This window comes from Mycobacterium sp. GA-1841, assembly GCF_001954135.1.
In the GTDB taxonomy this organism is placed as follows: domain Bacteria; phylum Actinomycetota; class Actinomycetes; order Mycobacteriales; family Mycobacteriaceae; genus Mycobacterium.
Map to the genome: position 1 here is coordinate 1 of NZ_MBEQ01000101.1, position 50,976 is coordinate 50,976.

A 50,976-nucleotide genomic window follows, 5' to 3' on the forward strand; every position below is an offset into this window, starting at 1 on the left:
GGTGTGCTGCTGCGCCCGTTCGCCCGGTTGATCGCCTCGACCGGTGACAGTGTCACCACCTACGGCGAGCCCTGGAATATGAACTGAGCACATGAACTGAGCACCTGGCTCACGCACGGAACATCAATCGGCGCGTCCGGCTTCTGGAGAAGCAGGACGCGCCGATTGCCATCTGGCGGTTATGGTGACCCCATGACGCCGCAGGGCCCGGTTTCCGTGCTCGGGGAAGACGAGTGCTGGCAGCTGTTGTCGAGCGTGACGTTGGGGCGTCTGGTCTCGACGATCGGCACCCGGCTCGAAATCTTCCCGGTCAACTTCGTCGTCCAGCGCCGAACGGTGTTGTTCCGGACCGCTGAGGGCACCAAGCTGATCAGCACCCTGTTCAGCGACCGGGTGCTGTTCGAGGCCGACGATCACAATGTGGTCGGCGGGTGGAGCGTCATCGTGCGGGGTGTGCCGCGCCTGCTTGAGACGCCGGCCGAGATCGCCGAAGCCGAGCAGGCGCAGCTGCTGTCGTGGCTGACCACCACCAAGCGTCGTTACGTGCGTATCGAGCCGAAAGAGATCTCCGGACGCCGATTCGTGTTCGGTCCCCGGCCGGACGACGTGTAGCGGCTCAGACCCAGTACGGCACGCGGGCGCGGTACTGGCGCATGGCGATCGCCGCGAAGCCCCAACCGATCACCGTGAGCACCAACACCACCAGCCAGTGCCGCACCTCCTGATCGGCCCCCAGCAGCGGGGCCCGCACGATGTCGAGGTAATGCAGCAGTGGATTGATCTCGACGATCTTGGCCCAGGAGCCGGCACCCTGCTGCTGCAGCGTCGACTCGTTCCAGATGATCGGGGTCATGAAGAACAGCAACTGCACCACCGAGGCCAACAGCGGGCCGATGTCGCGGTAGCGCGTGGCCAGGATGCCGAAACAGATCGACACCCACACGCAGTTCAGCACGATCAATCCGAGCGCCGGGATGACGGCCAGATCGGTCCACTTCCACGGTTTGGGAAAGATGATCGCGATCACCACGAAGATGACGATGTTGTGGCCGAACAGGATCATCTGCCGCCACACCAAGCGGTAGACGTGCACCGACAGCGGCGTCGGAAGTTGTTTGATCAGGCCCTCATTGGCGATGAACACCTCGGAGCCTTCGAGGATGGAGGCGTTGATCAGGTTCCAGATGATCAGCCCGAGGGTGACGTAGGGCAGGTGCTCCTCGAGCGGCAGCTTGAACAGCTTGGAGTACAGCAGGCCCATCGCCACCGCGGTGGTGCCGGTGGCGATGGTGATCCAGAACGGTCCCAGCACGCTGCGCCGGTAGCGCTGCTTGATGTCCTGCCACCCCAGGTGCAGCCACAGCTCGCGTTTGCCGAAGCCCTCGGAGAGGTCGCGAACCGCGCGCGCCATGGTCTTGGAGTCGGACGCCGCGTCGGTGAACGTCATCTCTTACTGCTCCCGTCGCTTTTCTCGGCCCCGGTCTTTCCCCCGTCGCTTCGCTCGCCCGGATGGAACCTTTCGCTCCTACCCAACCGCCGCAGACGAATCCATTCGCGCAGGCCTGCGGGGTCGCGGCGGGACACCAGAAAGTACCACCCGAAGCGCACCCATTCCTGCGGGACCAGCTTGCGTAACCCGGGCTGAGACAGGAGGTAGCCACGGTTGCGGTAGGTGAAGAATCGCTTGGTCTCGTCGTCGGGGTACTGGGTGTGCATCCGGCCGCCGAGGATCGGCTTGAACTCGTCTGTTCCGCACGGATGCAGATAGCTTGCGGTCAAACAGGTTCCGAACGGCAACCCGGAGCGGACGAGCCGCCGGTGCAACTCGACCTCGTCGCCGCGGACGAACAGGCGCAGATCCGGAACCCCGACGGCCTCCACCGTGGCGGCCCGGAACAGGGCCCCGTTGAACAGCGAGGCGATGCCGGGCAGCAGGTCGCCCTCACTCTCGGTGCGCAGTTCACTGACCAGCCGTCGCCACACCAGCCCGCGGCGCAGCGGGAAGGCCAGCCGCGCCGGATCGTCGAGGTTGCACACCATCGGCGAGACCTCGGCGAGCGTGTGCTGCTCGGCGCAGGCCAGCAGCGTGGACAGCACGGTGTTGTCGGCGGGCCGGCCGTCGTCGTCGGCCAGCCAGATCCAGTCGGCGCCCAAGGCCAGGGCATGCAACATGCCCAACGCGAAACCGCCTGCCCCGCCTAGGTTTCGGCGCGAGCCGAGGTAGGTCGACGGCACCGGCTGTCCGGTGACCAGCTCGCGCACCGCGTCGTCATTGTCGTTGTCGACGACGATCAGGTGGTCGGGTCGGCGGTCCTGCTGAACCACTGCGGCAAGGGATTTGGCCAGCAGCTCACGGCGTCGGTGCGTGACGATCACCGCGATGATGGTCTGCTCTTCGCGCAAGCGCTCGTCGCCGACGTTCTCAGGTCCCACGGGCCGTTTCCTCCAGCACCTCACGCACATGCCGCGCTGCGTCCGGACCCTCGTAGGCACCGACGACTTCCTCGATGCCACCGGCCATCCGGATCGTGCCGTGGTCGATCCACATCGCGGTCTGGCACAACCGGGCCAGGAATTCGTTGGAATGGCTTGCGAATACCAGGATTCCGGAGCGCTCCACCAAACTCTGCAGCCGCGACTGTGCCTTCTTGAGGAATTCCGCGTCGACCGCGCCGATGCCCTCGTCGAGCAGCAGGATCTCGGGGTCGATGCTGGTGACCACGCCCATCGCCAGGCGCACGCGCATACCGGTCGAGTAGGTGCGCAGTGGCATCGACAGGTACTCGCCGAGCTCGGTGAACTCGGCGATCTCGTCGACCTTGGCCAGCATCTGTTTACGGGTCTGCCCGAGGAACAGCCCTCGGATGATGATGTTCTCGAAACCCGAGATCTCCGGGTCCATCCCGACACCGAGATCGAACACCGGGGCCACCCGGCCGCTCACCGTGGCCGAGCCCCGGGTCGGTTCGTAGATACCCGAAAGTAGCCGCAGCAGGGTGGATTTGCCCGCACCGTTGTGTCCGACGAGCCCGACTCGGTCGCCCATCTTCAGGGACATCGTGATGTCGCGGAGCGCTTCGATGACGACGACGTTGGACTCGTTTCGTCCGATGGCGCCGCCGGCCTTGCCCAGGAACGCCTTCTTCAGCGAGCGCGTCTTGGCGTCGAAGATCGGGAACTCCACCCACGCTTGCTGCGTCGAGATGTACGGATCAGACAACGTCGGCGGCCTACAGGTACTGGCCGGTGCCGGGGTGCGACGGGCCGCCGCGCGGCCCACCCGGACCCTGCAACCCTGGCGGGAGGGCGCCCTGGCGCATCTGTTCGAGCTGGGCGCGGGCGGCCATCTGCTGAGCGAACAGCGCGGTCTGGATCCCGTGGAACAGACCTTCGAGCCAACCGACCAGCTGTGCCTGGGCGATCCGCAGTTCGGCATCGGACGGCACGCTGTCGTCGGTGAACGGCAGGGTCAGCCGCTCGAGTTCTTCGCGCAGCTCGGGTGCCAGACCGTCTTCGAGTTCGCTGATGCTGGTGCGGTGGATGTCGCGCAGCCGCTCCCGGCTGGCCTGGTCCAGCGGCGCCGCCCGCACCTCCTCCAGCAATTGTTTGATCATGGTGCCGATGCGCATCACCTTCGCCGGTTGTTCGACGAGGTCGGTCAGCGACTTGCCGTCAGCGTCGGCATCGGCTTCACCGGCCGTGCTGGCCAGGATCTCGATGTTGTCGTCGTCGGGGTTGATGGTCATGGCCTTCCCTTGGATCAGTTGTGTCTCGTCAGTTCTTCTTGGCGGCCGCATTCTCGCCGTGCCAGCGGTAGATGCGGTCCTCACCGTTGTCGAAGATCTTCTCCCACGACCGTGAGCGTTCTAGCGACACTAGTCCGTCCGGCATGACGAAACCTCGGACCACCGGGGTACTGGTGATCACGTAGCGGATGTTGAGCGCCTCGACCGCCTCGGCAACGCGCGGATCGGTGTCGGCGTCGTCGGCGTAGGCCCAGAAGATGAAGCGGTGGTAGCCGGGTCCCTGCTGTACCGGGTAGTCGTAGTGGGTCCACAGCGGGTGTAGCCCGGTGACGGCGTACATCCAGGCGGTGCCGTCGGTGTTGGCGTCGCCGATCAGGGTGGTGTGCGCATCGGGCAGCTGGGCCAGATAGGAGAACGCCTCCAGGTCTTTGGCGCCGATCATCACCGAGTCGTACTTCTGGCCGAACAGGTACTGGTGGCGGGGAAGATAGTGCCACGCCAGACCGACCGGCGTCGCCGTGAGCGCCACCGCGGCCGTCGCCGTGATCCACCTCGGGCTGGCCCCGATCCTTCGCGCCGGCATCGCGGCGAGCAGCACCACGGTGCACAGGCCGATCGCGGCCATCGGGGCGTAGAGCATGGCGACCACCGCCGACAGCCGGCGCGGGTCGCTGTAGAACAGATCGCTGAACGTGCCGGTGAGCACCCCGAGCGGCCCGCCGAACGGCGCACCGGAATGCACGATCGAGGCGATCAGGATCAGCCAGACCACCACCGGCCACCAGATCCGTTTGATGAGCAGGACCAGTCCGCCGATGGCGGCCAACCCGAGGATCGCGTTCTGGATCGGGAAGTCGTTGAGGTGACGGGTGTGCTGGAAGACCGCTGCGAACAGCGAGAACTTCTTACCCAGGTGGTTGACGAAGGCGTGCCCGACGATGATGTCGGTCTGGCCGACCACGCTGAGGAACTGCGGCAGCATGATCACCAGAGCGGGTATCGCGACGGCGGACAAGGCCAGGAAGTCGGGCAGCCGACCGCGCACCGGGCGCCACAGGGCCTCGGCCAGCCACCAGATGCCGACCAGCAGCACCGTCACCACACCGCCGGTCAGATGCACGGAGAAGACGCCGACGGTGCCCAGCACCGCCAAGCCGATGCGGTCGCGGTGCGCGGGGGTCGACACGATCAGCGCGAACACCGGCACCGCGAGCCCGTAGGCGACGAGGTTGGGCATCGCCGCCACATCGAATTCGACATACGGCAGTGCGGTGAACGAGGCGGCCAGCGCGCCGGCGGTGGCCGCCGCGACGGCGCTGCGTACCTCGCTGGTGCGCGGACGGACGATCTTCCACGTCAGCACCGCGGCGCTGACCGGGAACAGCCAGACCGCCGCGGCGACCGAACTCACGGTGTAGGCCGTGGTCGCGGCGGCGCCGGTGAGCTGGCAGTAGACCGCAGCCAACGCGTGGAACGCCGACGGGTAGTAGAGCGGGTCGTGGGTTTCGACGTTGCGCAGCTCACCCATGTGGGTGGGTGAGGCCTGACCGGTGTCGAGGATCCACCGGATGGTGTTGGCGTGCCATACCGAATCCCAGGTGCTGGGGACCGATTGCCAGTGCACGAGCCCGGTGAGTGCCGCCGCACCGATCAGCGCGGCGCCCAGCAGCACGCCGGCCGCCACCAGCAAGGCCGGCCGGGTGGCCACACCCGACGCTTCGGCGTCGGAGTCGCGATAGCGGGCCAGCAGCCTGCGCAACCCGGCCGCAGCGGCGCACACGAGGGCCACAGCAAACAAAGACGTCCACGCGTTCCACGGCACACCGACCGCTCCGAGCGGGACGATCATCAACGCGACAGTGCCGTAGGTCAAGGCTGGACCCACCGTGACCGCGATCGGCAGGGTCAGTCCGCCCACCCTGGCTATCAGTGCCCCGGGGATCACCAGCAACAACAGTGCGATTAGCACTCCGAACCCGAAGCCCACTGGACTAGTATGGCTGCCCAGGGTGACCCGGTCCGCGCATGGTCTGGCCAAGTGCAAACGTGCCGTCGGGCGCTCCCCAAATCGTGTCGGTTTGTGATATCCGCGGACGCTCTAAGGTGGCTGGCATGGCATACGACGTCGCCCGGGTGCGGGGCCTGCACCCGTCTTTGGGCGATGGGTGGGTTCACTTCGATGCCCAGAACGGCATGTTGGTGCCCGATTCGGTCGCGACGACGGTCTCTACCGCCTTTCGTGGCTCGATGCCCACCGCTGTCGGACCGCACCCGTCGGCCCGCCGCAGCGCTGCGGTCCTCGCTGCGGCCCGCCAGGCTGTCGCGGATCTGGTCAATGCCGATCCCCGGGGTGTGGTGCTGGGCGCGGATCGGGCCCAACTACTGACCTCCTTGGCCGAGGCGTCCTCGAGTCGTGTCGGGCTCGGCTACGAGGTGGTGGTCACCCGCCTGGACGACGAGGCAAACATCGCGCCGTGGCTGCGGGCGGCGAATCGCTATGGGGCCAAGGTGAAGTGGGCCGAGGTCGACATCGAGACCGGCGAACTGCCGTCGTGGCAGTGGGAAGGGCTGATCGACAAGCCGACCCGGCTGGTGGCGATCGCCTCGGCGTCGTCGACCCTGGGAACCGTCACCGATCTGAGTGAGGTGACCAAGCTCACCCACGAGGTCGGCGGAATGGTGGTCGTCGACCACTCGGCGGCGGCGCCGTACCGGCTCATCGACATCAACGAGATCGATGCCGATGTCGTCGCGCTCAACGCGGTGCCCTGGGGTGGCCCGCCGGTGGGGGCGCTGGTGTTCCGCGACCCCGCCACGATCGATTCGTTGGGTTCGGTGTCGCTGAACCCGCAGGCCACCGGCCCGGCCCGGCTTGAGGTGGGCATGCATCAGTACGGCCTGCTGGGCGGGGTGGTGGCCAGCATCGAGTACCTGTCCAACCTCGACGACACGGCCAGTGGCACGCGACGTGAACGGCTCGCGGTGTCGATGCAGTCGGCGGGTGCGTACCTGGACCGGCTGTTCGAGTACCTGGTGGCCTCGCTGCGCTCGCTGCCGCTGGTGATGGTGATCGGCAGGCCCGAGTCGCAGATTCCGGTGCTCAGCTTCGTGGTGCGCGACATCCCGGCCGAGCGGGTGGTGCAGCGGTTGGCCGACAACGGCATCCTGGCCATTTCGAACGCCAGCTCGCGGGTGCTCGACGTGATCGGCGTGAACGACATCGGCGGCGCGGTGACGGTCGGGCTGTCGCACTACTCGACGGGGGCCGAGGTCGATCAGCTGGTGCGGGCCCTGGCCTCGTTGGGCTGAGCCCGCCCCGGCGTCCCAGGGTCAACCCACGGTCAGCACGATCTTTCCCGCCACCTCACCGGAGGCCAGCAGTTCGTGGGCCCGCTGCGCCTGGTCGATGGGCAGTTCTGCGCCGATGATCGGGCGCACCCGGCCGTCGGCGAGCATCGGCCAGACGTTCTCCGCCACCGCGGCGACGATCCCGGCCTTACCGCCGGGGCCGTCGACCGGGCGGGACCGTAGAGCCGTCCCGATCACCCCGGCGCGCTTGCCGATCAGCTTGGCGATGTTGAGTTCTCCCTTGATGCCGCCCTGCATGCCGATGATCACCAGCCGTCCACCGTCGGCGAGCGCGTCGACATTGCGGTCCAGGTAGGCCGCCCCCATGATGTCCAGGATCACGTTGGCGCCCGCACCGCTGCTCTCGGTGCGGATCCGCTCGACGAAGTCCTCGTCGCGGTAGTTGATCGCGATGTCGGCGCCCAGCTCGCGGCACAGCGCGAGTTTCTCGGCCGAGCCGGCCGTCACGGCGACTCGGACACCCAGCGCGTGGGCCACCTGCGTGGCGTGGGTACCGATGCCACTGGCGCCGCCGTGCAGCAGGAGAAGATGGCCGGCCGACATCCCTGCGGTGCCCACCAGGTTCGACCACACCGTGCACGCCACCTCGGGAAGACCGGCAGCGGCGGTCAGGGCAACGCCATCGGGCACTGGTAGCAGCTGCGCTGACGGCACCGAGACGTACTCGGCATAGCCACCACCGGCGAGCAATGCACATACCGGTTGCCCGATTGACCAGCCGTCAACGCCGGCGCCGAGAGCGGCCACGGTGCCCGAGACTTCCAGGCCGATGGTCTCGCTGGCGCCTGGCGGGGGTGGATACTTGCCGACCGCCTGCAGCAAGTCCGCCCGGTTCACGCCCGCTGCGTGGACCCTGACCAAAACCTCATTGTTTGCTGGTTTTATGTCAGCGACGTTTTCCCAGGTCAGATGCCCCTCAGGGGAGGCGACGATTGCATGCATTTATTCAACGCTACAAGCATCGGGTTTCGGCCGCGCAGCAATACTGACGTCCCTTACGATTGCGGCCATGGTGGGGATGATTGCGGGGCGCACGGCTGGTGACATGCCGGGCCTGGACATCGCCGAGCAGAGGTCGTGGCAAAACTACCTCGACTCGGCCTTACGTATGTACGCGACCTTGAATCGGTCGCTGGTGGACGCGCACCATCTGACGCTCAACGATGTGCGCCTGCTCGACATCTTGGACAAGTCGTCGACCGGTTCCGCGCGCATGGGCGATCTGGCTGAACGCCTGATGTCGCTCCCCAGCCGGGTGACCCGCCAGATCCGCAGGTTGGAAGTGCAGAACCTGGTGACCAGGTGTGCCAGCCCGGACGACGGACGCGGGGTAGTCGCCTCGATCACCGAAGAGGGCCGGGCTGCCGTGCGCGAGGCGATGGTGACCTACGGCCAGGGTGTCCGTGCGCACTTTCTGGGCCGGCTCTCACGCCCACAGATCGCCGCGATGGGCGAGAACTGCCGTCGCATCAGCGTCGCGTTGAAGAATGGATCGCCGCCCGCTCACATCGGTCGGGTCTGAGACCCCGTACTCTTGTCGGCGGTGGCGTGGCAGAGCGGCCTAATGCACTCGCCTTGAAAGCGAGAGACGGCTAACACCGTCCGGGGGTTCAAATCCCTCCGCCACCGCCATCAGTTTGGCCTCGGTTGCGATTCAGGCCGAATTCTCGCGTCATCAATGCCGCTTTGTAGTGCGACTCGGCGGTGTCAAAGCGTCAACCCCCGCGCCGTTTTCTTCACCTGGGCCGTGTTCGTCGAGGGCAGGCGACCCACAGGTAGAAATCCGCGCAGAATTCAACCTACGGTTCCGTAACCTACGGTAGCGTAGGTTACGAACGGACGCGTTGAACGAATTGGGAGGACAGGAATGGACGCCCAGAGCGGAGTGCTCCACGAGCTGGAACCGGTGGTCGCGAGCAATCTCGACCGGCATCTGTCGATGGCGCGGGAATGGTTTCCGCATGACTATGTGCCGTGGAGTCGTGGACGTGACTTCGGCTTCCTCGGCGGTGAGGATTGGCGGCCCGAGGATTCACCGTTGGACCCGGTCGCCAAGGTGGCCATGACGGTCAACCTGCTGACCGAGGACAATCTGCCGTCGTATCACCGGGAGATCGCCACCCGATTCTCTCGTGACGGGGCGTGGGGCAGCTGGGTCGGGCAGTGGACGGCTGAGGAGGGTCGCCACAGTATCGCGTTGCGCGACTACCTCGTCGTCACGCGCGGAGTGGATCCCGTTGCCCTGGAACGACTTCGGATGGAGCACACGGTCGCCGGTTACGACTCCGGGGACAAGACGCCGTTGGCGGCGATGGCCTATGTGTCGTTCCAGGAGCTGGCCACCCGGGTCTCGCACCGCAACACCGGACGAGCCTCGGGCTGCCCGATCGCCGATCAGCTGCTCGCGCGGATCGCGACCGACGAGAACCTGCACATGGTGTTCTACCGCAACCTGATGGCGGCAGCGCTGGACATCGCCCCCGATGCCGCGATGACGGCCATCCGTGACGAGGTGCTCAACTTCGCCATGCCGGGCATCGGAATGTCCGACTTCGCCTCGAACGCGATCACCATCGCCAAAGCCGGGATCTACGACTTGCGCGTCCACCACGACGATGTGCTGCAGCCGGTCCTGCGCTTCTGGCGCGTCTTCGACAGAACCGATTTCGGGCCCGAGGGTGAGAAGGCCCGGCAGGAGCTCGCCCAGTTCCTCGACGCACTCGACGAGCGGGCGCGGTTCTACGAGGAGAAGCGCCAGCGCCAGGAGGTCGGTGCGGCCTCGTAACCACGCAGGTCGTCTCGCTCCGCCTGGCGCCGTGGTGGAGATCACACACTCGCCTGGATTCCTTCCAGATTGATCTTGGGTATCGAGGACATGTAGCGCGAAAAGTTTGTCGCGGGTCGGAACGAGTGTGGGGTCGAGGATGAACCGAATTGGTCGTTGGTTGGGCGCAGTGGCATCGGCAGTGTTCGTGGTGGGCGGCTCGATAGCCGCCGCCGGTCAGGCATCAGCCGAACCGTGTGCGGACGTGGAGGTGGTGTTTGCGCGCGGCACGTTCGAACCGCCGGGTGTGGGCGGCACCGGTCAAGCGTTCGTGGACGCACTGCGGGCGAGGACCGACAAGTCCGTCGACGTCTACGCCGTGAATTATCCGGCGTCCCTTGACTTTGCGACGGCTGCCGATGGCGTGGCCGATGCCAGCAACAAGGTGCTGGCCACGGTGGCGGCCTGCCCGGACACCAAGATCGTGCTGGGCGGCTTTTCGCAGGGTGCCGCGGTGGCTGCCTACCTCACCGAGGACGAGGTGCCGGAGGGTTTCGTGCTGCCGCCGAACATCTCCGGACCGCTGCCTGCGGAGGTGGCCGATCACGTTGCCGCGGTGACGTTGTTCGGCAAGCCGTCGAGTGGCTTCCTGCAGATGATCTACACCGGTGCGCCGCCGATCACGGTCGGCTCCCGATACGCCGCCAAGACCGACGATCTGTGCATCCCCGAGGATCCGGTGTGCTCGCCGACCGGTAGTGACAACGGGGCTCACGGTGCCTACCCGGTCCGTGGGTTGACCGATCAGGCCGCCGATTACGTCGTCTCCCGGCTGGCGGGCGAGCGGTCCGACAGCGTCGACCAGACCGCCGGGCACCGGTAGCCCGCCGCGTCGGTGAGGGCGCACGCTATTGTTCGGTCACATCTGTCGGACAGGGGAGAGTTAGTGACGGAACAAGAGCAGCAGCTGACGTTCGGGCAGAAGGCCAAACTGTACTTTCAGGCTGCAGGGGCGTTCGCCCGCAATCCGAAGGCGCTGGTTGCTCTCGTCAAGTACAAGCTCGCCGAGCGTAAGGCCGCCAAAGACGCGGGCTGACGCGCTACGCCGGCGGTAGGTGCCGGGCCAGTGCGCCCAGCATCTGCACGCCCGTGGCGATCTGGGATTCCGTGAGATTCGCGTAGCCCAGGATCAGCCCCGGCGGTGCGGAGGCGGGTTCGGCGTAACACGGCGCCAGCGGCTCCAGGCGGATTCGGGATTCGGTGGCGCGACGGACGAGTTCGTCGATGGCGAAGCCTCCGGGGAACTGAACGGTCAGGTGCACGCCGGCGGCTGCGCCGAGCACCTCCGCCTGGGGCAGGTGCCGTGACAGCGCGGCCAACAGTGTGTGGCGTCGGGCCGGATAGCGACGACGCATCTGCCGTAGGTGACGGTCGTAGCCGCCGGAGGTCAGGAATTGGCTGAAGGCGATCTGGTCCATCACCGAACTACCGGTGTCGGCAAGGCTTTTCGCCGTCCGCACCCGCTCGATCAGGTGCGCCGGCACCACCATCCAGCCGATGCGCAAGCCGGGGGCCAAGGTCTTGCTGGTCGACCCGACATACACCACGCGGTCGGGAGCCACCCCCTGTAGCGCGCCTACCGGGGACCGGTCGTAGCGGAACTCGGCGTCGTAATCATCCTCGACGATCAGCCGTCCGGGCTGTGCCCACTCCAGCAGTTCGGTGCGCCGGGCCGGCGAGAGCACCACCCCCGTGGGCGACTGATGGGCGGGGGTGGTCAACACTGTGGTGGCTGCGCTGGCCTCCAGTGCGTCGACGTCGATTCCGTCGCCATCCACTGGGATCGGGACCGGCTCGACACCATTGTGACGCAGCACCATTCGATGTAGCCAGAAGCCGGGGTCCTCCATCGCCATGGGGCCGTCTACGCATCGGGCGAGAAGCGCGATGGCCTGGGTCGCCCCCGAGCACAGCACGATGCGGCGTGGGTCGGCGACCACACCGCGGGTGCGTCGCAGATAGTCGGCCACCGCGGTGCGGGCGGCCGGCAACCCGTGCGGCGCCACATACCCGAATGCGCTGGACTCGATTTCGGCCAGGCCCTGCCGCATGGCCCGCAGCCAGGCTTGACGCGGGAAACTCGCGAGATCCGGTGAGCCGGGGGCGAAGTCGATGTCGAAGCGAGGATGCACGCGGTCGGCGGAACTGCGGCTCGGGGTGATCGTGTCGACGGCCGCAACCCGGGTGCCGCCGCCCTGGGTGCTGTGCAGGAATCCCTCGGCGGTCAGTTGACCGTAGGCCTCCACCACGAGGCGGCGTGACACCTTGAGGTCGGCGGCCAACACCCGGCTGGACGGCAGCCGGGCGTTCGGGGTCAACCGCCCCGACCGGATGGCCTCACGCAGTCCGTCGGCGAGTTGGCGGTGCAACGGTTCCCGGCGATTCCGGTCCAGCTCGACGAGGAGCTCCGGCCCGGAACTGGTACCCGAAATCGTCACAGAATTGGTGACTACTCTCCAGACCATTGCGGCGTTAGCGTGATGACATGGCCAAAGTTGCGGGCCCGGTGACCCAGACTCGGCGTTACCCCGAGGTGGTCCTGGCGGTGTTCGGCATCTACTCGGTGGCGCTCGGCTTGTTCATGCTCGTGGCGCCCGGCGTGTTCTTCGAAAGCCTCGGTGCGTTCGGCACCCGCAACGATCACTACATATTCGACAACGCGTCCTTCGAGCTGCCGCTCGGGTTGATGATGCTGGCCGCACTCAAGTGGCGCAGGTGGCGGGCGCCCGCATTGGCCTTCGCCACCGCGCACTGGGCCTTGCACGCGCTGAGTCACCTGATCGACACCGACCATGCCGCGGGCAGCTGGGTCGGCTGGCTGGAAGCGGGCGGCTTGGTGTTCACCACCGTCCTGTTGGCAGTTGCGTTGCGTACCAGCGTTTCCGACGACGATACGGGGGTTTGATCGATGCGTGTTCTGGTGGCCGGTGCGACGAGCGTTCCGGGAATTCCGTTGCTACGTGAGCTCAAATGCGCGGGGTCATGAGGTGATCGGGGTGACGCGCTCGCCCACCAAAACCGCGCAGATCTCGGCCGAGGGTGCCAAACCGGTGGTGGCCGACGTGCTCGATGCACACCAGATCGATTCTGTGGTAGGCGAATTCAGGCCCGAGGCGGTGGTGAGCCTGCTGACCACCCTGCCCAAGCTCGGTCCCCTGCGGATCAAGGACTTCGATCCGGCCAAGCAGCTGTGGAGCCGTGGCGCGGGAAACCTGGTGGCCGCCGCGCAACGGGCCGGGGTGCGCCGCGTCGTCGCCGAATCGGTGATCTTCGCGTATGGATACCCGACGGCCGGGCCGGACCGGATCGACGAAACCGACTCCGACTTCGGGCCGCCGCCACCGCGCGGCGAAGAGATCCTGGAGACGATGCGCGGGATGGAACGCAACGTGCTCACCTCGGGACGCGCGAGTGAGACCGAGGGAATCGTGCTGCGCTACGGCGTCTTCTACGGCCCCGGCGTCACTCACGACGACATGTTCCACCGGTTGGCGACATGGTGGCTGATGCCGGCGATGACCGGTAACGGGATGCTGTCCTGGGTGCACATCGACGACGTCGCCCGCGTCACCGCCGATGCCCTCGACAAGGGCCGGGGCGGCCAGATCTACAACATCGTCGACGACCGGCCGCAGTCTTTCGGTGATTACATCCGGGAACTGAACGCGAAGCGCAACCGGCCACGCCCGTGGCCGCTGCCGCGATCGGTGGTCAAGCTCGTCGCCCCGTATGCCGCAACGGCGTTCGGCTCGACCTGGCTGCCGCTGTCGAATGCGAAGGCCAAAGCCGAGCTGGGGTGGACCCCTATTCCCCGGTGAACTGCGGCGGGCGCTTCTGGAACATCGCGGTGACCGCCTCGGCCAGATCTTTCGACGGCAGGAAGGCCGAGTTCCACGCGGCCACGTAACGCAGGCTCTCGGCCACCCGGGCGGTGCGCTGTTGGTCGAGCACGTCCTTGACCCCGGCGACGGTCAGCGGCGGGTTGGCGGCGATCTCAGTGGCAGTCGCGTGCGCGGCGGCCAGCGAGGCGTCGGCGTCGTCGTACACGTCGTTGACCAGACCGATCTTCTCGGCGCGTGCCGCGTCAATGTCCTTACCTGTCAGCACCAGCTCACGCAGGTGACCGTCGGACAGGATCAGCGGCAGCCGCGCCAGACTGCCCACGTCGGCGACGATGGCCAGCTTGGTCTCGCGCACCGAGAACTTGGCGTCGGTGCTGGCGTAGCGGATGTCCACCGCGCTGATCAGGTCGACGCCACCGCCGATGCACCAGCCGTGGATCGAGGCGATGGTCGGGGTGCGGCAGTCGGCGACGGCGGTGATGGCGCCCTGCATCTTCATCAGCCGTTTGTGGAAGGCCGCGCGGTCGCCGGCGCCCGCGTCCAGCCCGGGCATCTCGGCGCCCATGGCCGGCAGGTCCAGGCCGTAGCTGAAGTTCTTGCCCGAGCCGGTCAGCACGATCGCCCGCACCTCGGGGTCGGCGTCCAGAGTGCCGAACACGTCGGGCATCTCGGCCCAGAACGCCGGGCCCATCGCGTTGCCCTTGCCGGGGCCGAGCAGCGTCACCTGGGCGACGTGGTCCTTGATCTCGACGGAAGCGGACTCGTACGTGTCGGTCATGGAGGGGACACTACCGAGTATGAATGAACTCGATAGTGCCGAGGCCACCCTCGACGTGCTGCAACGCGTGCTCCACGGCATCACCGCTGACGACCTGTCCCGGCAGACACCGTGTCGCGAGTTCGACGTGGCGGGGCTCACCGACCACCTGCTGACGTCGATCACGCTGATCGGCTCGGCGGCCGGTGCGCAACTTCCCGACCGCGATCGGCAGGCGTCGGTGGAGGATCAGGTGACCAGCGCGGCGCGACCGGCAGTGGCGGCCTGGCGACAACGCGGGGTGGAGGGCACGGTGCCGTTCGGGGAAGGTGAGATGCCGGCGGTCGTGATGGCCCGCATCTTGTCGATGGAGTTTTTGGTGCACGCCTGGGATTACGCCAGGGCCACCGGGCAGACGGTCGAGGTCTCCGACGACGCGCCCGAGCTGATCCTGAAATGGTCGCGCGCCGTCCTCACCCCAGAGGGACGCATACGTGCCGGTTTCGACGATCCGATCGAGGTCGCTGACGATGCGCCCGCACTCGACCGGTTGCTCGCCTTCACCGGCCGTCAGCCGTAACGCTTAGACGCGCTGCAGCCAGAAGTACAGGTAGCGGCCGTCCACCACGGCACCTTTGCCGTTCATGATGCCGACCACGGTGTGATCGTCGACCACCTTGAAGTGGTCGTGTACCGGCGCTCCGTCGTACACCATGGTGGCGGTCACCTCACCGCGGAACTCCTCCAGCCACAGGCTGGCCTCGCCCTTCATCGCCTCGGTGTTGGAGAACTTGTTGCCCTCGGCGTCCAGGCACACCAGCGGTTGGGCGTCGCCGGCCGAGTGAAACGTCTTGCCGAACCAGTTGAGGCGCTTCATGAACCCGTTGGCCTTGTGTCCGGTCTGGAACTCGCCGCCTTTCCACTCGCCGAGCATGAAGTCGATGCCGGCCGGCTTGAGCAGGGCCCAGAAGGCGTCGAGTTCGGCGTCGGGGATCTGCCCGCGGCTGACGAATCCATCGAACGTGCCGCGTGCGTCGGTCACTTGGTGTCTCCTGTTCGGTGCCGGGCGAAGTCAGCTGCGAAGGTGAGGAAAGCGTCGTTCTCGTGTGGGGCACCGATGGTGACCCGCACACCGTCCTCACCGTACGGGCGCACGATGATGCGGTTGTCGGCGGCCCTGGCCACGAAGTCCAGGGTGCGTTCGGCCAGCGGGAGCCAGACGAAGTTGGCCTGCGAGGGTGGCAGGTCGTATCCGGCCTCGCGCAGGGCGGCGCTGACCCGGGTGCGTTCGGCGACGACGGCGTCGGTGCGGGCCAACAGTTCGTCGGCGGCCTCCAGGCTGGCGATGGCCGCGGCTTGCGACACGCTGGTGGCGCTGAACGGCACATACACCTTGCCCAGGGCGGTGACGATCTCCGGATCGGCGACGGCGTATCCGACCCGCAGGCCGGCCAGTCCGTAGGCCTTCGAAAAGGTGCGCAGGACCACCACGTTGCGGTGCGAGCGGACCAGCCCGAGGCTGTCGGGCAGCAGCCCGTCGCGGATGTACTCCACGTAGGCCTCGTCGAGCACGATCAGGATGTCGTCGGGCACTGCCGCCACAAACCGGGCCAAGGCCTCGGGGTCGACGACGGTGGAGGTCGGGTTGTTCGGGTTGCAGACGAACACCAGCCGGGTGCGGTCGGTGACCGCCGCGAGCATCGCGTCGAGATCGTGAGTCTCGTCACGCAACGGCACCGGCACCCCGGTCGCGCCGGCGGTGCGAATCTGCAGCGGGTAGATCTCGAAACTGCGCCATCCGTACACGACTTCGTCGCCGGGAGCGGATGTGATTTGTATCAACTGCTGGCACAGGCTCACCGAACCGCAGCCGACGGCGATGTTCTCCGGCACGAACCCGACGTGCTTGGCGAGATGTTCGCGCAGGTCAAGGTAACCGTTGTCGGGGTAGCGGTTGATGTTCTCGGTGGCCCGCAGGATCGCCTCGCGCACGCTGGGAAGCGGCGGATGCACGGTTTCGTTGCTTGCGATCTTGATTGCGCCCGGAACTGTTTTGCCTGGTGCGTACGCCGGGAGGTCGGCCATTTCGGGGCGCAGACGGATACTCACTTGGCCAGAATAGGGGAGGCTGTGTACTGTGTGCCCTCGGCGGTTTCGGGCAACAGGACGGAGTCCGGTACCCTCACAGAAGTTCAAAGGAGGCGTGCCAGAGCGGCCGAATGGGACTCACTGCTAATGAGTTGTCCCCCTTACCGGGGACCGGAGGTTCAAATCCTCTCGCCTCCGCCACGGTTGACTTGTCAACCGCACAACTGAATAACGCGTAAGCGCCCGTAGCTCAACGGATAGAGCATCTGACTACGGATCAGAAGGTTAGGGGTTCGAATCCCTTCGGGCGCACTCGATGAATCGAGGTGTGGTCTGCCGACTGCGCCTCGATTTTTTTGTGCTGGGTGGGGACGCCGGTTGGTTCCGTCGAGATCGACACCAGGGCTGTGCTTCGGCCGAAAAAACGACCCTCGCGTCGATCTCGGCGCGTCGGCGCCGGCAGCGCCCTAGTCCGACGCGACCGCGGTCGCGATGTCGATCGCCATCTCCTGCAAGACGTCGTCGGTGACGAACCGGCGTGCGGCCTGGCGGTCCAGCCGTAGCACCGAGACGAGCAGTTCGACGTGGCCGGCCACCTGTACCCGGGCCAGTTCCGGCGGCAGCTGCAGGCCGTGCTGTTCGGCCAGGAAGCGACGCAGCACGCTCACGCGATCGTTCATCCACGGAGAGCGGTCGGTGGCCGTGAGGGCCGAGGGCTTCGACTGCCCGGCGCGGCGTCGCGGCTGCTCGAAGATGCCGTGCCGGACCTGACGGGGCCGGTCGGTGGGCCGGGTCCTGGTCCGGACACCGGTGTCACCGTGCGGTGAATCGCAACCGGTGAACGCCGCTGTGCGCATGACCCTGGCGGTTGCCATGGCGTGACTGTGACCCATCGATTTCCCGTACCTGCCGACAATTGTGGTTTGCCGGTTAACTTTACGGGACGTTCTCAGGTTCAGCTCAGACTCGGCGCGGGCGCCTCAGTTCCAGAGCACGGCGATTCCCGCCGCGAGCAGTGGCAGCACCCCGGCGGCGACGAACAGCGACATGACCGGCCGGCCGGTCCGCCGCTGCCGTGCACGTCCGATGCCCAGCACCGCGCCGAGGGCGACGAGGATGACGAGCTTGGTGGCGAGCTTGGGGTAGTTCAGCGCGATGCCGGCCGGCCACGGCGCGGCCAGGGCCAGACCGGTGATGAGCGACAGGGTGATGCCGTAGTCCATCACCCGGGTGATCTCGAAGCGGCGAGCCGCAGCCTCGGCGACCCACGCGCCGACCATGACGGCGAAACCGATCAGATGCACATAAACAACTACGTTGCGTAGTAGCTCCATGGGGGGAGTGTAGGCCGTCGCATCCACCTCCCACGTGTGGGCGCGTCTGTCACGTAGGCTCGGCTGGCATGCGGCTGCTGCTCATTGCCGACACCCATGTACCCAAGCGCGCCAAAGACCTGCCGGCTCAGGTGTGGGACGAGGTGGATCAGGCCGATGTCGTTGTCCACGCTGGTGATTGGGTGGATCCCGCCCTGCTCGACGAGTTGAGCTCGCGGGCGGCGCGCCTGATCGGTTGTTGGGGCAACAATGATGGCGCGGAGCTTCGCCGGCGGCTCCCCGAGCGGGCCGACGTGACCCTGGACGGGGTGCGGTTGACCGTCGTCCACGAGACCGGCGCGGCCACCGGCCGGGAGGCCAGGATGGCGCGGGACTATCCCGGAACCGATGTCCTGGTGTTCGGGCACAGCCACATCCCGTGGGATACCACCGCGAAAACCGGCCTGCGCCTGTTGAATCCGGGATCGCCGACCGATCGCCGGCGTCAGCCGTACTGTACGTACATGACGGCGCGCATCGCCGCAGGCGTGTTGTCCGAAGTCAGTCTGCACGCTCTCGAACGTTCCTGACGCCGACGCCGTCAGGTGGCTGGCTCGTCGTATGGAGCAGAAGGCGTCGGCCGCGATCATCGCGGCCGCCCATCGTGATCAGGGCAGACCGCCGTCCACCCGCAGGATGGAGCCGGTGGTGAAGCTCGATGCGTCCGACATCAGATACAGCGCGGCACCGATGATTTCGGGTGGATTGCCGGCCCGCTGCAGAGCCAGGTGGCCGAACGAGTCGCCGGACATGTCCCAGGACTTGCTGACATCGGTGAGGAACGGTCCGGCCATCAGGGTGTTGACCCGCACCGTCGGCCCGAACGCCTTGGCCAGCCCCTCGGTCATGGCGTTCAACCCGACCTTGGCTGCGGCGTAGGGCAGCATGTACTGGTCGGGGCGCAGCGACCCTGATGAACTCACGTTGATGATCGCGCCGCCGCCGTCGGCCATCATGCGTTCACCGACCAATGCCGAAAGCCGGAAGGGCCCTTTGAGATTCAGGTTGAACACCGAGTCGAAGAGTTTCTCGGTGACCGCGCCCAACGATTCGTACAGCGGTGACATGCCCGCGTTGTTGACCAGTACGTCGACCTTGCCGAACCGGTCGTAGGCGGCCTCGACCAACCCGTCGAGTTGATCCCACCGGCCGACATGCACGGCATACGGCAGCACGGCTCGGCCCGTGGCGGCCACGATCTCCTCGGCCGTGGTGACGCAGGAATCCAGGTTGCGGCTCGCGATCACCACATCGGCCCCGCACCGCGCGGCGCCCATCGCGATCTCCCGGCCCAGGCCGCGGCTGCCGCCGGTGACCAGCACCACGCGGTCGGTGAGATCGAACAGCTCGTCGGCATACCCCATGTGTTGACCCTCTCCGGCCGTCGCGCACCGCGGCCCTATGGTGGCACGGTGCAACTGCTTCTGGTCCGACATGCTTTACCGCTGCGCAGCGAGCCTGGTCAAGGATCCGACCCCGACCTGTCCGCCGACGGCATCGCCCAAGCCGAGCGTCTGCCGGCCGCGTTGTCGCGATTCCCGGTCAGCCGGCTGGTGAGCAGCCCGCAGCGCCGTGCCATCCAGACCGCCGGACCGCTGTCGACGGCGCTGGGACTACCGGTCGAGGTCGACGAGCGGCTGGCCGAGTACGACCGCGACATGTCGCATTACGTTCCGATCGAGGACATCGCCAAGGAGAACCCCGAGGAACTGGCGCGCCTGGCCAGTGGGCATCTGCCCAGCAGCGTGGACGAGACGGCCTTCCTGGCGCGCATCGGTGCCGCCGTCGAGGACCTGGTCTCCGCGGGCGACCATGACGAGACGGTCGCAGTGTTCAGCCACGGCGGGGTGATCAACGTGTTGCTGCACCAGATCCTGCAGACCGAGCGGCTGCTGTCGTTCCATGTGGATTACGCCTCGGTGACCCGGGTGCTGTCGTCCCGCTCGGGGCGGCTGGCCGTCGCGTCGGTCAACGGCACCGAACACGTATGGGATCTGCTGCCGAGAAACGTCCGGTGGTAAACAATGACCGTGACCAATCTGGAAGGGCTCGACCTCGTCGCCCTGGACCGGCATCTGCGTTCCGAGGGCATTGCCCGCAGCGGTGATCTCCGTGCCGAACTCATCGCCGGTGGCCGCTCCAACCTCACCTTCCGGGTGTACGACGACGCCTCGGCGTGGGTGCTGCGCCGGCCGCCGCTGCACGGGTTGACCCCCTCGGCGCACGACATGGCCCGCGAGTACAAGGTGGTGGCGGCGCTGGCCGGCACCAACGTTCCGGTCGCCCGTGCGGTGACGATGCGCAACGACGACTCGGTGTTGGGTGCGCCGTTCCAGATGGTCGAGCATGTCGAGGGCCGGGTGGTGCGCACCGCCCCGGAACTCGAAGCGCTGGGGGACCAGAACGTCATCGACGGCTGCGTCGATGCGCTGATCCAGGCGCTGGCCGATCTGCATGCGGTCGATCCGGTCGAGGTCGGACTCGGCGATTTCGGCAAACCCGACGGGTACCTCGCCCGCCAGGTGCGGCGGTGGGGTTCGCAGTGGGACCTGGTCCGGTTGCCCGACGATCCGCGCGACGACGACGTCAAACGTCTGCATCAGGCGCTGTCCGAGGCGGTTCCGCCGCAGAGCGGCACCTCGATCGTGCACGGGGACTACCGCATCGACAACACGATCCTCGATGCCGAGGACGCCACCGTGGTGCGTGCGGTGTTGGACTGGGAAATGTCCACTCTCGGTGACCCGCTGTCGGACACCGCCCTGATGTGTGTGTACCGCGATCCGATGTTCGGCCACGTCCATGCCGACGCCGCCTGGACCTCCGAGTTGCTGCCCACCGCCGACGAACTGGCCAACCGGTACGCCAAGGTCTCCGGGCGCGAGCTGGCGCACTGGGACTTCTACATGGCGCTGGCCGATTTCAAGTTGGCCATCATCGCCGCCGGAATCGACTACCGCCGGCGCGAGGGGGCCGACGGCCCCGAGCATGTCGGCGAGGCCGTGGCACCTCTCATCGCAGCGGGCCTGCACACCCTGAGCTAGCGTCAGCCGCGCTGGGCGGCCTTGAAATTCTTCTTGGCGGCCCGGCGCAACTGGAAGATCCGCGCCGATCCGGCGGCGACCGTCAACAGGCCACCGGCCACCGCGGCGCCGAGGATGGCCACGCCCGTGGGCAACGACCAGTGCCAGCCGAGGAACGTCAGCGGAACCGGGTCGGTGTTCTGCGCGATGAAGATCAACAGCACGATCAGCACCAGGAATCCCAGGATCAGCGCTGACCACAGTGCTCCGGCGCGGGTGAGCTTGGGTTCGGTGGCCTTGCCGGATTTGGCGGGTGTTTTGCCGGGCTCCGGTTTACCGGCGTCCGGCAACGGCATATCCGGTGTGTACGGCACCGGCTCCGGCAAATCGGGCGATACGGGTTGATCGCTGGTCATGATGCCATCTTTGCCCCTATCGGCGGCAAAGCAAACACCCTGGGATAAAGCGCGCGGCATGTCGGGCATGGGCGTTAGGGTCGTCGGAGGCTGATCGTCGAGCCGCCGTCGCCGAAAGGACGCGCCTGTGCCGCGCAGAACCCTGGCAATCGCGATGACCCTGCTCGCCCTGATGGTGCCGTCGGCTGTGGCGTGCGGCAGCGCGAATCCGCTGGGCGGTGGCGAGATCTCGGGTGATCTGTCGACGATCACCGTCGGGTCCGCAGATTTCCCGGAATCCAAGATCATCGCCGAGATCTACGCCCAAGCGCTGGAGGCCAACGACTTTCAGGTTCGAAGACAGTTCGGTATCGGCAGTCGGGAGACGTATGTGCCTGCGGTGCAGGATCACTCGATAGATCTGATCCCGGAGTACACCGGGAACCTGCTGCAGTATTTCGACGAGCACACCGCCGCGACCACCCCGGATGCCGTGCTGCTCGCGCTGTTCAAGGCGTTGCCGGGGGATTTGTCGATCCTGTACCCCTCGCCGGCCGAGGACAAGGACACCCTGGCCGTCACCGCCGAGACCGCGCAGCGCTGGAATCTGAAGACCATCGCCGATCTGGCTGCCCACTCGGCCGAGGTGAAAGTCGGTGCACCGTCGGAGTTCCAGACCCGCCAGACCGGTCTGGTGGGTCTGAAGTCGCGCTACGGCCTGGACATTGCCCCGGCCAATTTCGTCGCGATCAGCGATGGTGGCGGCCCGGCCACCGTCCAGGCGCTCACCGGCGGCGCCGTCACGGCGGCCAACATCTTCAGCACCTCACCGGCGATCGAGCAGCACCACCTCGTGGTGCTCGAAGACCCGAAGAACGCCTTCCTGGCGGCCAATGTGGTGCCGTTGGTGGCCTCGCAGAAGATGTCGAGTGAACTCAAGACCGTGCTCGACGCGGTGTCGGCCGAACTCACCACCGAGGCGCTGATCGAGTTGAACACCGCAGTGGAGGGCAATGCCGGCGTCGACCCGGATGAAGCGGCCGAAAAGTGGGTCGCCGACCATGGTTTCGACAAGCCGGTGACCAAGTGATCACGTTCGAGAACGTCACCAAGCAGTACCCGGACGGCACCGTCGCCGTCGACAACCTCAACCTCGAGGTGCCACCGGGCACGTTGACGGTTTTCGTCGGTCCGTCGGGCTGTGGCAAGACCACCTCGATGCGGATGATCAACCGGATGATCGACCCGACCTCGGGCATCGTCACCGTCAACGGAGATGACATCAGCACCGTCGACCCGGTCAAGCTACGGCTCGGTATCGGCTATGTCATCCAGAGTGCCGGTCTGATGCCGCACCTGCGGGTGGTGGACAACGTCGCGACGGTGCCGGTGCTACGGGGCGAATCCCGGCGCGCCGCCCGCAGAGCCGCGATCGGGGTGATGGAACGGGTGGGCCTGGACCCGAAACTGGCCGACCGCTACCCGGCGCAGCTGTCCGGCGGCCAGCAGCAGCGCGTCGGGGTGGCCCGCGCCCTCGCCGCCGACCCGCCGATCCTGTTGATGGACGAGCCGTTCAGCGCGGTCGACCCGGTGGTGCGCGAGGATCTGCAGGCCGAAATCCTGCGGTTGCAAAGCGAACTGCGTAAGACCATCGTGTTCGTCACCCACGACGTCGACGAGGCGATCAAGCTCGGCGACAAGGTCGCGGTCTTCGGCCGTGGGGGAGTGCTGCAGCAGTACGACTCGCCGGGCCGGTTGTTGTCCAACCCGACCAACGATCTGGTGGCCGGAATCGTCGGTGCCGACCGCGGCTACCGCGGGTTGCAGTTCTTCCACGCGACCGGATTGCCGCTGCACCCGGTCCGTCATGTCGCCGAAGCCGAGCTCGACGGGCTGCAGCTCGGTCCGGAGGACTGGGTGCTGATCACCAAAGCCGATGGTTCTCCGTACGGCTGGGTCAACGCCGAGGGCGTCACGGTGCACCGCGCCGGAAAATCGCTGTACGACAGCACGATTGCCGGGGGCTCCCTGTTTCGGCCGGACGGCACCCTGCGCCAGGCGCTGGATGCGGCGCTGTCCTCGCCATCGGGCCTGGGCGTTGCGGTCGACGCGGATGGGCAGGTGATCGGCGGGGTGCGGGCCGAAGACGTGCTGGCAGCCCTGAGAAACCAGCGGCAGATCCCGGCATTGGAGCCGTGATGCGGTATCTGCTGAACCACCTCGACGACCTGTGGACACTGACCGTCGTGCATCTGCGGTTGTCGCTCGTGCCGATCGTGTTGGGTCTGCTGATCGCGGTCCCGTTGGGTGCGGCGGTGCAGCGCACCACCGCGCTGCGGCGCCTTTCCACCCTGACCGCCAGCATCATCTTCACGATCCCGTCGCTGGCGTTGTTCGTGGTGCTCCCGCTGGTCATCCCGACGCGCATCTTGGATGAAGCCAATGTCATTGTGGCGCTGACACTTTACACCACCGCGCTGTTGGTGCGGGCAGTGCCGGAGGCGCTCGACGCGGTACCCGAGCCGGTGCGTGACGCAGCCACCGCGATCGGCTACCGACCGCTGGTGCGGATGCTCAAAGTGGAACTTCCGCTGGCCATCCCGGTGCTCGTGGCGGGGCTGCGGGTGGTCGCGGTCACGAACATCTCGATGGTGTCGGTCGGTTCGGTGATCGGCATCGGCGGCCTGGGGACCTGGTTCACCGAGGGCTATCAGTCCAACAAGAGCGATCAGATCATCGCCGGGATCATCGCGATCTTCGTGCTGGCCGTCGTCGTCGACACGCTCATCATGTTGGTCGGCAAGGCCATCACGCCGTGGAATCGCAAGCCCAGGACCGCCCGCGTACCTCGTATCAAGGCGGCCGCATGAGCGAAGCTTGCGAGGGGGCCGCATGAATTTTCTGCAGCAGGCTCTCGATTTCATCTTCACCGCGGCCAATTGGGCCGGGCCCGCCGGACTCGGTGCCCGCCTGCTCGAGCACCTGGAGTACACCGTCGTCGCAGTGGCGGCCTCGGCGGTGATCGCGATCCCGATCGGGTTGATCATCGGGCATACCGGGCGCGGCACCTTCCTGGTGGTCACCGGGGTCAACGCGTTGCGGGCCCTGCCCACGCTCGGGGTGCTGCTGCTCGGGGTGCTGCTGTGGGGGCTCGGGTTGGTGCCACCGACGGTCGCGCTGATGCTGCTGGGCATCCCGCCGCTGCTGGCCGGAACCTACGCCGGCGTCGCGAATGTCGATCCCGCCGTGGTGGACGCGGCCCGGTCGATGGGGATGACCGAACGCCGGGTGCTACTGCGGGTCGAGGTGCCCAATGCGCTGCCGCTGATCGTGGGAGGGCTGCGTACCGCGACGTTGCAGATCGTGGCGACCGCGACGGTGGCTGCCTATGCCAGCCTCGGCGGGCTGGGCCGGTATCTCATCGACGGAATCAAGGTGCGCCAGTTCCACATCGCGTTGGTGGGTGCGCTCATGGTGACGGCGCTGGCGTTGATCCTCGATGCCGCGCTCGCGTTCGCGGTGTGGCTGTCGGTGCCCGGTAGTGGCCGGTTGGGAGGATGGCGCCGGATGCCGCAGCCGTTGCTCGACGACGAGGTGGTGCTCGGGTCGCGGTCCGCGCGGCTTCGGCGCGGGAGTTCCGGACTCGGCTACGAAGGCCGAGCGCCGTCGCATACGGTAGAAGGGTGAGTGACCAGAAGGACAGTGCCTGGCCTGCCGTGTTGACGTGGCGGGCGCACGACGAACCTCGAATGGAGTCTGTTCGGGTTCAGTTGTCGGGCAACCGGATCAAGGCGTACGGCCGGATCGTGGCCGCCTCCACTGACGCTCACCCGGCGTTCTCGGCGTCCTATGACCTGGTCACCGATGAGACCGGCGCCACCAAGCGGCTGTCGCTGTCGGTCACCTTGGCCGAGCGTGAGCGGCAGCTCTCCATCGCGCGCGACGAAGAGAACATGTGGCTGGTGCAGGATCACAGCCAGACCAAACGGTCGGACTTCGGCGGGGCACTCGATGTCGACGTCGTGTTCAGCCCGTTCTTCAACGCCTTGCCGATCCGGCGGACCGGCCTGCATCAGCGGGCAGAGTCGATGACCCTTCCCGTGGTCTACGTCCGGTTGCCCGACTTCGCGGTGGAGACCGCCGACATCACTTACCGCAGCGCCGGACCCGACGTGCCCGGCGTGAAGCTGCGCTCGCCGCTCTCCGACACCACCGTCACCGTCGATCCCGACGGCTTCATCCTGGATTACCCAGGACTGGCTGAGCGGATCTGATCACCCCGCCGGCACGTCCGGCGGCCGCCAGTTCGGCGCGCCAGTTGTTGACGCCGACCACCGTGGTGATGATCTCGGGCCGGCTGAAACTGTCGTAACGCATGCGGGCGGCGTGACCCGTCTCGACCAGATCGGCCACCGAACCCGTGGCCGCCAGCGTGTCCTTGGCGCGGGTGAGCAGTTCGATGCCGTGCTCCAAGGCGGGCAGCAGTTGATCGGCATTGGCCTCACACATGGCGCGCACCAGGTCGGGCGCGCTGGCCGCCACCCGCGTGCCGTCGCGGAATGAGCCGGCCGCCAGCGCGAAGGCCAGCGGCACCTCGCCGGCGATCAAGGCCAGAGTTTCGGCGAACATGTGCGGCAGGTGCGAGATGGTGGCCGCGGCGGCGTCGTGCTCGTCGGAGCGGGCCGGCACCACGACCGCATGACAATCCAAGGCCAGCTGCGCAACCAGTGTCCACACCTTCGCGTCGACGTGATCGTCGACGCTGACCACCCACGGTGCGCCGGTGAACAGCTTGGCGTCACCGGCGGCCCAGCCCGAGTGCGCGGTGCCGGCCATGGGATGGCCGCCGACGAAGTTCGGCAGCAACCCGAACCTGCCGACCTCGTCCAGAACCGCTCCTTTGACACTGGTGACGTCGGTCAACGGGCACTGCAGCGCGGTTTCGCGGATGTGCTCGAGCAGCTGCGGCAGCGCGGGCATCGGCACAGCCAGCACGATCAGGGCGTTGCGGTCGGCGGCCCGGTGCAGCGCTTCGTCGAGGTTCTCGGTGGCGTCGAAACCGTCGAACGTCGCGGCCGCGACGGCTTCCACCGACCGGTTGTAGCCGAAGACCTCACGACCGGCCCGGGTGGCAGCGCGCATGAGGGAACCGCCGATCAGGCCGAGACCCAGCACGCACACGGGTGTGTTCGTCACGCTTCAAGGTTGGCATACCGGTGCTGGTGGTGCCGAGGGTGATCCCTGGTCAAAATCGCTGGTCGGCGACTACCGTAGGCGGGCATGGGAGCACAGCGTGCGCCGGCAGACCTGCCTGATGGCTTCGGGGTGGCCGTTGTCCGGGAGGACGGCAAGTGGCGGTGTGCGCCCATGCGTTCGGCATCGCTGAAGAGTCTGACCGCCGCCGAGACCGAGCTTCGTGAGTTGCGCAGCTCCGGTGCAGTGTTCGGGCTGCTCGACGTGGACGACGAGTTCTTCGTGATCGTGCGGCCGGCACCTGGCCGGACCCGGCTGCTGCTGTCGGATGCCACCGCCGCGCTGGACTACGACATCGCCGCGGAGGCCCTGGAGAACCTGGACGCCGACCTGGAAGAAGAGGACCTCGAGGACACCGACCCGTTCGAGGAGGGCGATCTGTCGGTGCTGTCCGACATCGGTCTGCACGAGGATGTGCTCGGCGTGATCCTGTCCGAGATCGACCTGTACGCCGATGAGCAGATCGGCCGGATCGCCCGGGAGATGGGCTTCGCCGACGAGCTGGCCGCGGTGCTCGACCGGCTGGGACGGTGAGAGCCTCAGACGAGGCCCTGATCCGCAGCGCACTGGAGGCCGCCCGCACGGCCGGTCCGCGTGATGTGCCGATCGGCGCGGTGGTGTTCGCCACCGACGGCACCGAGTTGGCCCGTGCCGCCAATGTCCGTGAGGCCACCGGGGATCCGACCGGCCATGCCGAGATCGTGGCGATGCGTGAGGCCGCCCGGGTGCTCGGCGACGGCTGGCGGCTCGAAGGCGCGACGCTGGCGGTGACCGTCGAACCGTGCACGATGTGCGCGGGCGCGCTGGTGTTGGCCCGGGTGGCGCGGGTGGTGTTCGGGGCGTGGGAACCCAAGACCGGGGCGGTCGGTTCACTGTGGGACGTGGTGCGCGACCGTCGGCTCAACCACCGTCCCGAGGTGGTCGGCGGGGTGCTGGCCGACGAGTGCGCGGCGCTGCTGGAGGAGTTCTTCGCGGCCCAGCGGTGATCCGCGCCGCCGAGCGTGAACAAGATCGCGAGTTTTCGCCCGATCTTCGCCATCTTCTTCACACTCACGGCCCGAGTGTGAGCGCCGGAGGCGCGATTAGGGCTTGACGGCCCTCGCCCGGTAAGCTGCCACACGGTGGCGTGTCCGAGCGGCCTAAGGAGCACGCCTCGAAAGCGTGTGACGGGTAACCCCCGTCCGAGGGTTCAAATCCCTCCGCCACCGCCATAGAAACCCGCACCTGTATCGCAGGTAGCGGGTTTTTTGTGGCTCCGGCGTCGCACCCTTTCCTGCGCACTGCGACGAGTGTGTAGGTTTTGGGTGCCGAGAAGGCGTGATCGAGGCGAAAAGCTACACGTTCGTCGCAGTGTTTGGCGCGGGACCTCTCGGCGGACTCTCCCTTGAGTCCCGCCCACCGGCGACAACCGCAGCACCGGGATGGTCCGAATTGCCACATCATCGCGATGTCACTGTCGGTTCTGGCATACCAGCGTTGAATGGGTCCATGGAACTGATGTCGCCCACCGATTCGATGTTTCTGATCGCCGAGACGCGGGAGCATCCGTTCCACGTCGGTGGCCTCGCGCTCTACGAACCTCCGGCGGGTGCGGACCGCGAATTCGCGCGGGAGTTGCACGCGGACATGGTGGCGCAGACGGATTTCGAGCCGGTGTTCCGCAAGCACCCGGCCACGATCCTCGGCGGAATCGCCAACTTCAGTTGGACTTACGACGACGACGTCGACCTCGACTACCACCTACGCCGGTCGGCGCTGCCGACTCCGGGCCGGGTGCGCGACCTGCTGGAGCTGACGAGCAGGCTGCACGGCGGCCTGCTCGACCGGCACCGTCCGCTGTGGGAGGCGCACCTGATCGAGGGCCTCGCCGACGGGCGGTTCGCGGTGTACACCAAGATGCACCACTCGTTGATCGACGGGGTGTCGGCGCTCAAGTTGCTGATGCGCACACTGTCGGAGGACCCGGCCGACACCGAGGTGCGGGTGCCGTGGGCGCTGCCGCGCAAGAAACGGCCACGCGAAAACTCGTCGCTGATGAGAACGGCCTCGGACGCGGTCGGCTCGGTCGCCGGGTTGGCGCCGTCGACGGTCAAGCTGGCCCGCTCGGCGCTGCTGGAGCAGCAGCTCACGTTGCCGTTCGCAGCGCCCAAGACCATGTTCAACGTCAAGATCGGTGGTGCGCGCCGGGTCGCGGCGCAGTCGTGGCCGTTGGAGCGGTTCCAGCGGATCTCGCGGTCCGCCGGATTCACCGTCAACGACGTGGTGCTCGCGGTGTGTGCCGGGGCGTTGCGGGCCTACCTGCTGGAGCAGGATGCGCTGCCTGACCGATCGCTGATCGCCATGGTGCCGGTGAGCCTGCGCGCCGAGCACGAGGCCGACGCCGGCGGCAATATGGTCGGCACGGTGCTGTGCAATCTGGGCACCGACCTCGAGGATCCGGCGGACCGGCTCACCGCGGTCGGCGAGTCGATGCGTGGCAACAAGAAGGTGTTCTCCGAGTTGCCCCGGGTTCAGGCCCTGGCACTGTCGGCGCTGATGATCGCGCCACTGGGTCTCAATGCGTTCCCCGGTTTCGTCAAGACCACGTCGCCGCCGTTCAACCTGGTCATCTCGAACGTGCCGGGCCCGCGGCATCCGTTGTACTGGAAGGGCGCCCGGCTCGACGGCAACTATCCGCTCTCGATCGCGCTGGACGGGCAGGCCATGAACATCACGTTGGCCACCAACGCCGACAATCTTGATTTCGGCCTGGTCGGTTGCCGGCGCAGTGTGCCGCACCTGCAGCGGATGCTCAGCCATCTTGAGGATTCCCTCAAGGCACTTGAGGTGGCGACGGGCTCCTGACCAAAGGCGTATTGGGTAGACCAAATAGTGTTCAGAGCGCAAAATGGTCTCCCGTGACGGACGACGGCGGTGCCTACCTCGGCAGGATGCGGATCCTTGATGCCAAGCCGGTGAACCTCGACGGCTTCAGCGTCGCCAATCCCGACTTCGGACTGGTCGCGATGTCCAGCCCGAACGACCCGGAACCGTCGCTGGTCATCGTCGACGGACTGGTCGTCGAGATGGACGGCAGGGCCGCGGCGGACTTCGACGTGATCGACGAGTTCATCGCCCGCTACGGCCTGGACCTCGATGTCGCGGCGGAAGCGATGGCGCTCAGTGACGTCGAATTGGCCCGGCTGACCGTCGATCTGAACGTCCCCCGCGCCGAGGTGGTGCGGTTGATCGGCGGCACCACCCCGGCCAAGCTGGCCAAGGTCATCGCGCTGCTCAGCCCCGTCGAGATCCAGATGGCGATGGCCAAGATGCGGGCCCGGCGCACCCCGAGCAACCAGGCGCACGTCACCAATCAGCTCGACGATCCGATGCTGATCGCCGCCGACGCGGCCAGCGCGGTGGCCTATGGATTCCGTGAGGTGGAGACGACGGTGCCGGTGCTCGGCGATGCGTCGTCGAATGCCGTTGCGCTGCTGATCGGCTCGCAGGTCGGTGTCCCCGGCGCGATGGCACAGTGCGCGATCGAGGAGGCGCTGGAGCTGCGGCTGGGGATGCGCGGGCTGACCAGTTACGCCGAGACCATCTCCATCTACGGCACCGAGCAGGTCTTCGTCGACGGTGACGACACGCCGTTCTCCAAGGCGATCCTGACGAGTGCCTACGCGTCGCGCGGTTTGAAGATGCGGGTCACCAGTGGTGGTGGCGCCGAAGTGTTGATGGGTGCGGCCGAGAAATGCTCGATTCTCTACCTGGAGTCGCGCTGTGTGTCGCTGGCCCGTGCCCTTGGCGCGCAAGGCGTGCAGAACGGCGGCATCGACGGGGTCGGGGTGGTGGCCTCGGTCCCCGAGGGGATGAAGGAACTGCTCGCCGAGAACCTGATGGTGATGATGCGGGATCTGGAGTCCTGCGCCGGCAACGACAACCTGATCTCCGAATCCGACATCCGGCGCAGCGCGCACACCCTGCCGGTACTGCTGGCCGGTGCGGATTTCATCTTCTCCGGCTTCGGCTCCATCCCGCGCTACGACAACGCGTTCGCGCTGTCCAACTTCAACTCCGACGACATGGATGATTTCCTTGTCCTCCAACGGGACTGGGGCGCCGACGGCGGACTGCGCACGGTGACGCCCGGGCACCTGGCCACGGTGCGACGGCGGGCCGCGACGGCCGTGCAGGCGGTGTACCGCGACCTCGGTCTGGCCGATTTCGACGACAGCCACATCGAAGAGGTGGTGGTCGCCAACGGCTCGCGCGATCTGCCGCCGGGCGATCCGAAGGCCGTCGCGGAGGCCGCCAACGCGATCGAGGCCAAGCAACTCACCGTGTTCGACATCGTCGCGTCCCTGCACCGCACCGGCTACACCGAAGAAGCCGAGGCGATCATGCGGCTCACCGTTGAACGCTTGCGCGGTGATCAGTTGCAGACGTCGGCGATCTTCGACGAGCAGTTCCGGGTGCTGTCCAAGGTCACCGATCCCAATGACTATGCCGGTCCGGGAACGGGTTACACGCTCACCGACCAGCGCCGCGCCGAGATCGACAACATCCGCCAACAGCGCAGCGCCGCCGAACTCACCACCGATCAGGCCGAGCATGCGGGCCACCTCGTGCTCACCGATGTCGAGCCGGCCCGCCAGGGCAGCGATCCGCGGGAGGTGGTCATCGGGCTGTCGCCGGCGCTGGGCCGCAGCGTCTGGCTGAGCCTGTGCGGCCTGCCGATCGGCGAGGTGATCCGGCAGCTGTGCGCCGGCCTGGAGGAGGAGGGCTGCGTGCCCCGGTTCGTCCGGGTGCGCTCGACCATCGACGTCGGCCTGATCGGGCTGACCGCGGCCAAGTTGTCCGGCTCTGGCATCGGAATCGGATTGCAGGGCAAGGGCACCGCGCTGATCCACCGGCGAGACCTGGCGCCGCTGGCCAACCTGGAACTGTTCAGCGTGGCCCCGTTGCTGACCGCGCGCAATTATCGTGAGCTCGGTCGTAACGCGGCGCGGCACGCCAAGGGCATGGCGCCGGTACCGATTCTCACCGGCGGCACCGACGAGTCGATCTCGGCCCGTTATCACGCCCGTGCGGTGGCCCTGGTGGCGCTGGAACGTGAGGCGAGCGAGCCGGGGCAGGCGCCCGTGACTGTGGAGGTACGCCGGGCATGAGCGAGCAGAGATTCACCGTCGCCGCGGCCGTCGACGGCAAGCTGGACCTGTCGGATCTGCGGATGGACCCGACGGTGCTCGCCCATCAGGCGGTGGTGGCCGAGGAGCACGGCAATCCGCAGCTCGCCGAGAATTTCTTGCGCGCAGCCGAATTGGCGATCATCGACGACGAAGAGGTGATGGGGTTGTATGAGGCGTTGCGCCCGCACCGGTCCACCGCCGCCGAACTCGACGCGCTGCAGGCCTCGCTGGAGACCCGCGGGGCAGCCCGCTGTGCAGAACTCGTGCGCCAGGCGGCTGCGGTGTACGCCCGGCGGGGCCTGTTGCGGTGACGCTGCCCGATTCCCGGCCGACCGGTCAGGTCGTCGCCGGTGTCGACGTGGGCAACCACACCACCGAGATCGTTCTGGCCCGGGTTGCCGATGGCAGGGTCGTACCGATCGCCCACGGCCAGGCACCGACCCGCGGCCGTAAGGGGTCTCGGGAGTCGCTCGAGGGCGCGGCCGCGCTGCTGCACCGCATCGAGGTCGATGCCGAGACGGTGGCCGATGAACTGGCGCTCTCGGCGATTCGACCGGTCGACACCGAGACCGCGCCGCTGGCACCCGCACCGTCGCCGCGCGCACCGGTACGAAGCCTGCGCAAACCTGATGCCAGTACCCCGGCCGGCACCGGTTTCGCGGTCGGCCGACACGTCGCGCTGCAGAACCTGATCGGGCCGCCGCACGACGGCCCGGTGATCGTCTCGGTGGATACCGACACCGACTTCGAAGACGCGGCCGCCGGGATCACCGCCGCCGTCGAGCGGGGCTGGACGGTGACCGGTGTGCTGGCTGCCCAAGACGATGCGGTGTTGATCCGCAACCGGATTCACCTCGACATCCCCGTCGTGGACGAGGTGGTCCTGGACGGCCTGACATCCGGCGCGTTGGTGGCGGTGGAGGTGGTGGCCGAGGGGCGGGCCTACCGGGCGCTGGCCGATCCGATCGCGCTGTGCGCGGCGCTGGAGCTGGGCCATGAGCAGATTCACGACGTGGCCGCGTTCACCAGGGAGCTTTCGGACTCGCCGGCGATCGCGGTGACGCCACGCACCGAGCCGCCGGAGCCGCCCGCAATGGACGACGACTACGTCGAGTTCCGCACCGACGGTGAGGTGACGCGTTATTCACCGGCGCAGGCCCACACCCTCCTGCGTCGCGAACCACCGGGCAGCGTCGTGCGGGTCCGGCTGCGGACGATACCGACCGCAGATCACGAAATGCCCGTCGACGACGCCTTTTTCACCGATCTCGCCGCACTGGACAACGGAACGTGGCTGCGTCGCGGCGTCGCCGAGGCCCGCGGCACGGTGGTGGCGTTGCTGGCCGCCGACCACGTCGAGGACGCCGCGGCCACCCTGGCCGAGTTGACCGGGCGGCCGGCCCGCACCGTCGCAGGAGAACCGGAAGCGGCCGCACGCGGTGCCCGCACCACACCTGGTCTGCCGCCGGACGCGGTGGTGTGCGACATCGGCGGCGGCACCATCGATCTCATCGGCGACGAGCACACGGTGACCGCCGCAGGTGCGGGGGAGACGATCACGGTGGCGGTGGCCCGGATGCTCAACATTCCGAAGGCGCTGGCCGAGCGGGTCAAACGCAGCCCGGCGATTCGCGTCGAGGGCCCCCACGTCGCGCACGAGGAGGACGGGCGGCGCCTCTTTCTCGACGCACCCGCGCCGGCTGACGCGATCGGCCGGCTGTGCACCCGCGGCACCGCCGGGTTGGTGCCGTTCTCCACCAAACTCGCCGCCGAGGAATGGCGCAGCCTCCGGTTGGCGATCAAGCAGGAGACGGTGGCCGCCAACATCGCTCGCTGCCTGAGGGTTTTCGAGAAGATGCCGACCGCGCTGGTGCTGGCCGGCGGTGGCGCCCTCGACGACGAGTTGCTGCGCACCGTCGGCGAATCCCTGCGCAGCGTCGACGTTGTGGTGGGGCGGGCCAATATCGACGGCGTGCACGGTCCCCGGTTCGCCGTCGCCTCGGGGTTGGTCCATCTCTGCGCGGAGTCAGCCGGCGAGCGCCGGACGTAAGAAATCGCCGGAGATCTGCACCGCGGGTGTCGAGCTGTCGCCGCCCACCACCAGGGTGGCGAACGCGATGTCACCGGCGATGCCGGCGAACCACCCGTGGGCATTGGCCTCAGAATCGGCCCCGCCGCCGAATTCCGCGGTCCCGGTCTTGCCGCCCAGATCGGCGATGTCGCTGAGCTGCGTGGCGGTGCCCTCGGTCACGGTTTTGCGCATCATGTCGCGCAGTGCCGAGGTCACGTCGGCCGGCAGGGGCACCGATTCGGTGTCGGCGGTGACCTTTTCCCCGTCGACCAGGCTGGGCAGGATCGTCGAGCCGTGCGCCAAACTTGCTTCGGCCACCGCGAGACCGAACGGGCTGACCGTCACGGTGCCCTGGCCGATGCCGTTCTCCACTTTCTGGGCGGCGTTGTCCGCGTTGGGCACCCGGCCGGTCACCGTGGTCAGGCCCGGGATCGTGAAGTCCACGCCGATACCGAACTGATGCGCGGTGTTGGTCAGTGCGTCGCCGGGAAGCTTGTCCGACAGTGCCGCCATGCTGGTGTTGCAGGAATGGGAGAACGCCGACGCCAACGGAACGGTCCCGAGGTCGAACTCGTCGTCGTTGGGGATCGTGCGGTTCTCGATGGTCAACTGGCCGGGGCAGGCCACCGGGGTTTCCGGGGTCGCCAGGCCCGCTTCCAGCGCGGCCGCGGTGGTGATGGTCTTGAACGTCGACCCCGGCGGGTACAAACCCGAGAATGCAATCGCGCCTTGGGGATCCGCGGCGGCATTCTGTGCGGCGGCCAGGATGCCGCCCGTCGAACCGGAGATCGCCACCACCACGGCGGGGCGGGTCTCCTTGGCGACGGCCTGCTGCGCCAGCAGCTGAAGCCGCAGATCCAGCGTCGTGTGTAGGGGATCGGTCTCGGCCGGTGGTTGCGAGGCCAGCCGTTGCGCCGCCGCGCCCTTCCCGTCGACCAGATAGACCGACCAGCCCGCCCCCTTGGTGATCCGGTCATGCCACAACTGCTGCAGGCCGCCGATGGCCGGGGAGGACAGCTGCCGGTCAGCCGTCAGGAGTTCCCCTTGTTCGGCCACGGTGACCCCGGGGATCTGACCGAGTTGATCGCGCACCTGCGCGAGATCGTCTTCGCGCAACTTCATCACCGTCACACGGTCATCGGACGTCGACGCGAACTGCGTGCCGATGGATTCGGCGGTGGTGGAGGCATCGAACGGGACCAGCAGCGCAGCCAGTGGTGCCGCGGAATCCAGGTGTGTCCGGTCCAGGGTGATCACGCCCACCGTCTGCCACGTCATCAGCGGCTGGCCGGTTCGGTCGAGCACGGGGGTCTGCAGATCACTGTCGGTGCTGTACTGAAACGTCAAGCCGTCCTGGAGGTTTCGCTGCAGCAGGGTCGGTGACCAGGTGATCAGCCAGTCGTCGCCGGTTTTGGCGGCGGTACCGGTGGTGTCGTAGGCGAACTCGCGACCCTCGCCCCACGACCACTGGTACTTGAGGTTCGCGCCGGTCTCGTCACCGTCGTCGGACTCGGCACTCACCGTGACCGCCGCCGCCTCGCCCATGCCGTCGAACATCGAGGTGATTGCCGCCTCGGCCGCCGCGGGGTCGTCGGTCTGCGCGGCGGCACCGTGAGCGTCTTTGCGTTGCAACGCATCGGCGAACGCGGCAAACCGGTCAGCCGGGTCCGGCGCCGACGAACATCCGACGATGGAGAGCAACAAGCCGAGCAACAGCAACACGATGCTGGCGGGACGGTGCCGTCGAATCATGCCTCCAGCTTTCCAGCTGGGCCTGCCCTATTTCTGATCTGCGCTTTTCTCGGCGTGTGCGCGGGTCTTGCCTGTGGTCTTGGCGGGGGCCTTCTCGGCCGACTTGTTGACGGACCTGTCGACGGACTTTTCGGTGGCCGCCTTGCGATGCTTGCCCACGTACCCGCGGACCCGGTCGGGTTTGTCAGTGGCGCGTTCGGTGCGGACGGCGTGGTTGGCGGTCGATCTGGTGATCTTGCCCTTCTGTTCGGAGGTTTCCGACTTCTCGGTGTCTGCCGGCTCCGTTGCGGCGGCCTTGGGTTCGTCGTCGGCCTTCTCGGTCGCAGTGGTAAGTGCTTCGGCTTCGGCGACTTTGGTTTCGGCGGTGGCGGTCTCTTCGGCGGTGACGGTCGAGGTGGTCAGGCCCATGGTGCTGCGCAGCTTGGTCCGCGCCACCGTGATGGCTGCCGGGGACGGGGTCGCCGTGTCGGCCGGTTCGCCGACGTCCTCGGGGACGTCGACGCTCCCATTGGTGTTGTCTTGGCGAGGTGTTACCGGCGTCAGACCCTTGAGTGGAGTTTTCGCCGGGGTCGACTCCGGTTGCTGCTGCCGCTCATCCGGTTGAGTCGTCGGCAACTCTGAGGCCGGGGGCTGCACGGCGGGGCCGCCGACCCCGTACATACCGGCCGAGGTGGTGCCGAACGGGCGTCCCATGCCGGCCGCCTCGAACCCGTCGTCGAGCCCGACGGGGATCGCGTTGATGAAATTGGCGAGGTCGGTGATCGGATTGGAGATCCGGAACAGCCGGGCCGCCGCGTCGGTGCCCGGACTCAAGGTGCGGTCATAGCCTTGCTCGACGACGACGCGCAGGGGCGCATCCAGGGCCAACAGCAGTGGCCGGGGGATGCCGATCTGTTCGAGCGGACGCAACAGTGGCAGCAGGCCGGTGCCGACGGTGTAGTAGGTGGTGTCCCGGTAGGTGTCGGTGTCGGTGTTGGGGGCGCCCGGGGCCAGGTCTGTGTCCGGATCCACCGTGGTCTCGTAATTGCCGTGCAGATAGACGATCCCGAGCACCGCGTTGGCCGTCGCGAACACGTTCAGCGGATACATCGGGAAATCGGCCCAGCCGTCGTACTGCTGGGTGACGTCGTAGGTGGTGGGCGGGTCGCCTTCTTCCCAACCTGGGCTGGTGGTCGGGGCCGGGCCGGACAGTGGGATGTCCAGGAACGGAATCGTGAAGCCGCGGAAGCGCGACAAGATGCCGCCGTTGGGCCGGGTCGGGTTGGACACCATGACGTAGGTGATGTTGCCGTTGGTGGTGTTCGCCTTGTACTGGCTGAGGATCACCGCGCTCTGCGAATATCCGACGAGCACCAGGTGTTCGTCGGGGTCTTCGGCGGCGACGCGCTGGCCGAGCCGGTCGAGGCCTTGCTGCACCGACGCCCCGTAGGTCAGATCATTGAAGCCGCCGTGCGAGACCGGCCAGAAGCCGCCGTTGTACTCGACCTGGTCGCCGCTCATCCAGTCGTCGCCGTTGTCGACGGCCACGTCGCCCGGCGTACCGGTGGTCTGGGTGATGACGCCGTTGACGAAGTTGACGAAGAAGGTGTCGTCGTCGGTGTAGCCACCGATCTTCGTGCCCCGCATGTACAGCGATTGGGCGAGCAGTTCCGTCGGCGCCGGCACGATCGGCAGTGGTATCGGCCCGGCGCCGGACCAGGCGATGGTGGCAGCTCCGAGCGGCGCCGCGATGGCCATGCCCAGCGAACTCATCTTCCAACCCATCTGCGACGTCTCCTCATAAGCTGCCCGGACACCGTTCCGCATCGGCGTCGGTGTCGTATCCCCAGTCCGCACAGCATTTTGCACGAAGAATCCGCGCGGTGTGGCAGAACTGTAACGGTTTGCCTGCTGGGGGATGACGCCCCGTCAGGACCAGGCCGGGGCAATCGATGGAGATCTTGATTTGCCCTGAGGGCCGGGCCGGGCAGAGAACGTGTGGGCCCGGCCTCGGCCGAGCCCACACCGTGATTTGCGCGTTTGCTAGGGGCAGGTGACGGCGATGTCGAACGGCATGTCCACCGGCGCGCCCGGCTCGTTCGGATCGATACCCATACCGTTGCCGGTGATCGTGTAGCCCTTGCCATCGCGTGCGGCCACGACCGGCGCGCCGGACAGGCCGGAGAGGTAGGTCAGCGACGCACCCTCGCCGTTCACGTCACCGATGTTCACCGACTGCACCGTGGGGGCCTCGCCCTCGGTCAGCACGACGGAGGTGGGCATCTTGCCCTCGACGTTGATGGTGGTCAGTCCGTCCTTGGTTTCGCAGCTGACGCTGGTGATCGGGCCGGCGTCGTTTGGTCCGAAGGTGACCCGGGCTTCACCGGTCTTTCCCGAGGAGTTCGATTCCTGCGAGGAGCATCCGGCGACTGCGGCCAGAAACAGGACACATCCGGTGGCGGCGACGATTCCGCGGCTTATGACCAAATTCACGTCCGCAGTATGGTGCGTCCGCCCCCATGACGGAAATCGGACGCGCATCCGGTTGAATACCGGGTGTGGACCAGCCGTATTTCACCGTCGAGGCCGAGTTGGATGGCCGCTTCGGTCGGGTCGGCACCATCCACACTCCGCATGGCGATATCCACACGCCTGCGTTCATACCGGTCGGCACCGCGGCCACCGTCAAATCGGTGCTGCCCGAGACCATGAAACAGATTGGCGCCCAGGCGATCCTGGCCAACGCCTACCACCTGTACCTGCAGCCCGGCCCGGACATCGTGGCCGAGGCCGGTGGTTTGGGGGCGTTCATGAACTGGCCGGGTCCGACGTTCACCGACAGCGGCGGCTTCCAGGTGATGTCGCTGGGTGTCGGGTTCAAGAAGGTCCTGGCGATGGACACCGAGCGGCTGCAGGCCGACGACATCATTGCCAAGGGCAAAGAACGGCTGGCTCACGTCGACGACGACGGGGTCACGTTCCGCTCCCATCTGGACGGCTCGAAACACCGGTTCAGCCCGGAAGTTTCGATCGGCATCCAGAACCAGCTCGGCGCCGACATCATCTTCGCGTTCGACGAGCTCACCACCTTGGTCAACACCCGCGGCTACCAGGAACGCTCGGTGCAGCGCACCCATGAGTGGGCGGTGCGGTGCGTGGCCGAGCACCACCGGCTACAGACCCTCTCACCGGAGCGGCCCCGGCAGGCACTGTTCGGGGTGGTGCAGGGTGCCCAGTACGAGGATCTGCGCCGGCAGGCCGCCCGTGGCCTGGCCACGATCGGCGAGCAGGCGGGTCCGGCGGAGGGGCTGAGCTTCGACGGCTACGGGATCGGCGGCGCCCTGGAGAAGCAGAACCTGGCCACGATCGTCGGCTGGGTGAGCAGTGAGCTACCTGCCGACAAACCCAGGCATCTGCTCGGCATCAGCGAGCCTGACGATCTGTTCGACGCGATCGCCGCGGGCGCGGACACCTTCGACTGTGTGTCCCCGTCACGGGTCGCCCGTAACGCCGCGGTGTATTCGGCGACCGGGCGGTTCAACATCACCGGCGCGAAGTACAAGCGGGATTTCACCCCGATCGACGCCGAATGTGACTGCTACACGTGTGCCAACTACTCGCGCGCCTACATCCGGCATCTGTTCAAGTCCAAGGAGATGCTCTCGGCGACGCTGTGCACGATCCACAACGAACGGTTCGTGATCCGGTTGGTCGATCAGATCCGCGCGGCGATCGCCGCCGGTGAGTTCGATGCGCTGCGCGCCGACGTGCTGGGTCGGTACTACGGCGCCTCGGTGAGCTGATGCCGCGTTCGCGCCGGTAACGCTGTGGTGATTCCAGCGTCGATCTGCCGCCGCCACGTTACCCACGCGGTGTTGACCGCACCGCCGACCGCGACTTAACTTACAAATCGTAAGTTGAACGGCGGGGAGGCAGCCATGGGCGGGACGGACCGATATGTGGTGATCGGCGGCGGCCTCGCCGGGCTGGCTGCCGCGGTGTGGCTCAGTGAGGCGGGTGAGAACGTCACCGTGCTGGAGCGCCGCGGTCAACTCGGCGGCCGCACCCATGCGATGCGGGCCGACGCGGTCGACGACATTCCGGACAACGGACAGCACGTGATCGCCAGCGGTTATCAGCACCTCTACCGCTATCTGACCAGCGTCGGCACCCGCCAGTACCTCGAATTTCCCAAGAACTCGACATTGCGCTGGCCCGACGGGCGCAAAGTCACCATGCAGACCACGGGTGCCGGGGCGATCCGCACATTGTTCGGGGTTCATCCCGATGCGGGCTGGGCCGATCGCCTTCGGGCTGCGCGGGCGACGGTACGCCTGGGCTGGCAGGCGCTGAGGCCACCGGCCGATCTGGCCGACATCTCCACCGAACAGTGGTTCGAGCGGGTCGGGATGCCCGCACCGGCCCGAGAAGCATTGTGGGACTGGCTGGCGCTGGGCATCGCCGCCGAGCCGGTGGCCCGGGAATCGGCCAAGGTGTTCGCCAACGTGATGGCCACCGGCATCCGGCTGGGTATCAAACACCGCACCCCGGTCACCATCGGTTATCCCACCGTCGACCTGGACACGCTGTATGTCACCGGTGCGCTGAAGGTGTTCGCCGAGCGTGGTGTCGAAGTCCGCTACCGCGCGGTGGCCCGCAAGATCGTCATCGAGGACGGCGCTGTCACCGGTGTGCTGCTGGCCGACGGCACCGCGATCCCCGCCGATGCGGTGGTCTGCGCCGTACCCAACTCGAACATCGGCGGCCTGCTCGACGATCTGCCCGAGCATCCCGAAATCTATGCCGCCGCCGACAAGTTGGGTTACACACCGATCGTCAGCACCAATCTCTATCTCGACCGCCCGTTGGGTACCGAGTCGGCGTTCGAGGGCTTGATCGGCGGCACCGGCGTCATCGACGAGGTCTTCGACCGCCAGATCATGCACGGCCGCAACACCGACCAGGCTTGGCTGTACTGCCTGACGACCAGCGGGGCCTACGAGCAGATCCACAAGAGCAACGACGAGATCGTCGACGAGCAGATGGCCCTGCTGCGTCGGTACTATCCCGCTGCCCGGGATGCGAAAGTGGTTCAGGCGCAAGTGGTCAAGATGCCCAAGGCGACGTTCTCCCAGGTGGTCGGCACGGATGCACTGCGCCCGTCGCAACGCACTTCGGTGCCCTCACTCGTACTGGCCGGGGATTGGACGGCCACCGACTGGTCGGCCACGATGGAAAGCGCCGTGCAGAGCGCTGCCAAGGCCGTGGACCTGCTGCGGGAACGCCGGCCATGACCCGGCGCCGGCTCAGCGCGGCGGATCGTCGGGCGCAACTGCTCGACGTCGCCCGCGACATCGTGGCCGACGGCGGCTATCCCGCATTGACCATCGAGCGGGTCGCCGGCCAGGCCGGTGTCACGAGAACGGTGGTCTACCAACAGTTCACCGATCTGCCCGGTCTGATGACCGCACTACTCGATCGGGAATCGGCCATCGCGTTCGCGGGAATGAGCACAATGGATCACCCTGATCTCGACCCGGACGATCTCGGCCGCGGTGTTCTGGACTACCTGCATGCGGCGCCGACGAGTTGGCGCCTCATCTTGCGTCCGCCCGACGGTTCACCGCCACAGGTGCGTGAGCGCATCGAACTGGGCCGCAGTTATGCCCGGAAGGTCTGCGCCCGGCAGTTGTCCCGGGCCGTCGGTGGGCAGATCGACCCGGACGGCCCCGAGGTGCGAATCCTGTTGGCCGCCATCGAAGAACTTGCGCTCATCCACCTGGACGACCCGGAGGGTCACCCCGACGAGACGGTGCTCGCCTACCTGCGCTCCCTGGTCGCCTGGGCAGTTGACAGAACTAGAGCGGGTTGAGAATCCGCTGCAGGAACTGGCGGGTGCGTTCTTCTCTCGGATCGCCGATCACCGAGGCCGGTGGTCCCTGCTCCAGGATCACCCCGCGGTCGGTGAACAGCACCTGATCGGAAACCTGACGGGCGAACTGGATTTCGTGGGTGACGATGACCAGCGTCCAGCCTTCGACGGCCAGGTCCCGGATCACCCCGAGCACCTCGCCGACCAACTCCGGGTCCAGTGCCGAGGTCGGCTCGTCGAACAACACGACCTCGGGTCGCAGCGCGAGGGCGCGGGCGATGCCGACGCGCTGCTGCTGCCCACCCGAGAGTTGGTACGGGTATTTGTCCTGCTGGTCGGCCAGCCCCACCTGTCCGAGCAGTTCGGCCGCCTCGGCCACCACCTCGTCCCGCGGCCGTTTCTGCACCACCAGCGGACCTTCGGTGACGTTCTGCAGCACGGTCTTGTGCGGAAACAGGTTGTGGGACTGGAACACAAACCCGCTCTGCGCGCGGTAGCGACGCAGCTGATCCTTGGCCACGGGCTTGGCGAAGTCCAGTTCGGTGTCACCGACCCGGATCACGCCGGAATCGGCCACGTCGAGCGCGTTGAGCGTGCGCAACAGCGTGGTCTTGCCCGACCCCGAGGGGCCGATCACCGTCGTCGCCGACCCCTGCGGCACCGTGAACGACACCCCTCTGAGCACCTGGTAATCGCCGAACGCCTTGTGCACGTCGGCGGCGACGATTCGGTCTTGTCGTTCAGTGGTCATCGCGCAACGTGCCTTTCCAGTCGGCGTTCGAGCCGGCTCTGGCCGAACGACAGCACCAGGCAGATCACCCAGTAGTAGATCGCGGCCGTGCCGTAGAGGGCGAAGAATTCGAAGGTCGGTGCCGCGATGATCTGGGCCTGCCGCAACAGTTCGGTGACCAGGATCGTCGACGCCAGCGAGGTGTCTTTGACGAGGGAGATCAGCGTGTTCGACAACGGCGGGACCGCCACCCGGGCGGCCTGCGGCAGGATGATGCGCCGCAGCGTGCCGGTGTAGTTCAGCCCGATCGTCTCGGCGGCCTCCCACTGTCCCTTCGGGATGCTCTGGATCGCCGAGCGGATGATCTCGGCCGCATAGCCGCCGACGTTGAGGCTGAAGGCGATCACCGCCGCCGGGAACGGATCGATCTTCACCCCGAACTCGGGCAGCGCGAAGAACACGATGAACAACTGCACCAACAGTGGGGTGCCGCGGATGATCGAGATGTAGAACCGCGCAACGGAACTGAGGATCCGGTTGGAGGACAGCCGGGCCAGCGCCACCGCCAGTGCGATCACCAGGCCGATCACGAAGCTGACGAGGGTGAGCGGGATCGTCATGGTGATCGCCGCTTTCAGCAGCGGGCCCAGGCTGTCGAGCACCAGTTGCCCCGTCGACCGTGGTTGCGCCGCGGTCTCGGACGCACCTGTGGCGTCAGCCTTGAGGTAGCGCTGCGAGATGGCGGCCAACGTCCCGTCGGCGCGCAGCTCGTCGAGGGCTTTGTTGAGGTCGGGCAGAAGCCCGCTGTTCTTCCGCGCGGCGAACCCCTGTTCGGCCTTCTCGCCGACCTTGCCGGCGATCTTGACGGTGGTGTCCCCGGTCTCGGCGAGGTAGGCGTAGACGGCGATGCTGTCGTTGACCACCACGTCGACCCGGCCCTGGTTGAGCAGCTTGATGGCCTGGGTGAAACCTTCGACGGCTTCCACCCGGGCGCCGGCCGCCCGCGCGATCTCCGACCAGTTGCTGGTGGCGTTCTCGGCGGCCACCTTGCCCTTGAGATCTGCCAGGGAGGTGATCGAGTTGTCGTCGGCGCGGGTGACGATCACCCCCTCGCCGACCGAATACGGTTCGGACAGGTCGTACTTCGCCTTGCGTTCGTCGTTGATGGTCACCTCGTTGGCGACGACGTCGAACCGGTTGGCCTCCAGGGCGGCGAAGATCGAATCCCAGGGTGTTTCAACGAATTCCACGCGGACACCCAGTTTGTCGGCGACCGCGCGGGCCACGTCGACGTCATAGCCGGTGAGCTGTCCGGTGGCGGCGTCGTGATAGCTGAACGGCGCGTACACACCCTCGGTGCCCACGCGCAGCACGCCGGAGCCCAGTGGCCCGTCGGCGTTGTCGGCCTTCGATCCGCACGCGGCGCCCAGAAAAGTGGCGAGCAGGATGCAGGCGAGCAGGATCCTCTTCAGGACGCTTTTCGGGGGGAAGCTCACTGCCGCAACCTAGCAATATCGGCCGGCGGGGCGAAGGTTTCCGCTCACGCGGATGCGCTAGGCCGCCCGATAAATCCACGGGTGGCGTGGCAGTTGTGCCGGGTCGAACCGGTCCAGCATCCCGTCGGGATCCAAGGCCGGCCAGCCCAGCGAGGCACTGATCTGCTCCAGTGCGGTCTCGACGCCGATCTCGGCCAGGGTGACGGCGCCGTCCCGCTTGGCCAGCCGGGCACCGTCTTCGTTGAGCACCAGCGGCACATGGGCGTAGACCGTCTCGGGATAGTCGAGCAACCGGGCCAGGTAAGCCTGACGTGGCGATGAGCTCAACAGGTCATCGCCGCGGACCACCTGGTCGACGCCGCCGGCGGCATCGTCGACCACCACGGCCAGGTTGTAGGCGGGGACCCCGTCGCCGCGGCGTACCACGAAATCGTCGATGACCCCGGTGTACTGCCCGTGCAGCAGGTCGGTGACGGTGCCGACGAAGGTGTCGGTACGCAGCCGTAGCGCCGGAGGTCGACCGGTCTCCGCACGGCGCGCGACGCGTTCGGCTGCGGTCAGCTCTCGGCAGGTACCCGGATATGCGCCCTCGGGGGCATGCGGTGCCCGCGGCGCCTGCGCGATATCTCTACGGCTGCAATAACATTCGTACAGCAGGCCGCGCCCGGACAATTCGTCGATCACCGCGTCGTAACGATCCGGATGCTCCGATTGCCATTGCGCCGGCTCATCCCAGGTCAACCCGATCGCGGCCAGATCCGCCACCTGACGGTGCCCGATCTCGGGAAAAGTCCGGTCGTCGAGATCTTCGACCCGCAGCAGGAACCGCCGCCCGGTCGAGCGGGCGAACAACCACGCCAGCACCGCGGTACGCAGGTTGCCGATGTGCAGGTCGGCCGACGGGCTCGGCGCGAACCGCCCGGCCGGGCTCAGGTTCACGTCCGCAATCTATAGCGTGGTTCAGTCGCGGTCCCAGGGCGGCGTCTCGCCCATCTTCTTGTAGTACTTCGCCAGGTGACTCTTGACCCGGTCGATGTCGTCCTTGGGCAGGTCGATGCCGCCGCGGGCACCGTCCATGATGCCGCCGGCCGCCATGACGCCGCGGGGCACGGCCTCGAGCTTTCCGCCGACCACATCGGCGATCAGCAGCTTGTACCCGGTGAAGTTGTCCTTCGCGTTCTTGTCGTACCAGACGTGGGCGTCACGGTATTTCTCGTTCGGTTCGTCCTGCGCGTCGGCCCACTTGCGAACCCGTTTGTCGGCGGCATCGCCGTCCCATTCGCGGTCCCGGTCAGCCAGCGGCAGGTCCTGAAATGCGGTCACAGACATGGTGGTGGCATGCCCGAGGGCGGCGGTCGGTAAACGGGGTCGGCTAGCGTCGGGGCCATGATCGAGCGGCGTATCAGCGGTGGGGCGATCCGGGTCGAGGAACGCGGTGGGCTGGTGCGGGCCCGGGGCATTCCCTACGGCAGCGCCGCGCGGTTCGGACCGGCACAGCCGGCCTCCTGGCCTGGGGTGTTGGACGCGACGCGTCCGGGCGCCGCCTGCCCGCAGCGGCCGTCGCGGCTGGCCGGGGTGACGGGTGCGGTGCTCGACGGTCTGTCGACGAGCGAGGACTGCCTCGTCCTCTCCGTCACGGCTCCCGCGGACGCCGATCGGCTGCCGGTCATGGTGTGGTTCCATGGCGGCGCATACGTCACCGGTAGTGGCGAATCCGCCAAGTACGACGCGGGCAGACTGGTGCATGACGGCAATGTGGTGGTGGTCAACGTCAGCTACCGGCTGGGCATCTTCGGCTATCTGACCCCGCCGGATGCCGGGGGCGAGGACAACCTCGGGCTTCGTGACCAGATGCTGGCGCTGCGCTGGGTGCGCGACAACATCGCCGCGTTCGGCGGTGATCCGGCCAACGTCACGGCGTTCGGTCAATCTGCGGGCGGGCACTCGGTGTGGTCGTTGATGTTGTGCGAGGAGGCCGAAGGCCTGTTCCACCGTGCCATCGTGCAGAGCGCCCCGTTGGGCCTCGGTCACGACCGCGACGCCCTGGCGCAGGTCATGCGGCAGGCGACGGCGAGGGCACTGAGCGGGACGGCCCCGGCAGAGGCGTCAGTGGAGCAGTTGCTGGCGGCCGAGGCCGAGGCGGTCGCCGCGGCTCAGCCGTTCGGTCAGCTCAGCGGCATGCCGTTCGCGCCGCTGCTCGGCCATCAGCCCTTGCCCGCTCCCGCCGACGTGGCTGACCGGATTGCCAAGGCGGCCCGGCGAATCGACCTGTTGGTCGGATACACGCGTGACGATGCCGCGCCGTTCGTGGCGCTGCTGGGCCAGGCCGTCGAGCCCGCGACATCCGAGGCGCTGACAAAGCTGCTTTTCGGTGACCCCGCCGAAGAACTGGCCGCCACCTGGATCGGGCACGGCGGTCGCGCCGTGTCCTACCGATTCGATTGGACCCCCGACGGTGCCCCGCTGGGTGCGAGCCACTGTATGGAGCTGCCGTTCCTGATGGGGTCCGCCCAGTCCTGGTCGGATGCGCCGATGTTGGGTCCGGCGCGGTCGATCGATGAGCAACTGGGGAACGAATTGCGTACCCGCTGGACGCAATTCGCCCACCACGGGGCCGGATCACTACCGCCTGGTCCCTTGGTGTTCGGCTGATTCCAATCTTGATAAAGTTTCGGCAAAAATCCGACCTGGTGGTGCTGATGGTGATGACGGGCGCAGAAACGCCGCTGCGCGGTCGCGCCAGCGAATGTACGGCGCTTCGAGGGTTGGTGTCCGGTGCCGGTTCGGGCGGCAGCGCCGTGCTGGTGCTGCGCGGTGAGGCCGGGGTCGGCAAGACCGCGCTGCTGGACTATGTGGTGGGGGAGGCGGCCAGGTTCCGGGTCACCCAGGTGTCGGGAATTCAATCCGACATGGAACTCGCCTTCGCCGGATTGCATCATCTGTGTGCGCCGCTGCTGGACCACCTCGATGAGCTTCCCGAGCCGCAGCGTGAGGCGCTCTCGGTGGCCTTCGGCCGCGGCGTCGGCCCGGTGCCGGACCGGTTCATGGTCGGCCTGGCGGTGTTGAGCCTGTTGGCCGCCGCCGCGGACGAGAAGCCGCTGTTGTGCGTGATCGACGATGCGCAATGGCTCGACCAGGTGTCGGTGCAGACCCTCGGTTTCGTGGCGCGGCGGCTGCTGGCCGAGCCGGTGGTGCTGGTGTTCGCGGTGCGTGACGGCCACGACGGTGCCGCCGACGTGCTGCCCGGCCTGCCCGAGCTACGGATCGAGGGCCTGTCGGACAGCGACGCCAGGGATCTGCTGGATTCGGTGGTGGTGGGGCGGATCGATGAGCGCGTCCGTGACCGGCTCATCGCCGAAAGCCGCGGCAATCCGCTGGCACTGCTGGAAGTGCCGCGCAATGTCTCGGCCGAGGAGCGCGCCGGTGGCTTCTGGATCGTCGGGACGCGACCTTCGGTCGGGCAGGTGGAGGAGGGCTTCGTCCGCCGCATCCAGTCGTTGCCTGCGGATACTCGTCAGTTGGCGCTGCTCGCCGCGGCGGATCCGGTCGGTGATCCGGTGGTGTTCTCCCGTGCCGCAGGGTATTTGGGTATCGGAATGGATGCGTTGGCGCCGGCCGAGTCTGCCGGCGTGATCGAGTTCGGCCCCCGCATGCGGTTTCACCACCCGCTGGTCCGGTCGGCGGCCTATCGGGCGGCGGACGTGGCCGACCGTCGGGAAGTGCACCGCGCCTTGGCCTTTGCCACCGACCCCGAACTCGATCCCGACCGCCGGGCCTGGCATGCGGCAAACGCTGCGGCCGGTCCCGACGACGCGGTGGCCGCCGAACTGGAAGCGTCGGCGTGGCGTGCGCAGGCGCGTGGTGGAATCGCTGCTGCCGCATCTTTTCTGGAGCGCGCGGCGGTGCTGACTGCCGACTCCGGCCTACGTGGCGCCCGGGCGATCGCGGCCGCAGAGGCCAAGCGAGATGCGGCAGCGCCGGGGGCTGCCTACGAGCTGCTGGCCCTTGCCGAGCTGAATCCGCTGACCGAACTGCAGCGGGCCCAGGTGGGCCGGCTGCGGGCGCAGATGGAGTTCACCCACAGTCGGGGCGGTCAGCCTGGAGCGCCACCGGTGCGGCATGCGGCGGCCCTGCTGCTCGAGGCTGCCCGGCGGCTGGAGACCCTCGACGACGAGCTGGCCCGGGAGACCTACATCGAGGCGTTGGCCGCCGCGATGTTTGCTTCGCGTAGTCAACCTGAGGCTTTGGTCGTCGCCGCCGAGGCGGCACGCACCGCTGTTTCCGGGATCGCCGATCCGACGCGGCCCATCGACTTCCTGCTCATCGGCATGGCGAATCTCATCACCGACGGGCTTCCTGCGGCGGCCGGCCCGCTGCGTACCGCGCTGGAGCTGTGGTGTGAGCACTCCCTGCGCCACGATGGCCGGGCACTGCACTGGCTGGCCTTGGCCTTTCCGATCGTGCACGAATCCGCTGCCCATGAGATCTGGGACGACGACTTGGTCGACCGGCTGGCCACGGACATGGTGGGCTATGCCCGCGCCACCGGCGCGTTGGCCGTCCTGCCGCCGGCGATCGCGTACCAGGCCGGTGTGCAGACACACAAGGGCGAATTCGTCACGGCCGCAAGGATCATGGAGGAGGCCGACTCGATCTCTCGGGCCATCGGCCACAGTCCGATGAAGTACCACAAGGTGGAGCTGGCCGCTTGGCGCGGTGATCTCACCGAGGCAGGCGACCTCATCGAGGCGGGTATGGCGGAGGGGACCGCCAAGGGCGAAGGCCGGCTGCTCGGGGCAGCCGGTTATGCCGCCGCAGTGCTGTACAACGGCTTGGGCCGCTACGAGGAGGCCCTGGCGGCTGCCAAACAAACGTGCGAGTTCCACGACATCGGGTTCTACTGCTGGACCCTGATCGAGCTGGCCGAGGCCGCCATGCGGGTAGGCGAGCGGGATGTCGCAGAGGACGCCGTGCGGCGGTTGGATGTCTGTGCGGCTTCCAGTGGAACCGATTGGGGGCTGGGCTTATTGGCCGCGGCACGAGCACTCGTGGCCGACGATACCGAAGCAGACGTGCTGTTCAAGGAGTCTGTCGAGCGCCTGAGCCGTACGCGTATCGGCGTGCAATTGGCCCGGACCCATCTCCGATACGGGGAATGGTTGCGTCGCCAGAAGCAGCGGACCAGCGCCCGTGAACACCTCAATGTCGCATACGACATGTTCACCAAGATGGGCGCCAAGGGATTCGCCGAGCGGGCCCGCCGCGAGCTGACTGCCACCGGCGGAAAGGTGCGCAAACAGCCGTTGGCCTCGGGCGACGAGTTGACCGCACAGGAGGCGCAGATCGCGCAACTGGCGCGCGACGGCCTGACCAATCAGGAGATCGGCGCGCAGCTGTTCATCAGCACGCACACCGTCGAGTGGCACCTGCGCAAGGTCTTCGTCAAGCTTGGTGTCAGCTCGCGCCGGCAGCTGCGGTCCGTGTCGTGGACTGCGTGAACCACGGGGTTTCAAGGGTCCGGAACGCCATCGCAGCCGTCAGGCTCGTCACATGGCAACGATCTTGCTGCAGACCACCATCCCGGCGAACCCCGACGATTGGGATGTCAGCCGCTTCACCATGTTGGCTGCCGAGCTGCGGGCAGCCGGGCACGAGGTGCTCGCGCGCAACCGGACCGATCACGGCGAGCAGGATCCGGTGCTCAGCCATCTCGACGAACTCGGGTTCGACCAGCTCTGGTTGATGGCCGTCGAAGTCGGTCACGGCCTGACGCCCGAAGAGTGCGCGGCGATCGGCCGGTTCCGAGAGCTCGGCGGCGGGGTGCTGACGGCCCGTGACCATCAGGACCTGGGCAGCTGCCTGCTGGGCCTGGGTTCGCTGGGGCGCATCAACGAGTTCCACGACGCCGGCCTCGATCCGGCGTCGCGATGCGACGATCAGGACAATCCGCACATCTCATGGCCCAATTACCACTCGGGCGCCAACGGGGACTATCAGCCGGTGCTGGCACCGCCGCCCGTGCACGCTCTGTTGCGCACCGCCAGGACCGCCAGCGGACGTATCGAGTGGTTCCCGGCCCATCCGCACGAGGGTGCGGTCTCGGCCGCGGTTCCGTTCGCCACCGTGGTGGCGCAGGGCCGCAGCACCGCGACGGGCCGGGTGTTCAACCTGGCAGTCGCTCTCGATGGTGAGCACACCCCAGACGGGAAGGTGATGGGTCGGGCCGTGGCGGCCTCGACCTTCCACCATTTCGCCGATTACAACTGGGATCTGGACTGCGGGGCACCCTCGTTCGTCACCGACCGGCCGGGCTGTCAGATCAAGGCGGATCCGTCGCGGCTGGCGGTGTTCAAGGATTACGTCCGGAATCTGGCGGTGTGGCTGCAGCCGTCCGGTCAGGAGAGTCCCGGCACGATGTCGTGGAGGTGAAATGCCACCGGCTGCTCGAGCTGTTCGTAGGTGCACGAGTGCGGGTCGCGGTCGGGTCGCCACCGGTTGAACTGTGCGGTGTGCCGGAACCGCCGTCCCTCCATGTGGTCATAGCGCACCTCGACCACCCGCTCGGGCCGCAGCGGTACGAACGACAGATCCTTGCCGGCGTTCCAGCGTGACCCGCCGCCATATCTGCGGGCCGCATCCGGGTCGGCGGCCACCTGGGCGGCCCAGTTCCACGGGTGCTGCTCGAAACTCGTGACCAGCGGCTGTAATTCGTCGAACAGTTTTCGGCGGGTAGGCATCGGGAAGGCTCCGATGACGCCGACGGACGCGAGCGTGCCATCGTCCTGATAGAGCCCGAGCAGCAGCGAGCCGATGGCGTCGTCCGCGGATTTGTGGACGCGGTAGCCGGCCACCACACAGTCGGCCGTGCGCTCGTGCTTGATCTTGACCATCTCCCGCTTGCCCGGCAGGTAGGGGCCGTCGAGCCGCTTGGCGATCACGCCGTCCAGGCCGGCCCCCTCGAAGGTCTGCAACCACTGCGCGCCGAGTTCGGGGTCGACGGTGGTCCGGGTGACGTGGCACCGGACCTGATGTGCGACCGCGTCGACGAGCGCCTCGCGACGCACCCGGAACGGCTCGCCCAGCAGCGACCGGTCGCCCGTGGCCAGGGCGTCGAAGCCGATGAAGTGCGCCGGGGTCTGCTCGGCGAGCAGCTTCACCCGGCTGGCCGCCGGATGGACGCGTTGCGACAGCGACTCCCAGTCCAACCGGATCCGGCCGTCGACCTCACGCGGCAC

At 67.3% G+C, this 50,976-nt stretch carries 52 protein-coding genes, 4 tRNA genes and 1 pseudogene; 34 read left to right on the plus strand and 23 right to left on the minus strand.

What is annotated here, in order from left to right:
• Both A5740_RS28595 and A5740_RS23455 read left to right on the plus strand, forming a co-directional pair.
• Positions 1–87, plus strand: a pseudogene (locus tag A5740_RS28595) (porin); the annotation flags it as partial.
• 105 nt (positions 88–192) lie between these two features.
• Positions 193–612, plus strand: a complete 420-nt coding sequence (locus tag A5740_RS23455) for a pyridoxamine 5'-phosphate oxidase family protein (RefSeq protein WP_076198089.1) — start codon at positions 193–195, stop codon at positions 610–612.
• Between the two features lie 4 nt (positions 613–616).
• On the opposite strand, the gene A5740_RS23460 is transcribed toward A5740_RS23455, so the two are convergent.
• The 5 genes from A5740_RS23460 to A5740_RS23480 are packed head-to-tail and all read right to left on the minus strand — an operon-like array spanning position 617 to position 5,733.
• Positions 617–1,447: an ABC transporter permease gene (locus tag A5740_RS23460; RefSeq protein WP_076198091.1), complete on the minus strand. Its 831-nt coding sequence runs from the start codon at positions 1,445–1,447 to the stop codon at positions 617–619.
• Positions 1,444–2,385, minus strand: a complete 942-nt coding sequence (locus tag A5740_RS23465; protein ID WP_371454794.1) for a glycosyltransferase — start codon at positions 2,383–2,385, stop codon at positions 1,444–1,446. Before A5740_RS23465 ends, A5740_RS23460 begins: the two co-directional genes overlap by 4 nt.
• A 37-nt stretch (positions 2,386–2,422) precedes the next feature.
• Complete coding sequence (locus A5740_RS23470) at positions 2,423–3,220, minus strand: ABC transporter ATP-binding protein (RefSeq protein WP_076198093.1); 798 nt, start codon at positions 3,218–3,220, stop codon at positions 2,423–2,425.
• Between the two features lie 10 nt (positions 3,221–3,230).
• On the minus strand, positions 3,231–3,746 hold the full coding sequence (locus A5740_RS23475; protein WP_076198094.1) for a bacterial proteasome activator family protein: 516 nt from the start codon (positions 3,744–3,746) through the stop codon (positions 3,231–3,233).
• 28 nt (positions 3,747–3,774) lie between these two features.
• Complete coding sequence (locus A5740_RS23480) at positions 3,775–5,733, minus strand: DUF6541 family protein (protein ID WP_076198095.1); 1,959 nt, start codon at positions 5,731–5,733, stop codon at positions 3,775–3,777.
• A gap of 125 nt (positions 5,734–5,858) precedes the next feature.
• On the opposite strand from A5740_RS23480, the gene A5740_RS23485 reads away from it, so the two are divergent.
• A complete protein-coding gene (locus A5740_RS23485) occupies positions 5,859–7,055 on the plus strand; it encodes a cysteine desulfurase-like protein (protein WP_076198096.1) in 1,197 nt (398 codons plus the stop codon).
• 21 nt (positions 7,056–7,076) lie between these two features.
• On the opposite strand, the gene A5740_RS23490 is transcribed toward A5740_RS23485, so the two are convergent.
• Complete coding sequence (locus tag A5740_RS23490; RefSeq protein ID WP_076198097.1) at positions 7,077–8,057, minus strand: NAD(P)H-quinone oxidoreductase; 981 nt, start codon at positions 8,055–8,057, stop codon at positions 7,077–7,079.
• 67 nt (positions 8,058–8,124) lie between these two features.
• Between A5740_RS23490 and A5740_RS23495 the strand changes: the two genes are divergently transcribed.
• The 5 genes from A5740_RS23495 (at position 8,125) to A5740_RS28845 (ending at position 10,975) form a co-directional block, all read left to right on the plus strand.
• The gene (locus A5740_RS23495; RefSeq protein ID WP_076198098.1) at positions 8,125–8,637 is read left to right on the plus strand and encodes a MarR family winged helix-turn-helix transcriptional regulator; all 513 of its coding nucleotides are present in this window, start codon (positions 8,125–8,127) and stop codon (positions 8,635–8,637) included.
• 20 nt (positions 8,638–8,657) lie between these two features.
• Positions 8,658–8,747: transfer RNA gene (locus A5740_RS23500), tRNA-Ser, on the plus strand.
• A gap of 235 nt (positions 8,748–8,982) precedes the next feature.
• On the plus strand, positions 8,983–9,900 hold the full coding sequence (locus tag A5740_RS23505; protein WP_076198099.1) for an acyl-ACP desaturase: 918 nt from the start codon (positions 8,983–8,985) through the stop codon (positions 9,898–9,900).
• Positions 9,901–10,039: 139 nt separating this feature from the next.
• Positions 10,040–10,762 (plus strand): cutinase family protein, encoded by a 723-nt coding sequence (locus A5740_RS23510; protein ID WP_076198100.1) that lies wholly within the window; start codon positions 10,040–10,042, stop codon positions 10,760–10,762.
• A 63-nt stretch (positions 10,763–10,825) separates the two neighbouring features.
• Positions 10,826–10,975 (plus strand): hypothetical protein, encoded by a 150-nt coding sequence (locus A5740_RS28845; protein WP_175616341.1) that lies wholly within the window; start codon positions 10,826–10,828, stop codon positions 10,973–10,975.
• 4 nt (positions 10,976–10,979) lie between these two features.
• On the opposite strand, the gene A5740_RS23515 is transcribed toward A5740_RS28845, so the two are convergent.
• On the minus strand, positions 10,980–12,377 hold the full coding sequence (locus tag A5740_RS23515) for a PLP-dependent aminotransferase family protein (RefSeq protein WP_139335315.1): 1,398 nt from the start codon (positions 12,375–12,377) through the stop codon (positions 10,980–10,982).
• A 47-nt stretch (positions 12,378–12,424) separates the two neighbouring features.
• Here A5740_RS23515 and A5740_RS23520 point away from each other — a divergent pair, with 47 nt between their 5' ends.
• Positions 12,425–12,844, plus strand: a complete 420-nt coding sequence (locus tag A5740_RS23520; RefSeq protein ID WP_076198102.1) for a hypothetical protein — start codon at positions 12,425–12,427, stop codon at positions 12,842–12,844.
• Between the two features lie 91 nt (positions 12,845–12,935).
• Positions 12,936–13,757 carry an NAD(P)-dependent oxidoreductase gene (locus A5740_RS23525; protein WP_254849314.1) on the plus strand — a complete coding sequence of 274 codons (822 nt, stop codon included), beginning with the start codon at positions 12,936–12,938 and terminating at the stop codon, positions 13,755–13,757.
• Here the strand turns inward: A5740_RS23525 and A5740_RS23530 are convergent.
• Complete coding sequence (locus A5740_RS23530) at positions 13,744–14,559, minus strand: crotonase/enoyl-CoA hydratase family protein (protein WP_076198104.1); 816 nt, start codon at positions 14,557–14,559, stop codon at positions 13,744–13,746. The two genes, A5740_RS23525 and A5740_RS23530, sit on opposite strands and share 14 nt — an antisense overlap.
• A gap of 19 nt (positions 14,560–14,578) precedes the next feature.
• Here A5740_RS23530 and A5740_RS23535 point away from each other — a divergent pair, with 19 nt between their 5' ends.
• Positions 14,579–15,118: a TIGR03086 family metal-binding protein gene (locus tag A5740_RS23535; protein ID WP_083654373.1), complete on the plus strand. Its 540-nt coding sequence runs from the start codon at positions 14,579–14,581 to the stop codon at positions 15,116–15,118.
• A gap of 3 nt (positions 15,119–15,121) precedes the next feature.
• Here the strand turns inward: A5740_RS23535 and A5740_RS23540 are convergent, their stop codons facing one another.
• Positions 15,122–15,580, minus strand: a complete 459-nt coding sequence (locus tag A5740_RS23540) for a DUF4334 domain-containing protein (RefSeq protein WP_076198108.1) — start codon at positions 15,578–15,580, stop codon at positions 15,122–15,124.
• Positions 15,577–16,647, minus strand: coding sequence for a histidinol-phosphate transaminase (hisC, locus tag A5740_RS23545; protein WP_076198110.1), 1,071 nt, complete (start codon positions 16,645–16,647; stop codon positions 15,577–15,579). The genes A5740_RS23540 and hisC overlap by 4 nt, the downstream gene beginning before the upstream one ends.
• 88 nt (positions 16,648–16,735) lie before the next feature.
• Here hisC and A5740_RS23550 point away from each other — a divergent pair.
• Positions 16,736–16,827: transfer RNA gene (locus A5740_RS23550), tRNA-Ser, on the plus strand.
• A 38-nt stretch (positions 16,828–16,865) separates the two neighbouring features.
• Positions 16,866–16,938: transfer RNA gene (locus A5740_RS23555), tRNA-Arg, on the plus strand.
• A 155-nt stretch (positions 16,939–17,093) separates the two neighbouring features.
• Here the strand turns inward: A5740_RS23555 and A5740_RS23560 are convergent.
• Both A5740_RS23560 and A5740_RS23565 read right to left on the minus strand, forming a co-directional pair.
• Positions 17,094–17,501 carry a hypothetical protein gene (locus A5740_RS23560; protein WP_254849315.1) on the minus strand — a complete coding sequence of 136 codons (408 nt, stop codon included), beginning with the start codon at positions 17,499–17,501 and terminating at the stop codon, positions 17,094–17,096.
• A 105-nt stretch (positions 17,502–17,606) separates the two neighbouring features.
• Complete coding sequence (locus tag A5740_RS23565; RefSeq protein ID WP_076198113.1) at positions 17,607–17,960, minus strand: Fe-S protein; 354 nt, start codon at positions 17,958–17,960, stop codon at positions 17,607–17,609.
• 68 nt (positions 17,961–18,028) lie between these two features.
• On the opposite strand from A5740_RS23565, the gene A5740_RS23570 reads away from it, so the two are divergent.
• Positions 18,029–18,529 (plus strand): metallophosphoesterase, encoded by a 501-nt coding sequence (locus A5740_RS23570; protein ID WP_076198114.1) that lies wholly within the window; start codon positions 18,029–18,031, stop codon positions 18,527–18,529.
• Positions 18,530–18,607: 78 nt separating this feature from the next.
• Here the strand turns inward: A5740_RS23570 and A5740_RS23575 are convergent, their stop codons facing one another.
• A complete protein-coding gene (locus A5740_RS23575; protein WP_076198115.1) occupies positions 18,608–19,363 on the minus strand; it encodes an SDR family NAD(P)-dependent oxidoreductase in 756 nt (251 codons plus the stop codon).
• A gap of 48 nt (positions 19,364–19,411) precedes the next feature.
• On the opposite strand from A5740_RS23575, the gene A5740_RS23580 reads away from it, so the two are divergent.
• Positions 19,412–20,020: a histidine phosphatase family protein gene (locus tag A5740_RS23580; protein WP_076198152.1), complete on the plus strand. Its 609-nt coding sequence runs from the start codon at positions 19,412–19,414 to the stop codon at positions 20,018–20,020.
• A gap of 3 nt (positions 20,021–20,023) precedes the next feature.
• The gene (locus A5740_RS23585) at positions 20,024–21,043 is read left to right on the plus strand and encodes a phosphotransferase family protein (RefSeq protein ID WP_076198116.1); all 1,020 of its coding nucleotides are present in this window, start codon (positions 20,024–20,026) and stop codon (positions 21,041–21,043) included.
• 2 nt (positions 21,044–21,045) lie between these two features.
• On the opposite strand, the gene A5740_RS23590 is transcribed toward A5740_RS23585, so the two are convergent.
• Positions 21,046–21,438, minus strand: coding sequence for a lipopolysaccharide assembly LapA domain-containing protein (locus tag A5740_RS23590; protein WP_076198117.1), 393 nt, complete (start codon positions 21,436–21,438; stop codon positions 21,046–21,048).
• A 154-nt stretch (positions 21,439–21,592) separates the two neighbouring features.
• On the opposite strand from A5740_RS23590, the gene A5740_RS23595 reads away from it, so the two are divergent.
• The 5 genes from A5740_RS23595 to A5740_RS23615 are packed head-to-tail and all read left to right on the plus strand — an operon-like array spanning position 21,593 to position 25,691.
• A complete protein-coding gene (locus A5740_RS23595; RefSeq protein ID WP_076198162.1) occupies positions 21,593–22,507 on the plus strand; it encodes an ABC transporter substrate-binding protein in 915 nt (304 codons plus the stop codon).
• Positions 22,504–23,616, plus strand: a complete 1,113-nt coding sequence (locus A5740_RS23600; RefSeq protein WP_076198118.1) for an ABC transporter ATP-binding protein — start codon at positions 22,504–22,506, stop codon at positions 23,614–23,616. Before A5740_RS23595 ends, A5740_RS23600 begins: the two co-directional genes overlap by 4 nt.
• Complete coding sequence (locus A5740_RS23605) at positions 23,616–24,287, plus strand: ABC transporter permease (protein WP_076198119.1); 672 nt, start codon at positions 23,616–23,618, stop codon at positions 24,285–24,287. The genes A5740_RS23600 and A5740_RS23605 overlap by 1 nt, the downstream gene beginning before the upstream one ends.
• Positions 24,288–24,309: 22 nt before the next feature.
• On the plus strand, positions 24,310–25,104 hold the full coding sequence (locus tag A5740_RS23610) for an ABC transporter permease (RefSeq protein ID WP_076198120.1): 795 nt from the start codon (positions 24,310–24,312) through the stop codon (positions 25,102–25,104).
• Complete coding sequence (locus A5740_RS23615) at positions 25,101–25,691, plus strand: putative glycolipid-binding domain-containing protein (RefSeq protein ID WP_076198121.1); 591 nt, start codon at positions 25,101–25,103, stop codon at positions 25,689–25,691. The genes A5740_RS23610 and A5740_RS23615 overlap by 4 nt, the downstream gene beginning before the upstream one ends.
• Here A5740_RS23615 and A5740_RS23620 read toward each other — a convergent pair.
• On the minus strand, positions 25,654–26,598 hold the full coding sequence (locus A5740_RS23620; protein ID WP_076198122.1) for a prephenate dehydrogenase: 945 nt from the start codon (positions 26,596–26,598) through the stop codon (positions 25,654–25,656). The genes A5740_RS23615 and A5740_RS23620 overlap by 38 nt on opposite strands.
• Before the next feature lie 99 nt (positions 26,599–26,697).
• On the opposite strand from A5740_RS23620, the gene A5740_RS23625 reads away from it, so the two are divergent.
• The 7 genes from A5740_RS23625 (at position 26,698) to A5740_RS23655 (ending at position 33,891) form a co-directional block, all read left to right on the plus strand.
• A complete protein-coding gene (locus A5740_RS23625) occupies positions 26,698–27,204 on the plus strand; it encodes a tRNA adenosine deaminase-associated protein (RefSeq protein WP_076198124.1) in 507 nt (168 codons plus the stop codon).
• Entirely contained in the window at positions 27,201–27,656 is a 456-nt protein-coding gene (locus A5740_RS23630) for a nucleoside deaminase (RefSeq protein WP_076198126.1), read from the plus strand. The genes A5740_RS23625 and A5740_RS23630 overlap by 4 nt, the downstream gene beginning before the upstream one ends.
• A 134-nt stretch (positions 27,657–27,790) precedes the next feature.
• Positions 27,791–27,881, plus strand: a tRNA-Ser gene (locus tag A5740_RS23635).
• Between the two features lie 277 nt (positions 27,882–28,158).
• Positions 28,159–29,514 (plus strand): wax ester/triacylglycerol synthase family O-acyltransferase, encoded by a 1,356-nt coding sequence (locus A5740_RS23640; RefSeq protein ID WP_076198128.1) that lies wholly within the window; start codon positions 28,159–28,161, stop codon positions 29,512–29,514.
• Between the two features lie 86 nt (positions 29,515–29,600).
• Positions 29,601–31,820: a propanediol/glycerol family dehydratase large subunit gene (locus tag A5740_RS23645; RefSeq protein WP_076198164.1), complete on the plus strand. Its 2,220-nt coding sequence runs from the start codon at positions 29,601–29,603 to the stop codon at positions 31,818–31,820.
• On the plus strand, positions 31,817–32,152 hold the full coding sequence (locus A5740_RS23650; protein ID WP_076198130.1) for a diol dehydratase small subunit: 336 nt from the start codon (positions 31,817–31,819) through the stop codon (positions 32,150–32,152). Before A5740_RS23645 ends, A5740_RS23650 begins: the two co-directional genes overlap by 4 nt.
• Positions 32,149–33,891 (plus strand): diol dehydratase reactivase ATPase-like domain-containing protein, encoded by a 1,743-nt coding sequence (locus tag A5740_RS23655; protein ID WP_076198132.1) that lies wholly within the window; start codon positions 32,149–32,151, stop codon positions 33,889–33,891. The genes A5740_RS23650 and A5740_RS23655 overlap by 4 nt, the downstream gene beginning before the upstream one ends.
• Here the strand turns inward: A5740_RS23655 and A5740_RS23660 are convergent.
• The 3 genes from A5740_RS23660 to A5740_RS23670 all read right to left on the minus strand — a co-directional run bounded on the left by A5740_RS23660 (position 33,868) and on the right by A5740_RS23670 (position 38,136).
• Positions 33,868–35,664, minus strand: a complete 1,797-nt coding sequence (locus A5740_RS23660; RefSeq protein WP_076198134.1) for a penicillin-binding transpeptidase domain-containing protein — start codon at positions 35,662–35,664, stop codon at positions 33,868–33,870. The two genes, A5740_RS23655 and A5740_RS23660, sit on opposite strands and share 24 nt — an antisense overlap.
• Before the next feature lie 27 nt (positions 35,665–35,691).
• Entirely contained in the window at positions 35,692–37,428 is a 1,737-nt protein-coding gene (locus tag A5740_RS23665) for a PE-PPE domain-containing protein (RefSeq protein ID WP_217696710.1), read from the minus strand.
• 258 nt (positions 37,429–37,686) lie between these two features.
• On the minus strand, positions 37,687–38,136 hold the full coding sequence (locus A5740_RS23670; protein ID WP_076198138.1) for a lipoprotein LpqH: 450 nt from the start codon (positions 38,134–38,136) through the stop codon (positions 37,687–37,689).
• Between the two features lie 65 nt (positions 38,137–38,201).
• Between A5740_RS23670 and tgt the strand changes: the two genes are divergently transcribed.
• From tgt to A5740_RS23685, 3 genes are all read left to right on the plus strand, one after another.
• On the plus strand, positions 38,202–39,446 hold the full coding sequence (tgt, locus tag A5740_RS23675) for a tRNA guanosine(34) transglycosylase Tgt (protein WP_076198140.1): 1,245 nt from the start codon (positions 38,202–38,204) through the stop codon (positions 39,444–39,446).
• A 135-nt stretch (positions 39,447–39,581) separates the two neighbouring features.
• A complete protein-coding gene (gene hpnE, locus A5740_RS23680; protein ID WP_076198142.1) occupies positions 39,582–40,937 on the plus strand; it encodes a hydroxysqualene dehydroxylase HpnE in 1,356 nt (451 codons plus the stop codon).
• Positions 40,934–41,515 (plus strand): TetR/AcrR family transcriptional regulator, encoded by a 582-nt coding sequence (locus tag A5740_RS23685; RefSeq protein ID WP_076198144.1) that lies wholly within the window; start codon positions 40,934–40,936, stop codon positions 41,513–41,515. Before hpnE ends, A5740_RS23685 begins: the two co-directional genes overlap by 4 nt.
• Here the strand turns inward: A5740_RS23685 and A5740_RS23690 are convergent.
• The 4 genes from A5740_RS23690 to A5740_RS23705 form a co-directional block, all read right to left on the minus strand.
• The gene (locus A5740_RS23690; RefSeq protein WP_076198145.1) at positions 41,502–42,266 is read right to left on the minus strand and encodes an amino acid ABC transporter ATP-binding protein; all 765 of its coding nucleotides are present in this window, start codon (positions 42,264–42,266) and stop codon (positions 41,502–41,504) included. The genes A5740_RS23685 and A5740_RS23690 overlap by 14 nt on opposite strands.
• Entirely contained in the window at positions 42,263–43,675 is a 1,413-nt protein-coding gene (locus A5740_RS23695; protein ID WP_254849317.1) for an ABC transporter permease subunit, read from the minus strand. The genes A5740_RS23690 and A5740_RS23695 overlap by 4 nt, the downstream gene beginning before the upstream one ends.
• A gap of 123 nt (positions 43,676–43,798) precedes the next feature.
• Positions 43,799–44,680, minus strand: a complete 882-nt coding sequence (gene gluQRS / locus A5740_RS23700) for a tRNA glutamyl-Q(34) synthetase GluQRS (RefSeq protein WP_076198146.1) — start codon at positions 44,678–44,680, stop codon at positions 43,799–43,801.
• A 21-nt stretch (positions 44,681–44,701) separates the two neighbouring features.
• The gene (locus A5740_RS23705) at positions 44,702–45,070 is read right to left on the minus strand and encodes a hypothetical protein (RefSeq protein WP_076198147.1); all 369 of its coding nucleotides are present in this window, start codon (positions 45,068–45,070) and stop codon (positions 44,702–44,704) included.
• A 57-nt stretch (positions 45,071–45,127) separates the two neighbouring features.
• Between A5740_RS23705 and A5740_RS23710 the strand changes: the two genes are divergently transcribed.
• From A5740_RS23710 to A5740_RS23720, 3 genes are read left to right on the plus strand one after another with little or no spacing between them, the layout of a single operon-like run.
• The gene (locus A5740_RS23710; protein ID WP_076198148.1) at positions 45,128–46,393 is read left to right on the plus strand and encodes a carboxylesterase family protein; all 1,266 of its coding nucleotides are present in this window, start codon (positions 45,128–45,130) and stop codon (positions 46,391–46,393) included.
• A gap of 47 nt (positions 46,394–46,440) precedes the next feature.
• Positions 46,441–49,239, plus strand: a complete 2,799-nt coding sequence (locus A5740_RS23715) for a LuxR family transcriptional regulator (RefSeq protein ID WP_076198168.1) — start codon at positions 46,441–46,443, stop codon at positions 49,237–49,239.
• A 52-nt stretch (positions 49,240–49,291) separates the two neighbouring features.
• Positions 49,292–50,170 carry a hypothetical protein gene (locus A5740_RS23720; protein WP_076198149.1) on the plus strand — a complete coding sequence of 293 codons (879 nt, stop codon included), beginning with the start codon at positions 49,292–49,294 and terminating at the stop codon, positions 50,168–50,170.
• Here the strand turns inward: A5740_RS23720 and A5740_RS23725 are convergent.
• Positions 50,137–50,976 (minus strand): ATP-dependent DNA ligase (locus A5740_RS23725; protein WP_076198150.1); only part of this gene is annotated, 840 nt, incomplete at its 5' end. The two genes, A5740_RS23720 and A5740_RS23725, sit on opposite strands and share 34 nt — an antisense overlap.

Coding starts and splice junctions, on each gene's coding strand:
- A5740_RS23455 (WP_076198089.1), top strand. CDS start 193: ATGACGCCGCAGGGCCCGGTTTCCGTGCTCGGGGAAGACGAGTGCTGG.
- A5740_RS23460 (WP_076198091.1), bottom strand. CDS start 1,447: ATGACGTTCACCGACGCGGCGTCCGACTCCAAGACCATGGCGCGCGCG.
- A5740_RS23475 (WP_076198094.1), bottom strand. CDS start 3,746: ATGACCATCAACCCCGACGACGACAACATCGAGATCCTGGCCAGCACG.
- A5740_RS23485 (WP_076198096.1), top strand. CDS start 5,859: ATGGCATACGACGTCGCCCGGGTGCGGGGCCTGCACCCGTCTTTGGGC.
- A5740_RS23490 (WP_076198097.1), bottom strand. CDS start 8,057: ATGCATGCAATCGTCGCCTCCCCTGAGGGGCATCTGACCTGGGAAAAC.
- A5740_RS23495 (WP_076198098.1), top strand. CDS start 8,125: ATGGTGGGGATGATTGCGGGGCGCACGGCTGGTGACATGCCGGGCCTG.
- A5740_RS23505 (WP_076198099.1), top strand. CDS start 8,983: ATGGACGCCCAGAGCGGAGTGCTCCACGAGCTGGAACCGGTGGTCGCG.
- A5740_RS23510 (WP_076198100.1), top strand. CDS start 10,040: ATGAACCGAATTGGTCGTTGGTTGGGCGCAGTGGCATCGGCAGTGTTC.
- A5740_RS23520 (WP_076198102.1), top strand. CDS start 12,425: ATGGCCAAAGTTGCGGGCCCGGTGACCCAGACTCGGCGTTACCCCGAG.
- A5740_RS23530 (WP_076198104.1), bottom strand. CDS start 14,559: ATGACCGACACGTACGAGTCCGCTTCCGTCGAGATCAAGGACCACGTC.
- A5740_RS23535 (WP_083654373.1), top strand. CDS start 14,579: ATGAATGAACTCGATAGTGCCGAGGCCACCCTCGACGTGCTGCAACGC.
- A5740_RS23560 (WP_254849315.1), bottom strand. CDS start 17,501: ATGGCAACCGCCAGGGTCATGCGCACAGCGGCGTTCACCGGTTGCGAT.
- A5740_RS23565 (WP_076198113.1), bottom strand. CDS start 17,960: ATGGAGCTACTACGCAACGTAGTTGTTTATGTGCATCTGATCGGTTTC.
- A5740_RS23570 (WP_076198114.1), top strand. CDS start 18,029: ATGCGGCTGCTGCTCATTGCCGACACCCATGTACCCAAGCGCGCCAAA.
- A5740_RS23575 (WP_076198115.1), bottom strand. CDS start 19,363: ATGGGGTATGCCGACGAGCTGTTCGATCTCACCGACCGCGTGGTGCTG.
- A5740_RS23585 (WP_076198116.1), top strand. CDS start 20,024: ATGACCGTGACCAATCTGGAAGGGCTCGACCTCGTCGCCCTGGACCGG.
- A5740_RS23590 (WP_076198117.1), bottom strand. CDS start 21,438: ATGACCAGCGATCAACCCGTATCGCCCGATTTGCCGGAGCCGGTGCCG.
- A5740_RS23595 (WP_076198162.1), top strand. CDS start 21,593: ATGACCCTGCTCGCCCTGATGGTGCCGTCGGCTGTGGCGTGCGGCAGC.
- A5740_RS23605 (WP_076198119.1), top strand. CDS start 23,616: ATGCGGTATCTGCTGAACCACCTCGACGACCTGTGGACACTGACCGTC.
- A5740_RS23610 (WP_076198120.1), top strand. CDS start 24,310: ATGAATTTTCTGCAGCAGGCTCTCGATTTCATCTTCACCGCGGCCAAT.
- A5740_RS23625 (WP_076198124.1), top strand. CDS start 26,698: ATGGGAGCACAGCGTGCGCCGGCAGACCTGCCTGATGGCTTCGGGGTG.
- A5740_RS23640 (WP_076198128.1), top strand. CDS start 28,159: ATGGAACTGATGTCGCCCACCGATTCGATGTTTCTGATCGCCGAGACG.
- A5740_RS23645 (WP_076198164.1), top strand. CDS start 29,601: ATGCGGATCCTTGATGCCAAGCCGGTGAACCTCGACGGCTTCAGCGTC.
- A5740_RS23650 (WP_076198130.1), top strand. CDS start 31,817: ATGAGCGAGCAGAGATTCACCGTCGCCGCGGCCGTCGACGGCAAGCTG.
- A5740_RS23660 (WP_076198134.1), bottom strand. CDS start 35,664: ATGATTCGACGGCACCGTCCCGCCAGCATCGTGTTGCTGTTGCTCGGC.
- A5740_RS23665 (WP_217696710.1), bottom strand. CDS start 37,428: ATGGGTTGGAAGATGAGTTCGCTGGGCATGGCCATCGCGGCGCCGCTC.
- hpnE (WP_076198142.1), top strand. CDS start 39,582: ATGGGCGGGACGGACCGATATGTGGTGATCGGCGGCGGCCTCGCCGGG.
- A5740_RS23685 (WP_076198144.1), top strand. CDS start 40,934: ATGACCCGGCGCCGGCTCAGCGCGGCGGATCGTCGGGCGCAACTGCTC.
- A5740_RS23690 (WP_076198145.1), bottom strand. CDS start 42,266: ATGACCACTGAACGACAAGACCGAATCGTCGCCGCCGACGTGCACAAG.
- A5740_RS23705 (WP_076198147.1), bottom strand. CDS start 45,070: ATGTCTGTGACCGCATTTCAGGACCTGCCGCTGGCTGACCGGGACCGC.
- A5740_RS23710 (WP_076198148.1), top strand. CDS start 45,128: ATGATCGAGCGGCGTATCAGCGGTGGGGCGATCCGGGTCGAGGAACGC.
- A5740_RS23715 (WP_076198168.1), top strand. CDS start 46,441: ATGGTGATGACGGGCGCAGAAACGCCGCTGCGCGGTCGCGCCAGCGAA.
- A5740_RS23720 (WP_076198149.1), top strand. CDS start 49,292: ATGGCAACGATCTTGCTGCAGACCACCATCCCGGCGAACCCCGACGAT.